Consider the following 57,671-nt stretch of genomic DNA (forward strand, 5'->3'; position numbering starts at 1 on the left):
CTAATTATTGTTTATAACTTTAGAACTATTAGAGTAAAAGCATTATTTTAGCATATTGTTTCATTAATATTTTGAGCCTAACAAGAGGAGGATTTTACACATGGGAAATGATGGTGTTGCAGTTTGGCGAAGTTGCCTAGATATTATTAAAGATGAAATCTCTGCACAGAGTTTTCATACGTGGTTTATACCTATTAAACCCGTTAAATTGGAGAATAATGTCTTAACCATTGCTGTTCCAAGTCCTTTTTTCTATGAATGGCTTGAAGAATATTATGTACACGTTCTTAAAAAAGCAATTAGTGCTGTTTTAGGACCACAAGGTAAATTGGAGTACTCTATGATGATGACTCGTAGACCTAAAAATGCTCCATTTACATTACAAAGAGGCCAACAGGCTCCACAACAGCAACAGAATTTTGATCAATCTTCATCATATGGAAATATGAATCAAAATTCAGGGTACAATCCTCAACAATTTAATTCGCCACAACAACAACAAGGAAGAACTCCTAATCAAGGGAATTTCAACTCTCCTTATCAAGAAAATAACAACCAGAATCCTTCACAAGGGGGAATGCAAGGTGGTGGATTTAATCCACAACAACAGCAACAAAGACCTGCAAATCCAAACCCATATGCGAAGGAGAATCTAGAGAAAAATAGATCGAATTACATGCAGAATGAGGGATTTAATACTCCTTCTCAAAACCCTGCATCGAATAACGATATGCAAGGTTACCCTGATGGAAATAATTTCTATAATTCTAATCAAGGTAACTCTTCTTATGGAACGCCTCCTCCAAATAATATTGGAAACAACCTTTGGGGTGAACAGGCGCAAAATCCATTACCTCAGAATAATCCACAAAATCAAAATCCTCAACAACCAAATAAGAGGGAATCTTTAGGGGGAACTCAATCCAATAGTTATCAAAACCCTCCTCAGTATAGAAAAAGTGGTAATAATGCTATGCCTCAATACCGTAATTCTCAGCAAAACAGAATGATGGAAGAGCAGCAGCAACAACACCAACATCGTCCTCAAACTCCTCCTCAGGGCGGAAACATGGATGGTTTTGTAGATCACTTTAGAGTGCCTAATGCACAAGAAAGTACATATAGAGAATCTTATTTAAATCCTACTTATACTTTCGAGACATTTATTGAAGGAGATTGTAACCGTTTGGCCAGATCTGCGGGTATCGCTATTGCTAAAAAGCCAGGGGCTACTGCATTTAACCCTTTAGTAGTTTATGGAGGTGTTGGTCTTGGTAAAACACACTTAGCACAAGCAGTAGGTAATGAAGTGAAGTACAGTGACCCATCAAAATTCGTTTTGTATGTGTCGTCTGAACAGTTCACTACTCAATTTATTGAAGCATTAAAGAACAATAATGTACAGCAGTTTACCAACTATTACTTACAAGTAGATGTACTTATTGTAGATGATATACAGTTCCTTGCTAAAAAGGAAAAAACTCAGGAAAATTTCTTCCATATTTTTAACCGTTTGCATCAAAATGGTAAACAGATAATCATGACTTCCGATCGTCCTCCAAGAAGCTTGGAAGGCTTAACAGATCGTTTATTGTCAAGATTTAAGTGGGGATTAACTGCAGATATTCAAAAGCCAGATTTTGAAACTCGTGTAGCGATTGTAAAACAAAAATTGATGTCTGAGGGAGTGATGGTTCCTGATGATGTTGTTGAATATTTAGCTTACAATATCGACTCTAATATCAGAGAGTTAGAAGGAACGTTAGTTTCTCTAGTAGCCAATGCATCCTTGATGCAAAAGCAGGTAGATTTGGACATGGCTAAAAATGCTTTGTTGAATATCGTCAGAAATACAGAGAAAGAAATTACCATTGAGTTTATCCAACAAATTGTAGCAGAGTATTTTGGTATTTCAGTTGACGAACTAAAATCGAAAACAAGAAAGAAAGACATTGCTCAAGCAAGACAGATAGCCATGTATTTCTCTAAAGAATACACTAAAGAACCATTAAAATCTATTGGTAATCAGTTTGGTGGTAGAGATCATAGTACTGTTGTGCACGCAAGTAAAGCAGTAACGAAACGTACTGCATCTGATGCTTTATATAACCGTATTTTGGAAGAGTTATTAGATCAGATGAACATTAAAAGTAAAGGATAATAAACACATTTTCCCTTGCCTAAATTAAACGACAATCAAAAGCTTTTATTCACTCAATTAATAGCCCTAGTATTTATATTTATTGGGTTCTATTTTATTGATAATACCAGGAAATCCTCCTACGAAACAGACATTTGGCATGTTGTAGCAAGTGAAGCTATTGCTTTGGTAGAAGTGGAACACCCTTCAGAACTTCTATCTGTAAAAGATTCATCTTCTTTTTTTAATGCTGTAAAGGGCCTCGGAGGCGGAAAACAATCTGATAAAGTACTCTCAAAGTTTTTAATTCTTCTCGATTCTGCCGTTCAAAACCCTACTTTAGGAGTGAAAGGGAATGTCTATTTTTCCTTAAATTCGACGGGTAGTCAACCCACTTCTTGGTCATTTTATATCCCAACAGAAGAACGTTTTTATATCGACTATTTTCAGCAATTAAAGAGTTTACCTAATAAACGCTTTAACAGAAAATACAAAGGTGTTGAAGTACAAGAATTCGAATTGGATGGATCATTATTGTCTGTTGCCAAAATCAGGAATTTTATTGTCGCCTCTACTGATGCTTTATGGATAGAAGAAGCCATTAGAAATGATGGTGAGCGTTTTTATGACGAATATTATTTTCAAACCCTAAATCAAAATTTTAAGGAATACAATACATCTTTAGCAGACGGGGTGAATGTTTGGATTCGTTCTAGTGCAGTTGTGGATTGGTTTGAGAGTATGAATAATTTAGGGGTGACTCATCCTTTTCCAAGTTTGATGGATTATACTTTTGGTCTAAAATTATTCGAATGTGCTGAAAAGAAAAATGAGGTTTCTATTAAAGCCCATAATACACTAGATCCAAATAGTTTCTTGTCTTATGTCGATCATACACTGAGTTCATCAAAAGATTTGGCTCATAGATTAATGACGGACGATATAGCCTTTTATGAAAGATGGAATGTGAATGATGTAGATGGATTTATTAAATCATCTCAATCTTATTCCATAAAAAATAATCCAACTTTTCTTCAGCAAAAAAATAAACTATTTGATGCTCACGGCATAGATCCTACATTGATTACACATCATTTAAAAGGGGATTTTGTAAAAGCAACTGTACCATCAGTTACAGGAAGGGATTGGAGTAATATTTATTTTTTTCAAGTGAATGATCAAATCGGTATCGATAAAGATTTAATTGATTTGAAAAGGGCTTATGAAAAATCCAATCAACAAAAAGCAGAGATCATTGGCCGAAATGGTTTTTCTATTCTACGATTAAAAGTAAATAACCTTACAGGTATGGTGTTCGGCCAAAAGTTTGACGCTAACAGCGAGGCCACCTATTTAGTAAGAGTAGATAAATTTTTAGTAGTTGCTACTGATCTTCCTATACTTTCGAAGTGGCTTAATGATTGGTTGATTAAAAGAAGATGGTCGAAGCAAAAAAGATTTCAGGAATTGGTGACAAAGCTGAATAGCTTGCAATCGAAAGCCTCTTTTGTGATGAACACCACTGCTTCTTGGTCTTCTATGATGAATAGCTTTTCGAAACCCTACCAGAAATATCTTACCCGTTATAGACAATTATTATTGAGCTTGAACTTTCAGGTGTGGTCATATAACAACAATGAGTTTGAGTGGACAGCATTGTTTAGTGGTGACCTAAAAGAAGGAAAAACAAAAAGTACAGAATTATTATTCTCTAGAGAAACTGGTGTTGATTTAAAATATCCACCATTCTTATTTAATAATGAAATGGGTAACCCGGAAGGGTTTGCTTTGATTGATAAAGAAAACATTTTAGAGGCCTATAACTTTACAGGAGATACGGTTTTTTATCAAGAATTTGATTCTTTACTATCTTCTAAACCAGAATTGATTTGGGATACTGAACATAAAGCATCACTTTTTGTTAGTCAGAACAATAAAGTATTACACCTCAATAGAGAGGCACAATATTTTAATGATTTTCCAGTACAACTTCCAGATGTTTCTCAGATAGAATATTTAAAATGGTTGCCATGGCATGCCGATGGTAGTAAAGAATTCTATCAAAATACAGAAGGTGTCGTATTAGCTGTAGACACATTAGGTAATATATATGGTATTGATTTGGATGGTCAATTAAAAGGAAAATGGCAACCTGTGAATACGTTACATAGATTATGTATGCCTCCATATGTCTTCGAGTCCAATGCTAAAAAATACGTCATTACACTTTCTAGTGAAGGTAAATTAATTCTGTTTGACCATAAAGGAAATTACATGAAAGGTTTCCCTAAATTGTTCAAAAAGAAAGTATCGCCTAAGTTATTCGTTGAGGAAGATGCTACACTAGGAGATACCAAAATTGCCTTTATTTCTAAAATTGGTCAGATTGTAGAATTGAACGCAGAAGGAGAGGTATTGAAAAATGAAATGCTTGGTGATAGAGCATCGAATAGAAGGTTCCAATTGTTGATTGATGAAGCTAGAAATAGAAATTATCTGATTTTGAACCAAAGATATGGGAATTTACAGGTGATGAACAGCGGGGGACAGCAACTTTTTACCAAACAATTTAAAGAAAACTCTTTAGTGATTGGTCAATATTTTGATTTTGGTGTAGATGCCGAAATCGTTGTCATTACTTTCCCGAAAGAACAAAAGGCCTACCTATTCTATTCTAATGGTCAACCGTTTATCTCTTCTCCAATATCAAATGATAAGGAGGTAGAGATTATCTATAAACCTGAGTTACAACAATTCATATTGGTTTCTTCAGTTGATAACAAAACAGAAATACGTACTATAGATCGAAGAAATTAGGTGATAAAAACTAAAATACTGTTAATCTCACTACAAAGATCAATCTAATGTATATTTTTGTAGTGTCAAGTGTTTTCACATAACAACAAGACAAACAATGATTAAGAAAATATTTATAGTATTAATTGCTTCAGCAGCATTATTCTCTTGTGGTAAAAAAACAAGAACTAAGAAAGAAGCAAGACAAATAGCTTTAGGAGTGGATACTCCAGATTATACTGCTTTTAATATTGAAACAATGCATACCGAGGATGCAGTGCCGAAAAATAAATTGAAAGCAAAAGTGCAGATGCGTTACAAAAACGGTAACGAGAGGTATCCAGAGGGGATTGATATTGTTACTTATGATCAAGAATCTAGTGAAGAATCATCTCACTTAATTGCCGATAGTGCTATCTATACAGCCGACAGTACCATGTATACAGTTTATTCTAATGTGGTATTGGAAGATTATAAAAAAGGACAAAAATTAGAAACAGATACGTTACACTTCAATAAGGAAACAGGCGATATTTTTACAGATGATAATGTGAAAATTACTACTGAATATGAAATTGTAACGGGTAAAGGTATGCGTGCAAACCAAAATGATCCGGAGAATTACGAAATTCTTCAAGTGACTGGTTCAGTGTACGTAGAGTAATCTTTAAGACATGAAAAAAACGATATTGGTAGCACTTGGTGCTGCCTTTTTCATTATTGGGGTAAATGAAACTTTTCACCACGGTATCTTGGCCAGTTATTGGTTGTTTATGTTATCAGGTGCTTGTTTTTTAGGAATCCAATTTTCGAAAAAAGCTACAGACAAATCAGAAGAAACACCTTCTAAGTCATCTACTTCTAAAAAATCTTCAAATAGAAAACGTAAAAAGAAATGAATTGGTCAATTGTTTTTAGAGAATTAAAGTTCTTTACATTTTTTGTTATTGGCTATATCCCTGTTTTTTTAGGGGTGATGTACGTAATTCAAGAAGAGCCTAAAATGTCTTACTTTTATCAAGGTATGTTAGTGGCATTTATTGTAACTTACGTAGTAAGAACAATATTATTTATTATGAAAAGCATTGACTAACATGAACATCAAAAAGCCTTTTTTAACCCTAATCTTACTTTTTCCTTTTTTTGTACAAGCCCAATTTTCTTTAGATCAAGAGGAAAGTTCGAAATACATTATCGATCAAGAAAAAGTATCTGATCATAAAGTTCAGATTTATAATGTCTGTTACGATCCTTCAACAAAACCTATATTTCCAAAAGAGAAAGATTTTAAAAATGATCAATGGATCTACGATGCTTTGCATAATAAGGAGGATAAAAAAGGAGAGTTTTATCTTTTGATGTCAAGAGGTACGGCAATGCTTTCACGACCTGTTTTTACTAAGGAACAATTGTTATCAGTAGGTTTTCAGAAAAAATGTATTGAGGGTTATTCTGTATCTAAAACAGATAAATTATTTGAGGCAGAAGGAAGCAAATTTAACCCAACGTACGAGTTTATAGTAGATGTATTTTCTGCTGATGATGAAGTAGATCAACCTCATGTGAAAAGCATGATTTCTACATTGGGGGAAATTACGTGGGATAATAAAACAATTAAGCCCACGGAAACTGTAGTGAAAGTAGGTTTTAATTTTGATCGTGTAATGATGCAAAAGACGACTTACCTTACAAGGCAAATCACTTTTTATTATAAAATCGAAGAAAATAAAACCTTAGTGCAATACTATGTGCTTAGTTATGTGTATTCACTTCCTCCTTCATTTGTTGGTGGGGCAAAACTAATGATCAACAAAGTAAACGAAGGTGTTTTGTTTGGTTTTAACGCTTCAGAGAATTATCAATAAGATCTAAAAAATAAAATATCAAGATATATAGAGGGGATTTAGTAAATAAGTCCCTTTTTTATTGCATACTCTAAGAATAGATTTTAACTTTTAAGTAAGTAATCTCGATCAATCAAATCAGGTTATTAGAATTTTTTCATCAATAGATGAATGTAGCAATCGACAAATTTTAAAATAGAAGTCGGAAATCTAAATCCATGAATGGACTTTATATAGAATACTCTTGGTGGTGGATGTTTTTAGGAATAGCACTATGTGCTGCCGCCACTTATTTTTACTATACTCAGAAACAAGTTTGGACATTAAACATCAATAGAATTTTGATTGTATTGAGGTTTACTGCCCTATTAATGATATTTTTCTTGTTGTTGGACCCTATGATTAAGAGTCTGCAGCGTTATTTCGAAAAGCCAATCATCTCTTACATTATAGACGATTCTGAGTCTATGATTGCCACACTTCCTTTAGAAAATGTCCAAAAATTAATGGGTAAGATAAAAGGGACAGCAGAGGAATTGGAAGCTAATGGTTACACCACAAAGTTCTATAACTTGGATGGTGAGTTGATCGAAAAGAAGAATCTTGAACAGCTTACCTTTAATCATAAATCGACCAATTTGAGTAATTCGATTCAAAAGTTGGAAGAATTAAATGAACATGAGAATCTAGCAGGTATTACCCTTGTTACTGATGGTATTTTTAATCAAGGTTTTTCTCCTTTATATGTGCCTTCTGTAGTGCCAGTTTATACGGTAGGTATTGGTGATACTATTCCTCAGATTGATTTGCAAATTAAAGATGTCTATGCAAATAAAATAGCTTATATGGGGAATAAATTTCCTGTGATCGCTGAGGTGGTTAATGAAGGCTTTGTTGGAAAAATTGTCGAAGTATCATTAAGTAATAATGGTAAAATCTTAGAGAGAAAAAGATATAAGATTGCTAACGAAAAAGGATTCGAACAAATAGAGTTCTTAGTTGAGGCAAAGAAAAAAGGGTATCAGAAATTTACGGTATCAGTTAGAAATTTAGATGGGGAGTTCTCGAAAGAGAACAACGTGAAATCAACTTATGTTGAGGTGATCGAAGGGAAGGAAAAGATTTTATTAATTGCCAACGCCCCTCATCCGGATATCAAGGCAATTCGTGCGGGTGTGGAAAAAATAAAAATTACGAGCTACATATTTATATACCTGGCTTAAAATTCAAAAATGGAATAGGCTACGATAAAACGGCTAAATATGATTTGGTCATCCTTCATGAATTCCCTAATATCAAACAGAAAGCAGGGTTACTGATCAAAAAATTCTTGAAGGAAGGATTGCCTATTTGGTATATTGTTGGCGATAAAACGGACATCAATTTATTTAATGCTCAAAACGATTTATTGATGATTAAAGGCTATAGAGGTCAAAAAGATAAAGTAACTGTAGCTTTTAATGATGACTTTAAAACCTTCACTTATAAAAAAGAACAAAAGAAAACATTGGAACGTATGCCTCCTGTAGAGGTTCCTTTTGGAGAATATACAGTAAAATCTGGAAACGTTTTGATGTATCATAAAATTGGGAGTGTAACTACTTCTAAACCTTTTATGATGATAGGTGAAAACAATGATGTGAAGACGGCTGTAACCGTTGGTACTGGGTTGTGGCAATGGAGATTGCATGAAGGACTGCTAAATCAAGATGATGAAGCGGTAGATGAATTGATTAGTAAAGTCATTCAATATCTATCTACTAAAACAGATAAGAGAAGATTTAGAGTCAATACAACTCAATCCGAATATTCTGATATTGAAGATGTAGTGATTGAAACTGAAGTATATAACGATATCTATGAATCGATTTATGGACAGACTATTGATTTGGTTATCCAAAATGATAAAGGAGAAAAATCAACTTATACTTTCTTAAACTCATCTCCTTACTTTAAATATCATTTATCTGATTTATCCGAAGGTGTTTACTCATTTAAAGCCTCCACAGAAATTGAAGGTAAAACAGAAGTTGCAAAAGGTAATTTTACTGTGAAAACAATGGAGCTGGAAGCATTGAATCCTACTGCAAATTTTGATTTACTAAGGAATATATCTGATAAAACAGGTGGCGTTTTTTATGAAGAGGCCACTATTGATGCCTTTTCTGATGTATTAAAAGGAAATAAAGCACCTCAAAAAATTCATGCAGAAGAAACTTATAAAGAGTTGGGATCTACATTTTGGATGTTGATATTTATCTTTGTACTTCTCTTCTCAGAATGGATTATCAGAAAAATTTATGGAGCATTTTAATTATTTAACTTAATACGTTGCTATTTCAATTGCTAAACAAATAATAGATGTACAACTCTTTTAAATACTATGGTTATTTTATACTTTATTATTATGAATTCAATATTAAAAATTCGTTTTCATGATAATTAGTGTAAAAATTACATTAATATAAAAGATGTATCTATTTTAATAGATATTTTCTCTAAATAAAATTTACCTTTGCAATGTGACAATGAGGTACTGTATTTGTATAACTTCTATAACATTACACAGTGTTCGAGAGTTATTCTCATAGAGTGTCTCACATCCAGCACTGAATATATTTACACGCATAAACAGAGTACCTAATTAATATGGGATTCAACAAATTGACCACCAAGGAAAAGGCTTTAAAAATAAACCTAGATCCTAATATTTATGGTTCAATTGCAGAAATTGGAGCAGGACAAGATGTAGCTGCAAATTTCTTTAAAGCAGGTGCCGCTTCAGGTACAATCGCTAAAACAATGTCGGCTTATGATATGGCTTTCTCCGATGCAATCTATGGCCCTGAGCCAGGAGGAAGATATGTTTGCCAAAGCAGAGTAGAGCGAATGCTTCATAAGGAGTTTAGCTTATTAGGAGAACGTCTTCCAAATAGAGCAGATGATACATGCTTCTTCTCTTTTGCTGATACCGTAGAACAGTTAAACTTTAATAGAACCAACCAAGGACACGGATGGCTTGGAATAAGGTTCCAAACCAAACCAAATGGTGGAGCAAATGAAGTCGTTCTACATGTTGAATTAAAGGACAATGATCCTTTGATGCAACAAGAGACCATTGGTATTCTAGGTGTAAACCTTATCTATGCATGTTTTTACATGACAGACAATGTGGATGATTTCTTAAGTTCTCTAATGGATGAACTGAGTATTCATAAGATTATTGTCAATTTTGTAAGAGTTACTGGTCCAGACTTTATGGATGTGGATAACCGTTTATTAAGTTTATTACTTGTTAAAAACGGATTAGCTAAAACAACAATGTTTGGTCCTGATGGTCAAGTAGCTTTACCTCAAGATTTCCTTTATAAGAAAAACATCTTAGTATTGAGAGGTCGATTTAGACCAATTACTAAAGTAAATATTGATATGATGGAACGTTCTTATGAGCACTTTAAGAACGATCCCGATGTAGATGAAAATAATATTGTAACAGTTGCCGAGTTAACGCTAGCCAATCTTAGAATTTCTGATGATAGGAAAAAGGCTGAGAGCGACTTCCTAGACCGTATCGATATGTTATGCTCTCTAGGTTACACGGTAATGATCTCCAAATATCAAGAGTACTACAGATTAACAAACTATTTATCTCGATTTACAAGAGGTAGAAAAATTGGTGTGGCTGTGGGTATGTACAACTTGGAGTATATTTTCACTCCTAAATACTACGAACACTTAAAAGGTGGTATTTTGGAAGCATTTGGATATCTATTTGGTAGGAATATCAAATTATATGTTTATCCTTCTTTATCTAGAGATCATGAACACCAAGAAACAAAAGTGTTGACAAGTAGCGATATTGTTCTTGAAAAAGATATTCGATCTTTATTTAAAGCGATGAAAGATGCGAATAAAATCGAGGACTTATCAGATTGTAATACTGAGAACCTCAATATTATTTCTGATAAAGTTTTACAATTGATCAAACAAGGTGATAAAGCTTGGGAAAATATGGTTCCACAGGTAGTTGTCGATCAAATAAAACAATTTTGTTTGTTTGATTACCCTTGTTCTGTTGAAAAGAAAATTGAGATTGAAAAATCGAGAAAAGAATTTACTCGTCAGAGACAGCGTGAAGCGATGAAGAGAAGTTCTAAAGAACTCGTTTAGAGATATTTTAATCATATAAATGAAGTCACTTTCTAATTTTTGAAGGTGACTTTTTTTTATTTATGATATAAAGTAATGAGTAAACGAACTCAGGTTTATATTATTTATCAAATAATTAAAGAAAACTTCGGTTTTTCCTTAGGGTGCAATATTGAGGTTTGAGGTTAATTTTGTATTATTGATTATAATCCAAACGTTATCATGGTACATCAAGAATACACATCCTCTTTATCGTCTTTATTAACTGACCTTAGTGGGCATAAAGAGTCCGCATGGTCTTATTTGTATATTAATTACCAATCTATGGTGGTTAATTTGGTTAAAAAAAATGGAGGTGATGAAGAAGCCGGTAAAGAAATATTTCAGAATGTAGTTATTGATCTTCATAAGAATATCGAAAAAGGAAAATTGAGAGAAGACTCCAACCTTAAAAACTACATATATACACTGGCTTATAATCAATGGAGGGTTTACCTAAGGAATAATAAAGGAAAGAATGATGAATTAGATCACGATAATTCTTTATTAGATGAATCGGTAAACTTTGATGAAGAACAATATGAACTGTTTGATGATTTGTCAGGAATCATCAGTCAATTAGGAGAAAAATGCCAAGACCTAATTTTATCCAAGTATTCTAAAGTGAAGATGTCCATGGCAGAAATTGCAGAACAAATGGGTTTTGCTAATGCGAGATCGGCCACTTCTCAACTGAATAAATGTATGGAAAAGGCAAGGAATGAAGCAGTAAAAGTGCTTAAATCTAAAGAAATGTAGTATGGAAAATCAAGAACTTACGACATTATTTGATGCCTATATTGAAAATCAGTTATCGTCTGAAGAAGTGGAATCTTTTAATTTAAAATTAAAAGAGGATGCACAGTTCAAAAAAGATTTTCAAGCGCATCAATTATTGATCAATCATATTGAAAACGGTTCAATAAAAAAGGAATTAAATGATTTTGAAAATCGATATATTCCTGATAAAACCACTTTAATTGATGACTATTTAAATAATTCATTATCTGAAGAATTAAAACTCTATGTAGAGAATAAATTAGAAAATGATGAAGAGTTTAAACTAGAAATCGAAGCACAGCAGTTATTAATTGAGCAGGTTAAAAGAAAAGTATTAAAAGAGAGGTTGAAGACGTTTGAATCATCGAATACAGAAGATGAAAAAACGGAAGCCAAAGAAGTAGTATTTAAAGTAGAACACCCTCAGGAAGAGAATCAAAAAAAGCAATTTATTTATACTAGAGTAGCCGCTATTGCTGCCTCTGTATTGATTGTACTTTTTGCTGGAATTTACTACTTAAATTCAAATTCTTCTCCTAGTTCACAAATCACATCAATAGCAAAGTATAGCATTGATATTGAACAAAAGAATAAAGGGATGGGTTTTGCTCAGTCCGATTTAGAAAAAGTACAAGTGAAAATCTATAAAAGTGAAATGCTAAAAGGACAATATAAATTTGATGATGACGTGTTATCAATTTATGTAGGAAAAGCACCTAAATCTCAAGTAGAATTGTTATTTGATGCTACATCAGATCCTCCATTTTTACTTACAATAGATAAAGAAAAATACTATGTTGACTTTACAGAGTCGCTTAAAAAATTGAAATAACAAAATTGAGGTGGTTTCATTGTAATTATGAAACCACCTCTATTTTTTTAGTGATTTATCGTCCACCTAAACCAATTCACTACTCTATTCTTTTCGAATGTGAAACCCAATCCTGCATCTTGATAATTAAGAATCATGTAAGGCTTGTCATTCCAAAGAAAAGTAGGAGCTCCATAATGCTCAAGGTCTTTTACTTTATCGATGGAATCATATATAGATATACCTTTTGACGTACTCTCTTGATAGGAATCAAAGGCTTGAATCATTAATACTTCGGTGGTTTTATTTCTAAAAATATATTTACCTACTTTACCATCATCTTTATAATATAAAACCGCCCAATTTCCTAGATCAATTTCGTTGTAGGTCTTATCCAACTGTAACTCTTCAGGCAGGGTGTTATCAATTTTTTCTTCTGAAGCATCAAACACTACTTTCTTATTAGAAATCTCAGGAGTTTCTTCAAAGAAAGAGTTTACCCAATCGACAAAGTTATCGTAGTAGGATGCTTCTTTATTCATTTCAGCCATCAAAACCTTTTTATTATAGTTATTGATGTCACTATCCGAATGAAGGTGCTTAAATATGCTTTCGGCAGATTTATAGTTTTCATTTAATGCTTTACTGATACCCTGAATTAAATAAGCATTTTCTGATATACTCTTATTGATTTCTTGAAGGTGTTGTTGTAAATCTATGATTGTACCACTCGCAGCATCTTGGTTTCCTCTTATTGAATAAGCACAGGCTAGATTGATATATGCTGTTTCATAATGTGGATCGAGATCAATAGCAGTTTTGAAATCTTCTATTGCTTCATCGATTGTATCAAATTGCATATCTCGATGAATAAGGTTTGTTTTGACTTTCTTTTTTACTCTAACATCAAACTCGAAAGGGTAAATATAAGGGTATAAAGATTGATCAGTAATTTTATCGAGATAGATGTTTAATTTACATACTCCAAGGTTGTTATGTATCAGTTTACTTGGGAAGTGATTCAGAATATAGTTTAGACAGTTATGGGCTGCTTCATATTGTTTAAAGGAATAAAGGTTTTGCCCAAACTGATAGATATTGACCAAACCTTCTACTTCTGTAATGGCCTTCAGAACAATTTTTTTTCTTTCCTCTAAAGGAGGGTATCCTTTAAGGTGTTCGCTTAAATGATAGTTTTCGTAGATCTTGGTTAATATTTTAGGGAAAAGTAAATGGGTTTTATATCCAGCGATTGCTCCATAAAATAGACCAAAACGATCGGCTTTATCTTCTAATTCTTCGTTGGAGTGTAAATCAGAATCGTCTGAAAACCCAAAGTTACTTGCATGGTTTTCAAAAAAATGACCTAATTCATGTCCAACAATACAAGCGAGTGCACTTAATGAATCTTCTTCAAACTCTACACATAAGTCATAAACCTTTTCATCTATGTAAATAAAATGATTGCTACTGCCTGGGAAATACTTAGCAATATATTGAGGTTCTTCAGAAATTTTTAAAATGGGTAAGCTTCTATTATCACCTTTTCCTCTAGCGATATTTTCTAATACTTGTAAGGTCGTTTGATGCTTATAATGTTGTTTATCAAGGAATTGTCCTTTAGTGATAGAAGCAGTCAAAATAAAGAAAAGGAATAGAATATAATAGGTTCGTAAAATCATTTATGATTTGTCTTCTTAGTTAAAATCGAGTTGAAAAATAGATATATTATATAATTATATCAAACAAACTCAATATTAATATTAGGTAAACAGTATCAATTTTATATTAAAAAAATGTATTTCAGAATTCTATTTGTAATGTTAAATAACAGTAAATCAGTTGTTTGTGTTTTGTGCTTATGAGAAAAATATAAAACCTGCCAAATTGCATTTTTATTTTATTCAACTGCCACTACTTTTGTATTACAAACATTCTCATTCATTACTTGTGCGACAATTATTAAAACTATGAAAACTAATTTACTACGAGCATTTATTGTTCTCTCACTAATTTTTAATTTTATCTCTTTTTCATCTTATGCTAAAAAAGGGATTTCCTACAATTTTATAGCTTCTAAAGATGCGAAATCTGTTGTCTTATCTATTGAAAACATAGAAGGAGCAGAGGTGTATATTCATATTGAAGACATGGATAAACAAGTCATTCTAGAACGTAAAATAAAAGATGAGGATAAGTACAGTACAGTACTTGATTTCAATTGGTTAAAAGTAGGAAAGTATATTTTTACCATGTCATTTGAAGACAATAAAGTCGACAGAGAGTTTTTTATTACGCCAGATAAAAATGCCATTTTCATGAATTACTCAATGACGTCATTAAATACAGGTTTAAAAATTTCAGTAAATTTTGATAAGTTATTGTTAATAATTGGAAATAACCTCAACGGAAAAGTAAAACTCACGTTATACAATAACAGAGATAAGATAATGTACGAGAAAAGATTTATTGCTGGAGCGATGAAGCTAAAACGTTTAGATCTTTCAAATTTCCCAGAAGGAACGTACACTGCAACTCTAATTTATGGAGATAAAAAATACTCAGATTCATTTACGATTCTGTAGTTAAAAATATAAAAGTAATAATTCATTTCATTTCATACTAAGTTGGAAAGGTAGTTTAGGCATCTAAGTTACCTTTTTTTGTGTCCAATTTTTAGTATTGAATGAAGATAAAAAAAGCCTTTGATAGTTTTCTATCAAAGGCTTTTGTTTTGCTAAAGCTGAAAATTATTTCAACTTGATTTTTCTCATACGGATGTTTTCTGGAGTTACCTCTACTAACTCATCCTCTCTGATATATTCCATACACTCTTCTAAAGAGAATAAACGCTTAGGAGCAATCTTACTGTTATCGTCTGATCCAGCAGCACGCATGTTGGTTAATTTCTTACCTTTAATTACGTTTACTCTTAGATCCATCGGTCTGTTGAACTCACCAATTACCTGACCTTCGTAAATGTCTTCAGTAGGATCTACGAAGAAAATACCACGATCTTGTAATTTATCTAATGAGTAAGCAGTAGGAGTACCAGTTTGGTCAGAAATAATTGCACCATTTGATTTCGTAGTCATTTCTCCTTTAAAAGGAGCATACTCTTTAAAACGGTGTGTCATAATTGCCTCTCCTGCAGTTGCAGTAAGGATATTATTTCTAAGACCGATAATACCTCTTGATGGAATTTGGAACTCAAGGTGTTGCATGTCGCCTTTTGGCTCCATAATCAATAATTCACCTTTTCTTTGAGTAGCCAACTCGATAGCTTTACCAGAAACCTCTTCAGGGACATCAATGACTAATGTTTCGATTGGTTCGTTTTTAACGCCATCAATTTCTTTGTATAAAACCTGAGGTTGACCTACTTGTAGTTCGTAACCTTCACGACGCATTGTTTCAATCAATACAGCCAAGTGAAGAATACCACGACCGTAAACGATAAATCTATCTTCAGAATCTGTTGCTTCTACTCTTAAAGCAAGGTTCTTTTCAGTTTCTTTGTATAAACGATCACGTAAGTGACGAGATGTTACAAACTTACCTTCTTTACCGAAGAATGGAGAGTTGTTAATCATAAACAACATACTCATTGTTGGTTCTTCGATCGCCATACGTGGAAGTGGATCTGGGTTTTCAACAGTTGTCACTGTGTCACCGATTTCGAAATCGTCGATACCAACAATTGCACAAAGATCACCTGCATGTACTTCTGCAACTTTCTCTCTACCCAAACCTTTGAAAGTTTGAAGTTCTTTAATGTGTACTTTTTTAGTAGATCCATCCGCTTTAGCTAAACCTACAAAAGTTCTTTCTTTTAAAGTACCTCTTGTTAAACGACCGATAGCGATACGTCCAACGAAGCTTGAGAAGTCAAGTGAAGTAATTTGTAATTGAGGGTCACCTTCTGGAGATGGTGCCTCTGGTACTAAATCTACGATACCATCTAAAAGAGGAACGATAGAGTCTGTTGGGTTTTCCCAATCTGTACCCATCCATCCTTGTTTAGAAGAACCATAGAAAGTAGGGAATTCTAATTGTTCTTCAGTAGCATCAAGATTGAAGAATAAATCAAATACTTGATCATGTACCTCGTCTGGTCTACAGTTAGGCTTATCTACCTTGTTGATTACAACAATTGGTTTAAGACCTAAAGAAAGTGCCTTGCTAAGTACAAATCTTGTTTGAGGCATTGGACCTTCAAATGCATCAACTAAAAGTAATACACTATCCGCCATTTTTAATACACGTTCTACCTCACCACCGAAATCGGCGTGACCAGGAGTATCAATAATATTGACTTTTACTCCTTTGTATTCAATAGCAACGTTCTTAGAAAGGATAGTGATACCTCTCTCACGTTCCAGGTCGTTGTTATCAAGAATTAATTCTCCAGTTTCTTGATTCTCGCGGAACAATTGTGCCGCGTGCAACATTTTATCTACCAATGTTGTTTTGCCATGATCGACGTGAGCGATGATAGCAATATTTCTGATACTACTCATGATTTTTATTAAGTGAACGGACAAAGATAGTATAAGAATTTTAGTTTAATAACTTTCATCATGAGATATTAATAACTATTGTCTATAAACTATAATTAATTGTTTTTCATACGTTTAAATTTTACAAACAATTAACAAGAAAAAATTTGCGAAATCGGTTGCGGAGATTGATATTTGTAATAACGATTAATAAATCAGTTGGTTAACTAAAGCAACACCCCCTAGAATTAAATAATTAATAACCTACTATAAATAACGAGTAATTATGTCAAACGAAGTAAAATTCTCAAAATTCTTGATAGGATTGTGTTTGAATACTGGCAATTCCTTTCAAACTATCGCAAAAAACCTTGGAATTAGTGCGAATACAACAGAACTTAATAATTTAGCAAGTCAATTAGAATCAAGAGGTTTAATATCAAAAGTTAAATATTCTTCTAAAGAAACATTTGCAAAGTTAACAGCAAAAGGCTCTAAACAGGCTTCAATTTTAATGAATTCTGCCGTTTAGATTCAACAAAAAGACTAGGTCTTAGTACCTAGTCGTCCTACAAGCTTTTATCGAATACAATTTAGTAAACTTACATAAGTCAATAACCTAACTAATACTACCATGTCCACAGAAAAGAAAATTTCGAAATTTCTAGTAGGCCTCTGTTTGAATACAGGAGGCTCGTTTCAAGATGTAGCTAAAAATTTAGGCATTTGTGCAACAACAGATGAAATTGAAGCACTCGTAAACAGAATGCATCACAAAGGTTTAATTAAAGATGTGAAATCAGAAGGTTATAAAACCAAAGCATCTTTAACAAACAAAGGTATCGAACAAGCTCAATCTTTAATGGAGTGGGCTGTTTAACAAAGTGAAAAGAACAACAACAGAAAAGCTGCTTTATTAAGTTATAAAGCAGCTTTTTCTTTTATTGAATCTGAATGAATGATCATCAAATTCTAGTTTAAGTCTTATCTCCTGATTCTTATTTTAGATAATCACTATTTCCTTTATCGAAAAGTATCACACCACCGAAAGATGGAACCATGCTGCCCATTATAGCTTTTTCGGTAAGTAATTGTCCATCAAAGCTGACAATTTGTTCTAAAGTATTTGTTTGAATGATAAAGGAATCTTCTTTTTCTAAATAAATCACTTTACTAAAGTTGATGTTATTTAAAGGAGCTCCATCAATACCTATCATTCTCCATGTTCCTTCTATCTTTTTCTCAAAACCCATATCTTGAGAAACATCTCCAGTCATAGAAACGACTCTTCTTTTATTTCCATACTCTGAGATATATAACTCCATATCTCGTTTTGTGAACATTTTCTTTACCGTAGTTTTGTTGATTTTCCTTGTTAGCTCCCATTTTTCTCCAGTTTTGACAAAAGCAATACCGGCTTTATTAAATACTGTTACGTCATCAAACTTTTTGGAGTACAAAGCCAATCCATTAAAGAAGATATGCTTTTTATAACCAATACCTTTAACGATACCTTTACCATTTTTTGTTTTCTGAAGATGTTCCTCATCAATTAATTGACCTATTTCTTTCCCCTCCTTATTAATGAGGGTATGATGATTTACCTCTGTGATATCACCTTTGAAATCTTCTGCATGAGAATATTTTGTCGGAAGAACTAATTTTCCATTTAGATCAATATATCCCCATTTATTTTTGATGTTCACCGCAGCAAAACCAGAAGAAAAGCTTTTTGCTTTATTATACTGAGCATTGATCACCCATTTCCCTTTCTTATTAATATAGCCATACTTCCTATCTTTTGCTGTCTTACCATCTTTCTGGGCGAACGCTAATCCTTCTTTAAATGGACCAATTTTCTTGAATTCAAATTTTGATAAGGCTTTGCCGTTAGCATCAACAATCCCTCTCAATTTTGATTTTCCCTTCTTAGAAACAATAGCATAATCATCACCGATAATATGATAGGTAAATTCTGATAGTTCGTTTATACCCTTAGTCTTTTCTGAAGGAGGGAGAGTAGTTGATTCCCAATTTCCGTCTGCTTTTATTTTATATACCTGATTTTGTCGATCAATGTATTTTACTTTATTTGTTCCACTTAAAGGTGCTGAATTTTGATGAGTAAACTCTGATAAAGTATCACCTTCAGATGAAATAATTCCCCATAAATTATCTTTTTGGGCTATAAAATGAGTACTATCTAATGGAAATATTTTTTGATATACGAATGGACTTTTTCTGTTCCCTTCAAAATCAATTAATCCTTTTTTACGACCAAAACCTGCAATAGTTACCCCACTACTATCCTCCCAAATTTTTATAAAATCATCCGATAAATAATCATATTCTTCAGTTAGTAATTCATTTCCATTGTAGTCAATCGCATTATATACATTTCTAGGTTTTACAACAATACTACCACCTTTATGAATTGACCAAGCGTTAACGAAGTTCTCGGCTTTAATGTATTCAGTAGGTAAAACGACTTCACCATGATAATTAACAAAACCAATTTTTTGATCTTTCCTTAACATGGCAATTCCTTCTTTTTTCTCCCATATTTTATCAAAACCTAGTATTTCCTGATAAACAGGAGGGAGGATGATATTCCCTTTTTCATCTGCATAGCCTTCAAACTGATAACCAATGAGTGTTTTTCTATCGATAGGATCATATTTTGGTTTACGCTGCAAACGAGCAATGGAGTTATGGTATGGATGCATTTCATCTACCGGTATTTTAGGCTGGAATGCCCATTTACCTGTTTTTAAAAAGCGTCCCCATTTACCATCCTGTTTGATGTTAGCACCTTTATCGTCTAAATAAATTTTTTCGTATTTACATTGAAGAATAAAGCGGCCATTTTTATCAATAATTCCCCATTTTCCTAAACTACCATTTCCTTTTTTAATTGTGTACCAATTATCATACAGCTTAGAAAAACCATTGTACTCTATCGGGATTACTATTTTTCCTTCTGTATCTATAATACCATACGACTGATTTTTTCTTACGATTGCTTGTCCATCTTTAAAATCAGAAATAACACTATAGATAGGAGGAACAATAACTTCAGCATGTTCGTTAATTACTCCATATTTCCCACTTTTTGTTTGGAACCATGCTCTTTGATTATAGAAGTTACCCATGTTTTTAATTCCATAATCATTGCCATTGTCATTGATTTGTCGTTTTACAGTTCCTTCTATATTCACAAGACCATCCCATAAGGTATCAATCGTTATACGGGCCCAATCCGAATAATTGTAATCGTCAAGAACTATATTCTTAAATGTATTTTTATATAATGGTCTTCCTTTCTTCTGATCAATTAGATAAAAAGCATTCTTCCCTTCACTTTCTTCTCTTCTAGCAATTGTTAATCCTGATTTTTGGTCTTCTAGAACATAAAAAAACGAAGCAGCATTTAAAATGACTTTTCCAGTTGGAGCGACTAAATATTTATCGCCAAGAATATCCACCCAAACAGGAGTACTCAGATTAGAAGCTTTCACTTTTTGAGCTTCCGATTTTAAATACAGTTGTTTTTGATAATTCAGTAATTCACTTTCCTTATTGAATGATTTTTCTTCTTGAACACTACCATGTTTATCAAGAACATAGACTGCTTTTAAAGGGCCTCCTTTTATGCTACCTACTAAATGATTTTCATCTAAAAAGTCTAGACTTTTATATTTTGGAGCAACTTGTTCCTCACCTTTACTATTTAAAAATCCAAATTGGTGATTATCGTGAGTGATGAAGACATGTTGTTGTTTTTCTATATTTTGATATTTAGGAGGAAAAATTTCTTTTCCATCAACAGATAAAATGCCTTCTTTATTTTGATGATGTATCCTTAGAAATGGAAACAAAGGCGAAATACTTTGATAAGGTTTAACTGATAAGGTTTGATGGTCTTTATTGACTAAAAAGGCACCTTTTTCATTCCAAACAACAAAAAGGTCATCTTCTAAATACTCTATTCTTTGATATACAATAGGAAAAATTTCTTTACCATTTTCTGATAATAGTCCCAAAAGATTGTTTTTACCAACCCTAAAATAAGTGAAGTTATGTAGAGGAGTGGCACATTGATAGTTTGCTTCTACTACGATGTTGTTATTTTGGTCTATGATACCCCACTTTCCATCTTTTACAAATGGTAAGTGCTGCTGTCCTATGCTGATTAACGGTAAAAAAAGAAGAAAAAATGATATTCTATAAGACATGATTATTGATTTAATGACCTTATCAAAAGGTAGAAAATCATGCCAAAAAAACATGAGTCATCCCTTAAATATTGGATTATACCTATATGAAATTTCAGCGTAGGATTTCCATTTACTTATAATGGATGCAAAAGCTTTTCGAAGTCGATAAAAGGGAGATTTATTCCTTTTCCTTCCAAACAAAGGGGCATATATGTTGATTAAACGTTCAACATAATGCCTCTTTTTTTGTATTATTTCCATTAAAAACTCATAAACTAAAAGAGCTATATTTATTAGTTTTAGTCTTACTTCCCACGATTGTACTCTAATAGATTGCAACCCTAATTCTGCTTTACAACATCTAAACATTTCTTCAACTTCCCATCTTTTCATATATGAAAAGAGCATTTCCCACGCTTGATTCTTTGTTTCAATAACTAAATTTGTGAGTAAATAAATTGGAGATCCTGCACGTTTGTATTCTCTAATCACTATTAGTGTATATTCCTGATTTTTCATATCGGGGTGTTTGACTTTTTTCCAAGTAATAAGTTTTCGTGCATACTTTTTACGCTCTTTATCAAAAGTCACCTTAAAGCTTTTGTTCTTCATTCCTCTTGAAATATGATGCGTTAATCGTTTACCTTTTTCATCTATTAAATATTTGTTAGACATCCATCGAACTAAGAAACTTTGCTCAAATCGTTCTGCAAATTCCAAGACCGTAACATTAGCATAACCTCTGTCAAAAACATGTAAAACTGCATTGTGAAAGCGATTATGTAACTTCTTAAAACCTCTCCAAATAAAATTAGACCACCACTCTTTAAATAAACCTGATCGCGAATAAACATTGAATTCGAATAGAGATGCTCGTTTAGATAGTGCAGTTAAAACAACTCCTTCAACTTTAAAACCAGGTACATGAATAAAACCTTTAACGGGAGGATTATAATAACCTGGTTTAATTTTCACTAACCTTTTGGCTCGACTACTATCGACTGCCGAAAGACCTTCCAGACGTATTGACTCGTGCTTCTCCAATACTGATCCGTCCCAAATTAAAATAGGTCGAACTTTTTCTGCGAGCATAGATGAAATTCTATCGTAGCTTTTGTTCCTAAAAAACTCAGAAATTATACTTGAACACCAGTTATGACTTCTTATTAATTTACCAATTCTTTTTACTCCAGCGTTGCCATGGATATTACCGGAAAGCAAAGTGCCTAATTCTGTCAAGAGTAATGATTTTGTATTATTTCTATTCTCTAATATTGAATGAAATAATTCATTAAAGGTTTTTACTAATCGTAAATCAAGAGTCTTATGTAACTCTTTGAGTAAAGGAGAAAGATAGTTTTGACTTTGGGATAGTAAATAATTGATTGGGTTATTTTTCTTAGTAAATACTTTATTTAGTAAATTAAGGGTAGAATGAGTCATAGTTTTAAATAGTTAAGGTTATTTGGTACTTACAATAACTATTTTTTGGCTCAAAAATAAAAATGAGTCATCCCTGTATTATTATAGTCATATAAATTAGGGATGACTCATGTTTCTATGATGGAAAAGTATTGCCTAAGCAATCACTTTAAAGTTCTTTTTAACAGCATCGACTTTCTCAAAAAGCTCTTCTTTTGTTGGGGCTACAATAGTAATGTGTCCCATTTTTCTTTCTGGTTTAGTCATGTGCTTTTCGTAAAGGTGAATATACACTCCTGAAAGTTGAAGTACTTCATTAAGACCTTCGTACTTTGCTACGCCTGTATATCCTTTTTCACCTAAAACATTTACCATTGCAGAAGCTGATCTTCTGGATGTATCTCCTAAAGGTAAATTTAAAATAGCACGAATATGCTGGTCAAATTGAGAAGTTAGGTTTCCTTCAATAGTTTGATGACCACTGTTGTGAGTTCTAGGAGCTATTTCGTTAACAATAACATTCCCTTCTTTATCCACAAAAAATTCAATAGCCAATAAACCAATAAAGTTCATTTTTGTAACTAAAGTTGTTGCGATCTCTTTGGCTTTTTGTTCTACTTCATCAGAAATAGTAGCAGGAGATAACAAATAATCAACTAAGTTACTTTCGTGATACACTACCTCTACAGCTGGAAAAGTACTGATTTCCCCATTTTCATTTCTTGCAGCGATAATGGCAATTTCTTTATCGATATCAACCATTTTTTCTAGAAGTGATGGAGCCTCAAATCCTTTAGAAAAGTCCTCTTCGGTTTTCATCACTTGAACGCCACGACCATCGTAACCACCTTTACCCACTTTCATGACTGCCGGAAGCATATCCTTATGGTTGTTTAATTCATCAATAGAATCGATTAGCACAAAAGGTGAGGTTGGAATATCGTTATCGATATAAAATTGCTTTTGTACCCTTTTGTCCTGAATCATTTTAATATGATCTGGCTTAGGGTAAACAGTTAAACCTTGTTTTTCTAGGTCAAATAAAGCATCTGTATTTACATTTTCGATTTCGATGGTTAACACATCAATATCTTTTGCAAATTCCATTACCGTGTCGTAGTCGTTTAAAGAACCTACAACAAATTCATGAGCAGTAGCTTTGCAGGGTGCATTTGGATCAGGATCCAAAGTTTTCACTTGAATGTTCAGGTTCATTGCCGATTGGATCATCATACGTCCCAATTGACCACCACCTAAAACGCCCACCTTTTTCATAGAGTTTGTATAAATTAATTGAGCCACCCAGACAATCTAGATGGCTCTATTTAAAATCAAATGATTAAAGATCAAAACCAATGTCTGATCGGAAATATTTTTTATCGAACTGAACGGTTTCTGCAGCTTTGAACGACTTAGTAAGAGCAGATTTCATATCAGGACCTTTACCTGTTAATGCAATTACTCTTCCTCCATTCGTAACAACTTCGCCTAATTCACTAAATGTTGTTCCAGCATGAAAAGCTGTAACATCTTCTAATTTATCTAGATCAGTAATTTCTTTGCCATTTTGGTAAGCTTCAGGATATCCACCAGAAACACACATAACCGTTGTCGCAAAACCGTCTTCAAATTCAATTGAAGCTTCATCTAATCTACCTTGACCAGCAAGATCAAGAATTTCAAGAAGGTCAGATTTTACTCTTGGGATAACTACTTCCGTTTCCGGATCACCCATTCTAGCATTATATTCAATGACGAATGGCTTGCCATCCACTTTAATTAGACCAAAGAAAATGAAACCAACATAGTCGATACCATCTTTAGCTAAACCATCAATAGTAGGCTTAACAATAGTTTCATCGATTTCTTTCATGAAAGCGTCATCAGCAAATGGAACGGGAGAGATGGCACCCATGCCACCAGTATTCAAGCCAGTATCACCTTCTCCAATTCTTTTGTAATCTTTAGCTTCTGGTAAAGTGATGTAGTTTTTACCATCAGTAATTACAAAAACAGAAAGTTCGATACCGTCTAAGAATTGCTCTACAAGCACAGATTTACTTGCTTCGCCAAATTGGCCGCTAAGCATTTCTTTAAGGCTTTTCTTAGCTTCTTCTAGAGAATCGATAATAAGTACACCTTTACCTGCAGCCAAACCATCGGCTTTAAGAACGAAAGGAGGTTTTTGCATTTCTAAGAATACGTAACCGCTTTCAATAGTCTCTAAAGTAAAAGTCTTTGATGCTCCTGCAGGAATATTATGGCGTACCATAAATTTCTTAGAGTAATCTTTGCTACCTTCTAATAATGCACCTGCCTTTTTAGGACCAATAACCTTTACATGCTTAAGTGCATCATCGTTTGCAAAATAATCTGCCACACCTTCAACTAATGGTGCTTCAGGACCTACGATAAGCATATCGATGCCCTCGTTTAGTACAAACTGAGCCAATTTTGGGAAATCGGTCACAGAAATATTAATATTTTGAGCAATATCTGCCGTACCAGCGTTTCCTGGTGCTGCATAAAGTTTTGTAAGCTTATCACTTTGGGCGATTTTCCACGCTAATGTGTGCTCTCTGCCCCCGGAGCCAAGAATGAGTACTTTCATCTCTTGATTATTGTTGAAGTTATGTCGGAATAATTTATGCAAATATGCAAAAAATATCCTTAAAGAGGGTAGAGGATTCTTTATAATTATTGACTTATCTATTAAGAATTAATAAGTTGTAGTAACCAAATCTTAACTATTTAAAATGAAAGCTATTATTACTCGCACAAATTATCATCCTTTACAAACTACAGGTCATTTTCAGTTACTGGATAATGACGGGGTAGAAATATTTTGCTGTGATACTTTAGAACTGCCTTGGAAAGAGAATAAGAACCGTATATCATGTATACCGTTAGGTCATTATAAGGCAACATTTAGAACAATAGGTGCATATGCTAATCGTTCTTTTCATATTCAAGAACTAGATGGAGGCGAGGTAAAAGGTAGATCACATATTTTAATTCATTCAGGCAACTTTTTTACTGATACTAAAGGATGTGTTCTCTTAGGGAGGGGGTATGCAGACATTTCACTTAAAAAAAGAAATATTCAACAGGACAATGTATTGGATCTGCTTAATTCTGGAAACACCATTAGTGAGTTAATAGGTTTAACATGTGATTTTACCTTAGAAATTGTCAGCTCTCAGAAAGAAAAAATAAGTGATGAAACCGCTGAATTAAGTATTAAAGATAAAGATTTTGTTAGAGTTAATGTGAAGTCCACCCTGAATTTAAGGTCTGAGCCATCTACTCAAAGTAGTATTATAAAAAGGTTACAAAACGATACCTTATTAGAGGTAATAGGAATAAAAGGAGAATGGGCTGAGGTGAAAAGTGTGGGTGTAGAAGGTTGGGTTTCTATACGCTATATCGATCAATTTGATGATAAAGGACAAGTAAATGTTGAGAATGGGTATCTTAATATCAGAGCTGAAGGAGATATTAATGCTTCAAAAGTAATTGAAGATGGGTTACTTATGGGTGAAGAAGTGAGGGTGATATCTAAAAATAAGGATTGGTTGAAAGTTGTTGCAAGGGAGTTTTCTGGTTTTGTACATAACGAGTATCTGAAAAAAGAAATTTAGTATTTCAATAGGTAAACATTGTATTTTTAGATGAATTGTAAATAAGTATAAATAAAGATTTGTTTAAGTGTAAAAAAAATACTTATTTGATTTCAGAACATTATAACAATGTAAAAAAGATATAAACATGTACTACTCTGTACATTAAAAATATTCGATTAGTTGGAAGTTTGTTTGTTAGTTTAGTTTTAGTGAAAAGAACTTGTGAAATTCATAGGTTCTTTTTTTTATAAAAAATATATTTAACTATTTGATTATCAGTTGTAAATTTATATATTGTAATACCTTAACTCAATAAAAGACAATTATCTTAAATAATAACACCATGCTTTCAATGAACTCTACACAATTAAATAAATCAAACCGTGTCAAAATTAAATACTTTAGATCTTTTAAGAATAAGACTTCTGTTCAAGAAAAAAAGGATCTTTCGCCAACACGTCTTAGAACATTGATATATGAACTTTATGTACAATTAAGATCCAGTAATCCAAATGTCACACTAATCGATTGTATAGACATTTTATCTAATCGTTATGCTTTGTCTTCTGAAGCTTTATTAGTTAGAATAAGTAGATAGTATAATTAGTAGTGACTATAGGATTATTTTGATACCTTAAAATTCCTTTTAGGCTGAGATAATTTGTTTCTTCTCCTAAAAGGAACTTTTTTTTCGAAACAAAATTAGTTCAATCATGTTTATATAATTAGCTTATTTTCAGTTTTTGATATAAGTATATAAAGTTTATTATATAACTATTTCTAGATACATCCCTATTTACGAGCTATATAGTTGTACATTAGAGATAATTAGATGTATTTGTGAATAAGTTCAAAAATTGAAATATAGAAGGAACTTAATTATTCGCCACTCTTAAATCATATGCTGCCATGGTTACGTATTTTCAAATTACATTAGAAGGAGAATTGAAATATTCTGATATCGTTACTCCAATATTTTTAGTAGTTTCAAATCGAAACAGCCAACTAAAATTTGATTTGGATACGAATGGCGAGATTCTTTCAAAAAGCGAATATGAAACGCTACTAGACTCAGGTAAAAATCAATACGCTGATTCTAGAATCTACGAAACTTTCCTACAATTAAGGGATCAAGGTGTAGATGCAATGTTACAAGATTATATTGATGAATTAATTGGTGAATTCGAATCTGAATTTATCATTAACAAATTAATCGATTTAGGCATTTTTGAAGAAGAACAATCTTTAAGAAATGCATCATAAAATTGTCACCCAATTTACTATCATTATAAAATACTCATAATAAAAAATTAGTTGAAAGTTTGTTTGTTAGTTTAGTATAAAAGAGCCCATATTTTTATGGGCTCTTTTATTATTTATATTTTCTATCTTCTTTAGATTTAATCTAAATTTATTGTATTCAAACGGCTATGTATATACTAATATTGTAAATAAGGTTATTTCTAGTTGTATTTATAGTAGAAAATCAATATGTGAATATTTGAAGATAATGTTGCACTTTATTTGATTCGAGTGAAATTTATTAATCGAAAATTTGTGTAAACTTGTGTTAATGCATTCATTTGTAAATGTAATATTTACAAGTATTTAATAACCTATCCTACAAAGCCTACCTATGAAAATAAAATTTAACTTCGAATTCATACAAAATGATAACACTAAACAAGGAGTTCTTATAATAAATAAAACGATTGGAAAACAACCTATTTATGATATCAGATCTAATTCTGAAGTGAATATCACTTTGCTAAATGAGGTAGTGAAGTTATATACTGAATCAAGAGTTTATGAGATTTTTACAAGTGCTAGAAGGAACAATGATATACTTACTTGTGAAGAATATAAAAAAATATTAATCCATGAGGTACCTGAAAATATAATTTCAAGCGTACTTCAAGAAATGAAGTATTGCATTCATCAAGATGAATATCAGCAAGCTTCATAAGATATTATTTAGTTGAAAGTTTGTTTGTTAGTTTAGTTTAAGAAGGAAAGAGTGTTCGATTTTCGAGTACTCTTTTTGTTTTTTTTGTACCTAAGATTGTATCTTTTGATAATATTTTAAATTTCTGTTCATTATATTTGAAGCCTTGAAAATTTTGCACAGAAGTTGCAAGAGATAATGACAGACTATTCTAAAATTATTCAATCTCATAAAGTATAGATGTTCGATAGCTTAAAAAATATTAAGTTCTTATTCCTTTTTGTCCTCTTGATGTGTGCGCAGCAATCCTATGCACAATATTCGAAATGGAAAGTAGGTTTTAGTGCGAACTCTCAACTGATGTACTTTAATTCTAAGATTGATCAGTCACAAGCCTCTACTAGTCCTATACAAGAATACAATCTTCCAAATCCAGGATGGGGGTATGGTTTTACTCTAAGTACCGATTTTCAGGTTATCGATGGTTTAATGGTGGGAGGTAGCTTTGGGTTTTCAAAATTCGATAGTGATTTAGATAAGTATCAACAAGTTTCCAATGCGCGATCAGAGATGAGGACTTACTCTCTCTATGGAGATTTATATATTTTAAAATTCATTCCTAATTACTTTTTACCTCATATCAAAGAAAATTTCTTTGTGAGGTTATCTCCTTTAATGCACAAAGGATTAACAGAGTATCAATACATGGAATTGTCCAATGGAGGTTCTGGAGGTAATGTCACAGGTATAAAAAACAATGGGGAATTCACCTCTTTTGGTTTGTTGTTTGGTGTTGGCTACACTCAATATGTTTCAGATAAGTTTAGTGTATCAACAATGTTAAATATGGACTATTCATTTGGTTCTTATAAAGAAGTTATTAATAACTATTCTACTTCAGAAGTGAGTGAATTAAAGTCCAACATGTTTTTGGCAAGACTTAATGCTGAGGTGAAAATTGCTTACGATATAAAACAAAAACTTCCTTTATGTCCAATAGAATCTTGTGGTGTCCAACAAGAACATACCCATGCAGTTTTAGGTGGAGCTAGAGTTAGAGGAAATAAATACAAACACAGACAGAATCAAAAGTATGGCGATAAGCATAGAGGACAAGTAGATAAAACGAAAAGAAAGAAAACAAAAACAGAAAGACAGCAGGAACGTATTCAGCGTAAAGAAAAGAGAAATAGAAAGAGAATTCGTATCATTGGTGCTGGACATTAATAAAATTTTAGAAAAGTAAATCTTAACATATACGCCAAAAACATTATTTTTGTCAAAAAAATAGATTATTCCTAAATAACTTCATTCAAATTTGAAAGATGATGATTATATTTCGGAAAATTTGGTATATCTAAACACAACATGACTATACATAAAGAAGGACATTCCTTACTGATCACTTTGTTGATCGTTTTTTTTGTCTTAAATGCAGCATTATTTTATTTCATTCCTGAAGCAAAAGTAATTCAGGGGATATCTATCACCGTAAGTGTTATTTTCTTCTTATTAATTCTTCAATTCTTTAGAAACCCTAGAAGAACAATTCCCCAAGGAGAAAATTTAGTAATAGCTCCAGCAGACGGAAAAGTAGTTGTGATTGAGCAAACGCAGGAAGATGAGTATTTCAAAGATGAAAGAATTCAAATTTCAATATTCATGTCTCCTGTAAATGTACATTTAAGTAGGAATCCAATTTCAGGTGTAATTAAGTTTTTTAAATATCATCCTGGTAAATTCTTAGTAGCTTGGCATCCAAAATCAAGTACTGATAACGAAAGAACGACTTTAGTGTCAGAAAATTCAAATGGTGTTCAAGTATTGTATAGACAAATCGCAGGTGCTTTAGCAAGACGTATCAGATGGTATGTGAATGAAGGAGATGAAGTGAAACAAGGAGAGGAATTTGGATTTATCAAATTTGGCTCTCGAATCGATGTTTATTTACCATTAAATGCTAAAATAAACGTTGAATTAGATCAGAAAACACGAGGTGGAGAAACTGTTATCGCCACATTATAATCAAGGTATTATTAAAAAAAGCCATCATATTTAAATATGATGGCTTTTTTTATAGTTCAAGAACTAAACCGTCTTCTGATAAAAATACATTTTCTGGTAGGTCCTTTTGAACATCAGCATGCAGTCCCATTTTATGTCCGATATGGGTAATGTATGCTTTTTTAGGCTTTAACTCTTTAATAACTTCCTTGGCTTCATCTAATGTGAAATGAGATATATGCTTTTCCTTTTGAAGGGCATTAATAACAAGAATATCTAAACCTTTTAATTGATCCATTTGATCAGCTTCTATTCTGTTGGCATCTGTGATGTAAGCAAAGTTTTTGATTCTATACCCAAGAACCGGTAGCTTGTAATGATACACTTCGATAGGTAAAATGTCTGTTTTACCTACTTTAAATGTTTTGTTTTTTTCTAAAGTGTTTAAATTAACAGAAGGTACTCCCGGATATTTTTCTTTGGCGAAGATATAACTGAATTCTTGTTTTAATTGATCAAAAACAGGTGCAGTAGCAAATAATTCGATAGGTTTCATGCCATTTAAAAAATAAAACCCTCGAATATCATCCATTCCTGCAGTATGATCTTTGTGCTGATGAGTAAACAATAAACCATCTAGTTGAGTAATTCGCTCTCGAAGCACTTGTTGCCTGAAATCTGTACCAGAATCGATAATAATACTCTCGTTATTATCAGTTTGTATATGTATACTACTCCTTAGTCGTTTGTTTCTGTAATCTAAAGATGTGCATACTTCACATTGACAACCAATAATAGGTATTCCTTGGGAAGTTCCAGTTCCTAAAAATGTTATTCTCATTCGCTTATATAGAAAAGTCGTTCTCCACTACTTGTTGATATAACTCAACATTTTTCTCGCTTAAATTTGAAAGATCAATATTGATTTCTTTTAAAATATCCATCATGGATTGAATCTTTCCTTCCTGACTATAATACTTGTTTATGATGGCTACTTTGGCATTCTTTATCAAACAGTAACCGGACTTGAAGCTACCTTTCTCATACCTTAAATGATAATCTGTTTCGGTAAATAAGTCTTCTAGTTTGTTCTGTAAATGTTTAGTAGGCTTTAATGTACTTTTAGATTTGGACATATAAAAAACTGAATAAATTACACTAGTTGGTAATTTATTCAGTTTCTTATTGATATCAAATAGAAGTTATCTTAATTATTGGTGACTTTGTTGACAACATTTACCAAGTTGTCAAAATTTAATGGCTTTGGTAGGTATTCATTAATGCCTACTTCCTTGAAGTCATCCATTGAATAATTTTTTGCATTACCTGTAATAGCTACAATAGGAATATTTTTCTTCTTGTCATCATCAAGGCCTCTAATTTTTTGAGCACACTCCATGCCGTCCATAACAGGCATATTGATGTCTAGAAGAATTGCATCGTAATCTCCTTTGGCTAATTTATCTAGGACTTGTTGTCCGTTTTTTACAGAAATTATTTCGTAATTTTGAAATTGTAGTACTTTGCGTGTAATGTTTTGGATTACAGAACTGTCTTCTGCAACTAATATTTTTTTTCCCATTTGCTTAAAATAGTTTCAGATTGATTACAGAATATGTTGAATTTTGTATTACTTCAACTTTTCGTAGTGGTTTTCTATTATAATTCTACAAACATTAACTGAAAAATAAAAATTATAATATAATAAATCAGTTAATCTCAGAGAATCCAAAGCCTAAGTACGGAATAAGTCAAATAATAGTTGAATTTTTAATAAAGTTCCATCAATGCGTTTCATAATTTTATCCCTTTTATTATTCCTATCTTTAGGACTCACTTCGTTTTTTCATCCAATACATTTATCGGTATCAGAAGTTAATTTTAATCAGGAATCTAAATCTATAGAAATATCGTCAAAAGTATTTATAGATGATTTGGAAGACGGAATTGTTAATATTGGAGGGCCGCGGCTTCATTTATTTACAGAAAATGAAGTGGAAGATAGTGACCAATGGATAAAAAAATATTTTGATAAAAACTTAAAGATTAAAATCAACGATAAAGATGTTGCTTTTTCGTGGGTGGGGAGAGAAACGGATCAGAAAAGAGATATTCAAGCCGTATGGGTGTATTTGGAAGTTTCAGGAATTCGAAAAGTGAAAAATATGGAACTTGAAAATACCTTATTGTACGATGTGCATGAAGATCAAAGAAATATGTTACATTTAAAATGTAACGACACAAAAAAAAGCTGGCTATTCGATTTAAAGAAATCTATTGAAACAATTCAATGGTAAAAGTTGATTAATCCTTAAAATGATTTTATATTAAATAAATAAACTAGAAATAAAATACTGATGATTGCTTTGTATGTAATTTAATCCATTAGTTTTTATTACAACGTTAGCTCATTTACTCTCAAAAGATTTTCTATGAGACCGCAAACATATAAACTATTAAGAACCTTACTCTTATTAACTCTTGTATTTATAGTAGGTTTAACAGACGCACTTGCTACACATATTCGTGCAGGTGACCTTACCATGAGAAGAAAACCTAATGGTGGGGAAAGAGAATATATCATCACTGTTATACTTTATAGAGATGTCAATGGTGTGCCTGCTGGTGAAGGTTTAATTGATTTTGGCGATGGAACAGAACCTATTTTTGTTCAAGCTAATAATTTAAATCCTGGTGATTACACTGAAGATGGAGAGACACAGATCTTAATTTATCAAGCTGAACACAATTTTCCATCTAACGGAACATATAAAATAAGCTATTTCGAAAGAAATAGAAATCAAGGTGTTCGAAATATGGATATTTCATCCGAAACACCATTTTTTATACAATCAGAATTTTTGATTAATCCTGTTTTAGGTCTTAATAGTTCTCCTGTATTATTAATTCCCCCAGTGATCAAAGGGGCAATTGGTCAACGATTTGTCCATAATGCTGGAGCTTTTGATGTAGACGGTGATAGCTTATCCTATCGTTTGACGGTTTGTTTGCAAGGAAGAGATACTCCTGTACAAAACTATAGATTTCCGGACGATCCTAATGAAGAATGGTCAAAGGTAACTGAACAATGTGAAGAACCTGCAGATTTTAGAATTGATGAAATTACAGGTGATTTGATTTGGGACGCTCCTTTTGTTGCAGGACAGTACAATGTGGCCTTTTTTGTAGAGGAATGGAGAAATGGAATTTTAATCGGTTCTGTGAATCGTGATATGCAAGTGATTATTGACGATATCGTCAATTTAAGACCCATTATTGAAGCACCTGCTGATACCTGTGTAGTTGCAGGAGATCCAATATTAAAACAAGTATTTGCTTATGATCAATCCAATGCTCCTTGTTACAATACAGATTCAACATTGGATTGGGGGCCTCATAGAGTGTCTTTAAGAATCGCTCAGAAAAGTGATGCTGTACCTATTTCTCCTTATTCCGAAATGGATTTCAATGTTGTGAATGGTGGAGTGAACGATTCTGAAGCAACTGGTGCATTCTCTTGGACGCCTCAATGTTCAGATGTTCGTCAAGAACCTTATAAAGTAACTTTTAGAGCATTAGATCATCCTAATTCTAGAAATCAACAATTAGGTACTTTAGAAAATTGGCATATTAGAGTATTAGGGCCACCTCCGACAGGGCTTGTTGCTACTCCTCCGAATTCTACTGAAATAACCAATAGAGATATTAAAGTGACTTTAAATTGGGATGCTTATAATTGTGAGGGTGCCGATAAAATAAGAATTTACCGTAAAAAGGGTTCCATTGATTTCAACCCTGAATGTGAAACAGGTTTACCGGCATGGACAGGATATGAATTTGTGGATGAGGTAGATGCTAATACGACTTCCTTTGTGGATAGGACTGTTCAACAAGGAGCGAATTATTGCTATAGAATTTATGCTACTTTTGGTCGTCCACAAGGAGGAGAAAGTGTTGCTTCCAATGAAGATTGTGCTTTTATACCTGATGGAGCATATATGGTCCAAGTAGATGTTGAAGAAACTAGTGAGGATAATGGAAAGATGAATCTTCGTTGGACAGTTCCTCAAGACTTAACACCAGGTAAAGTACCTTTCTATAATGTTTATAGAGGTGAAGGAAACGAAAGATTAGATGATAGTGAATATCAAAAAATTAATTCGTCTTTAATAGCAGGACAGGATACCACTTTGATGGACATTCTCATCAATACAGATGAAACGCAATTCCATTATTTAGTGGAGCTTTTAGAAGGAACCAATACCTCTGATGCTGTAGCTTTTGATACTACTTTACTGGCATCAAGTACTCGATTAAGAAGTAATCCAGCTCTTGATTATATTGATTTGATATGGGAAGCAAATGTAGGTTGGAATTTAACACCTGATACTGTTGAGGTAGGAGTTAATAAAGTGGCTGTATATCATAAAATATATCGTAAAATTGAAGGAGATGAAACAAATTTCAGTTTATACGATAGTGTATTTGTACATACGGAAGGTTTACGTTACAGAGATAATGGAAAACCAGATGCTCCTTTAGACGATAAAAAATTATATACTTATTACATCGAGACCATAGGCTCTTTTGAAGTTCCTGAAATCGCTGAACCACTAATCAACCGTTCTCAAGAACTAACGGTAGAACTACTAGATACTATACCTCCTTGTCCTCCAACTCTTCAATTAACTAATTATGAAGAAGGGATAAGAATGGATAGTTGCTTGATAGAGCCATTTAAAGATGGAGATAAACTCTGTAATAAAGATCGTTTTTCTGTTCAGTTAGTATGGAGAAATATGATTGGTGCTGATTGTGATGATGATATAGTGAAATACAATATTTATTATAGTAGAAGAGCTTCCTTCTCTAAAAATGAATTTGGTGCTCCAATAGCAACCATAGATCATCCTATTGGAGTGCCATTAACTTCTCCAGTATCTTATTTAATTGATAATAGAGAATATGTGGAAGGATCTTATGCCGTTGCAGCAGTCGATGATTCTGGCAATGAAAGTATTTTAAGTAATGTAATCATTCAAGATAATTGTGTGTATTATGAATTGCCAAATGCATTTACACCAAATGGCGATAATTATAATGATACTTTTATTCCAATGCGTTGTCCTAGATTTGTTGAGGGTATAGAATTTACTGTTATCAATAGGTATGGAGCGAATGTTTATTCTTACAAGTCCGTAGAAAATGATGGTGATATTGAGATAAACTGGGATGGAAAAGATAATAATGGTAACGAATTAGAACCTGGTAATTATTATTATAAGGGAACCTTGAAAACTTATCGTTTAAAAGCTGAGGATGAAAAGGTAGAGATAAAGGGAAGCTTTGTGATAATAAAAGGAAATTCATCTCAATAAAATTGACATAAATTTATAAATGAAGGTCATCTTAAGGGAGATAATCCCAAAAGATGACCTCTATTTTTTTGATCTCAAAAAACTAACATTACTTGATGAGTACCCTTGAAATTGAAATTTGAACAGGTATTCATTTAAATACTCCTTTAATACCAAAGATTCTCCTAATATTTTTCGCTTAACTCAAATTATTATAATAAATAAACAATCATTTTTTTTAATTTTGATCTTCCTTGAATTATAAACTAATCAACATGAAACTAAAGGTAATTATTAGTGGTGGAGGTACAGGAGGACATATTTATCCTGCAATAGCGATAGCGAATGCTTTAAAGGCTTCTAATAGCGATGTAGATATTCTGTTTGTAGGTGCTGAAGGTAGAATGGAGATGGATAAAGTTCCTGAAGCAGGCTACGAAATTGTTGGTTTACCTATTAGTGGTATTCAAAGAAGATTGACATTAGAAAACCTGAAATTTCCTTTTAAATTAATCAAAAGTTTGTGGAAAGCAGGTGAGTTGATTTCTTCTTTCAAGCCTAATGTTGTCATTGGTGTAGGTGGTTATGCTAGTGGTCCAATAATGTGGATAGCACAGAATAGAAAAATACCTACTGTAATTCAAGAGCAAAATGGATATGCAGGATTAACCAATAAAATTCTAGGAGGTAAAGCAGAGAAAATTTGTGTGGCCTACCCTAATATGGAATATTATTTTCCAAAAAGAGTGATAGAATTTACGGGTAATCCAGTACGTCAAGATATTGTAGATCTATCTTCCCAAAAAGAGGAAGGATATAAACAATGGGACTTCTCTTCTGATAAGCCAGTTTTATTTGTTTTTGGAGGATCATTGGGAGCTTTAACACTAAATGAATCCATGGCAAATGGCGTTGATAAATTACTTGAAGCAGGTGTGCAAATCATTTGGCAAACGGGTAAATATTATCACGAAAGATATCATCAAAAATTTGGTGGAAGAGAAAAAGAAGGTTTACATGTTGTTGCTTTCATTAAGGAAATGGAAAAAGTATATGCCATTTCAAATGTGGTAGTAGGTAGATCAGGTGCCTTATCAATTTCTGAATTGTGTTTGGCAGGGTTACCAACTATTCTTGTTCCATCACCTAATGTCGCAGAAGATCATCAAACTAAAAATGCTATGGCGTTGGTAAATGAAGGAGCGGCGATTTTAGTAAAAGATGTAGATGCGAGAGCGCAACTAGTAGATGAAGTTTTGACTTTAATTAATGATAAGGAAAAACAGGCATCATTAAGTCAATCAATTTTAAAATTAGGGAAACCTAATGCAGCTAACGATATCGCTGCTCAAGTGATTAATGTAGCAGAAAGACACTATAAAAAGTTTAATTAGAATGTTACCACCGTATATATATTTTTTAGGAATAGGAGGGATAGGAATGAGTGCATTGGCCAGATGGTTCAATGCAAATGACATAAAGGTGAGTGGTTATGATAAAACAGCAACTGATCTAACAAAGCGTTTGGTTTCTGAAGGTATCACTGTTCATTATGATGATTCGATAGAGGATCTTCCTCAAGAACTATTAGCATACGATAAGAAAGATGTTTTAGTGGTGTACACACCTGCAATACCAAATACCCATCAAGCAAAAAACTATTTGATAGAGCAAGGATATACCTTGAAAAAAAGAGCTGAAGTTTTGGGTATGATCACTCAATCTAGTTTTACAGTAGGTATAGCAGGAACACATGGTAAGACGACTACTTCATCCATGTTATCGCATATTCTTACTCATGCTGGAAAAAACTGTTCTGCATTTTTAGGTGGTATATCAACCAACTACAATACCAATATGCTTTTAGGTGATAGTAACCGAGAAGATCATATTGTAGTTGTTGAAGCAGATGAATTTGATCGCTCGTTTTTACAACTATCACCAAACATTATTGGAGTGACAAGTTGTGAAGCAGATCATTTGGATATTTATGGTGATGAAGCCTCAGTTTTTGAATCTTTCCAAGAATTTATCAATAAATTACCTAAAGACGGTAAATTATTTTTAGAGGCTAAAATTGATAAATTAAGTGGACAAAAAGGAGTTACTCAATTTAACTATGGTTTAACTTCTGGAAATACTTTTGCCCATCAATTAGAGATAAAAGATGGGAAATTTATTTTTGATGCCACTTTCCAAAATGGCGTAGAAATTAAAGAAATTAATCTATCTCTTCCGGGTTTTCATAATGTTGAAAATGCTTTGTTAGCGATGTCAATAGCTCTTGAAGTTGGCTTAACTCCAGAAGATGTGAAAGAAGGTATTACGACCTACAAAGGTGTAAAGAGAAGATTTGAAAAGTGGGTAGATACTGAAAATAAAGTATATGTAGATGATTATGCACATCACCCTACAGAAATTACTACTTTTATAAAGTCATTAAAAGCCCTGTATCCAGAAGAAAAAGTAACGGTTATCTTTCAACCACATTTGTATTCCAGAACATCTGATTTTGCAGATGGCTTTGGAAAAAGTTTATCATTAGCAGATGAAGTATGGTTATTGCCATTATACCCTGCAAGAGAAGAATTTGTGGAAGGAGTAAATTCCGAAATGTTAATGGGTAAAATCTTACATGATCAAAAAAAGATTGTGGAAGATGATCAATTACTCAACGAAATTCACGAATTTAAGGGTAGAGTTATAGCCACTGTTGGTGCAGGGAATATCGATCGTTTCACTTCGCAAATTGCAGACATACTTACTTCAAAATGAGTAGAATTAATACATTAAAGCATTTTTTAAATCAAAAAGGAGTAGTAAGCTTACTATTAGTTATTGTACTGATGCTTATTTCTATTGTTTTTGCATTTACACATTCTGCAGAACAATCTGAAGGAGAGCTTATTATTAACGTTTCTAACTTTAATGCTCCACGCTTTGTGGAAGATACTGAAGTAAAAGATGCTATATCTAAAATGAATTTGGATAAAGCAGGGGTGAAGATCAATTCTATAAAAGATATTGAACAAAAATTGAATGAAATTCAGTTTGTGAGAGAAGCCCAAGTGTCTAAGGATATCAAAAATAATTTAGTCATTGATATCGAACAAGATAGACCTATTGCAAGGGTAATTACTCCATCAGGAAAATCAACATATATCAATCAAGATGGCAAACTGATTGGGCTATCAAAAAAATATTCTGCTCGAGTTGTATTAATCACTGGAAAAGGTGCTGAGAAGCTATTGGATAAAAAGTTTTTAAAGGAAACAGCTTATGGAACTAGCTTTTTGGAATTTGTTAATACACTAAGTAATGATCGATTTTGGAATGCTCAAATTACCCAATTAGAGATACAACCTAATATGGATATAGTAGCTTACCCACAAGTAGGAAAAGAGAGAATAGAATTTGGTTTGCCTACAGGTTATACCAAAAAACTGGGTAAGCTAAAATTATACTATAATTCAATTGTAGCCAATAAGGGTTGGAATGTTTATAGGAATATAAAATTGCAATATGAGGGACAAATTGTTTGTAATTGATTAATTTACAATTTGAAATATTTGCTTTTTTAGGAACATATTTAGAAATTTTGTTCCTTAAAACGAATTTTTTAATGAGTAACTCCTCCAAAATATAGATTAAACCCGCAACGTTACTTGTCAAAATACACTTTGAATATGGAAGAAAAGATTATAGTAGGGCTAGATATAGGAACAACTAAGGTGTGTGCCGTAGTTGGTAGAATGAACGAACATAATCAGTTGGAGATATTAGGCCTTGGTCATGCAGCTTCTGAAGGAGTTCGTGATGGAACGGTTAGTAATATTGCTAAAACTACTGAAGCGATAGATCAGGCAATTACAGATGCAGAAAATGATTCCAATATTGAAATAAATGTTGTGAATGTCGGTGTGGCAGGTAAGCATATCAAAAGTTTTAGACAACATGGAAGTATTACTCTTCCTCATCAGGAAGATGAAATATCTGTAACAGATGTGGAAAGATTAACGAATGATATGTACCGTGTGATTACAGAACCTGGTACAGAAATTATTCATGTTCTTCCTTTGCATTATACTGTAGATAGTGAGGAAAAGATAAAAGATCCTGTAGGAATGGCTGGTGTAAAATTGGAAGCAGATTTCCATATTGTTACTGCAAACAGCAATTCTATTCGAAATATTACAAAATGTATTGAGAGAAGTAACTTAGAAAACGATCAAATGATGTTGGAACCTTTAGCATCAAGTATGGCCGTACTTTCTGAGGAGGAAAAAGAAGCAGGTGTTGCAATTATCGATATTGGAGGAGGAACAACTGATATTGCAATATTCTATGATGGTATTATCAGACACACAGCGGTAATTCCATTTGGAGGCGATATCATCACTTCTGATATCAAACAAGGTTGTGCAGTAATGCAAAACCAAGCAGAATTATTAAAAGTGAAATTTGGACAGTCTATGGCTGCCAATACAAAAGATTCTGATGTAGTAGAAATTCCTGGAATCAATAATAGAACACCAAAAGAAGTATCTATTAAAAATCTTGCTTACATCATCGAAGCGAGAATGGAAGAAATTATTGATCTTATTTCTGCCGAATTGAAAGATTCTGGTTATATGGACAAATTAGCTGGAGGTTTAGTATTAACTGGTGGAGGAGCCAAACTAAGAAATCTTCAGCATCTATTTGAATATAAAATTGGATTGGATACTCGTATTGGATATCCTATCGAATTCCTTGGTAAATCTCATGGTTCTGATAGAGTAAAAGATCCAAAGTTTGCTACAGCATTAGGATTGGCTTTGGCTGGTTTTAAATCTATTGATGAAAGAGATAAAAACCGTCCAAGAAGCATTTATCAACAGCCAATTCAACAAGAAGAAAAGAAGAGAATCTCTCAAGATAAATCAAAAGTAGTCGAACCAACAAGCCCTCGTGGAAAGAACATTTTTTCTGACTTTTTACAAAAAGCGAAAGATTTGTTGATCGATGACTATGATGATGATGAAGATTATAAAGATTAAATTGGATTTTTTCAATACTCTTAGGACTAAGTACTAAAATTATGTAATTTCATATCAAGGAATTGTAATTTTTTAGAGATTGTTCTAAGAATAGTATAATCTTTCGATTATTGCTATTAATTTAGCAGTAATTATTTGTAATAGAATTTACGACCTTTTGTAAGGTCTTTAAGAATAAATTTTTTGAGTCTATGACTGAAACGAGCTACGAGTTTGATATGTCTAGCAACCCTGCTGCTAACAAAATTATCAAAGTGGTTGGTGTTGGTGGAGGAGGCGGTAATGCTGTCCGACACATGTACGAACTTGGAATTCACGATGTGGATTTCTTTATCGCTAATACTGATAAGCAGGCTTTAGAATCTAGTCCTGTTCCTAATAAAGTACAATTAGGCCTTGAGTTAACTGACGGCCTCGGTGCAGGTGCAAAACCTGAAATCGGAAGAGAGTCTGCATTAGAAACTAAGGATGAAATCAAGCAATTTTTATCGAATGGTACTAAAATGGTATTTATCACTGCCGGTATGGGTGGTGGTACAGGTACTGGTGCTGCTCCGGTAATTGCTGAGATTGCTCGTAGTTTAGGTATCCTAACTGTTGGTATTGTTACAATGCCTTTCAGGTTCGAAGGAAAGCCTAAAGAAAGACGTGCCTTAACTGGTATCGAAGAATTAAAAGAACACTGTGATACAGTATTGGTTATTTTGAACGAGAAACTGAAAGAAGTTTATGGTCGTTCATCTATGCGTGAAGCATTCTCTCAAGCAGATAATGTTTTAGCAAGAGCTGCAAAATCAATTGCAGAAATCATTACTGTTGATGCATATATCAACGTCGATTTCGAAGACGTTAATACTGTAATGAGAGAAGCAGGTACTGCTGTAATGGGCTCATCAATTGAATCAGGTGAAGACCGTGCAATTAGAGCTACTGAACAAGCAATCGCCTCTCCATTATTGAATAACACGGATATTACTAATGCTAAATACATCTTATTATCATTAGTTGTAAGCGATTATGACGATCTTGATATGGCTGAATTGGAGCAAGTAACAACTTACATCCAAGACAGAGCAGGTGAAGAAGCGGAAGTAATCTTCGGTGTTGCAAAAGATGAGTCTTTAGGTGATGCTATCAGCGTTACTGTTATTGCGACAGGTTTCGAAACTGATAACGAGTTACCTAAGGGTGATTTTTTTAACAAAGGGGAGTCTGGCTTAGGTAGAAAAATAAATACACCTAATGTAACTAAGCCTGAACCAGTAAAAGTAGAGGTTGAAGCACCTCAAGTTGTTGAAGATTCTCCTGAAGTGAAAGCTGAGGAAGAAATTTCGGCGGCTCCCCAAACAAGCGAAGTTCAAGAAGAAAGAACAAAAACAGTTTATTCTTTAGAGGATGATTACGATGCTCCTACTCCTGAAATTAAAAAATCAGAAAACGAAGAAGCATTAGAAACTCCATTTGAAGGTCGATTATCTAGTTATAAGAAAATTGACTCGATGAAAGATATCTCAAGTGAAGAACTGAAAGATCTTAGAGATGTTCCAGCTTATTTGAGAAGAGGAGTGAAATTGAATTCATCAAAAGAAGAAGAATAGAACACTATAGTTTTATAAATTAAAAAAGGTCGAAGATTTAAGTCTTCGACCTTTTTTGTGTTTTATATACCCTTGTAGAGGAGAAGTTATATTATGTTTCGTCCCTGGCATATTCGGAGGGGTTGCACCCCTCCTTGTGTAAGTGAGAAGAATGATGTTCCTTATTCGGTATGAATATCAATGTTTTAGATACTTTATCTTTAGTTATTTACGAGGGTGATACAATCTAGTTGAAGGTTTTAATGTCCTCATATATTCGGAGGGGTTGCACCCCTCCTTGTGTAAGAGAGATGAATGATATTCCTTATTCGAAATGAATATCAATGTTTTAGATACTTTATCTTTAGTTATTTACGAGGGTGATACAATCTAGTTGAAGGTTTTAATGTCCTCATATATTCGGAGGGGTTGCACCCCTCCTTGTGTAAGAGAGATGAATGATATTCCTTATTCGAAATGAATATCAATGTTTTAGATACTTTATCTTTATTTTATTTACGAGGGTGATACAATCTAGTTGAAGGTTTTAATGTCCTCATATATTCGGAGGGGTTGCACCCCTCCTTGTGTAAGAGAGGTGAATGATATTCCTTATTCGAAATGAATATCAATGTTTTAGATACTTTATCTTTATATTATTTACGAGGGGTTGCACCACCTCGTAGTAATTGTAGAGGTGTATATTAAAGCATTTATTTTATCACCTTACCTTTTACCTCTTACTTTATAATTATCCCTAGCAATAAATCAATGGGCCTTTGATACTCCACTTTTAAAAAAACTCTCCTTATTCCCTATTAGTTATTACTTAAAACCGAGCGTTAGATTAGAAACTCCTAATTCCTATCTCCTAATTCCTAATTAAAAACGAGCATCAATATTGCTACCTGCTACCTAATCTACGCTTTCGTCTCCGTCACCGCTTTCCTATTCGTATAAATCAAATTCAAAATAGAACCTGCAACCACTAATAGCATTCCCATAAGTACTTGCCATGAGAAGAATTCGCCAAATAATAAGATACCGTAGGCAACACCATAAATTACACTACTGTAGTTCATACTAGCAACTGTTGCTGTATCATCATCAGATTGATATGCTTTAGTTAAAAGGATCTGACTAATTTGTGATAAGATACCAATCGCTAATAAGGCCACCCAATCCCAACCTGCAGGAGTGGTCCATTCAGTAAAATAGCACCAAACTCCCGTTAAAGGAACGGCGATGAATGGGAAGTAAAATATGATGACCACCGGATGTTCTTTGCCTTTTAATTTACCTATCGCTGTATAAGCCCCTGCAGCTGCAAGTGCACCTAGTACAGAAACAACAAGGTAGAACATATCAACATCTGGGTCGAAACCTTTAATAACCACTACACCTACAATAGATAAAATGAAAAATAGGTATTGGATAGGTTTTAATGTTTTGTTTAAGAAGAGCACTGCTAATACTGCAGTAAAAAGAGGAGCTAGATTTTGTAAGACCACTGCTGTGGCTAATGGTAGATTTTGATAACTTGCAAAAAGTAATACCATACCTAAAGTACCTACAAAACCACGAGTTAATAACCATCCTTTGTTGTTACCCCATACGTTTACGTTTTGTCTTTTCAGGGTTACGTAACTGATGACGAATGCAATCAATGCTCTAAAAAATACGATTTCTTGAGGAGGAATGTGATTAATAACTTTCACAATTACCTGCATACTCGTTATGACGAAAGCAGATAAAAGCATTTGTTGAGAACCTTTGCCTAAATGTAGTTTCATGTAATTATTTGTCCATATAAAAATTGGTTGACCAAAAGTAATGTAAAAAATGTGAATTATTCTATTTCATTGACATTTATCAATAACTATTTATGATTTCAGGGTGTAAATTGCCATTCATACTTGAATATGAACTGAATGCACTCAAATAATCATAAAGAAACTTGTTACCACTGCGGGGAAGATTGTGTCGATGAAATCATAACAAATGATGAAGGAAAGAAGTTTTGTTGTAATGGTTGTCATATGGTATATGACTTATTACAAGAGAACAATCTATCTGATTATTATCGATTAAATAATCAACCTGGAGTACAACAAAAAGGACGCTCTCAAAAAGAAAAATTAGCTTACCTAGACGATGATGTTATCCGCAGTAAACTGATTGATTTTACAGATGGAAACATCGCAAAACTGTCTTTCTATCTTCCTCAAATACACTGTTCATCATGTATTTGGCTCTTGGAAAAACTGCCTGAATTACACGGAGGCGTATTAGAATCTAAGGTCAATTTCTTGAAACGTGAGATCTATATCACTTTTGAAGAAGATAAAATCACCTTAAGATCTTTAGTAGAGATGTTGATTAATTTAGGTTATGAGCCATTAATCAACCTTGATGATCTTGAAAAGAACAAAAAAGAGAAACAAAGAAGGAGTCAGGAGAAGTCATTTTACATTAAGTTAGGTGTAGTTGGTTTTTGCTTTGGTAATATCATGATGCTTAGTTTTCCTGAGTATTTAGGAATTACCGTAGAGGATAAGGATTTTATTGATCTATTCGGTTACCTTAATCTGATTCTAAGTTTGCCCGTATTTTTCTATGGGGCTAAGGATTATCTGACATCCGCTTGGCAAGCCATCAAACACAAAGGGGTAAATATTGATGTCCCTATCTCACTAGGTATTTTTGCCTTATTCTTAAGAAGTGCTTTTGAAATTTTGATGGAAACAGGAGCAGGCTACTTAGATTCTTTAGGTGCCTTAATCTTCCTACTTTTAATTGGTAAGTGGTTCCAACAAAAGACATTTGATAATATCTCCTTTGAACGTGATTATAAATCATATTTCCCAATAGCAGTCACTAGAATTGTCAAAGGGGAGAAAGAAAATATTCCATTAAGTAAGCTAGAGATCAACGATACACTAGAAATCAGAAATGGAGAATTAATACCTGCCGATGCGATCTTGAAAAGAGGAGATGCTCAAATAGATTACAGTTTCGTGACAGGTGAATCTAAACCTGTGGGTAAGAAATCGGGTGATTTATTATATGCAGGTGGTAAGCAAACTGCAGGTGTGATTCAGGTAGAAGTGACCAAAGAGGTATCACAGTCGTATTTAACGAGACTTTGGAATGAACAAACGTTTACGGAAGAAAATACAGCGGACTTCTTACAATCTAAGACCAATGTGATTAGTAAGTGGTTCACTTTAGTTATTCTATTAGTCGCGTCTATTGCTGGTGTGTATTGGTGGAATGTGGATGGACCCACCCATGCGGTGAATACCTTTACAGCAGTGTTGATTATTGCTTGTCCATGTGCATTGGCCTTAAATGCTCCTTTTGCATTAGGTAATGCGATGAGAATAATGGCTCGTTTCGGTCTTTATGTGAGAGATGTTCGAGCTGTAGAAAAAATGGCCAGTGTTAATCACTTAGTATTTGATAAAACAGGCACGATTACTTCGGCTAAAGAGCAAGGAATTAATTTCGAAGGCGATGTACTTTCCGATCATCAAAAAGCTATGGTTTATGCCTTAACTTCTCAGTCCACTCACCCGGTGTCAAGCAGAATTGCAGACGTTATGAAATCATTTGATCAAAAATTATCAGTAACTGATTTTAAAGAGGTCGAAGGAAACGGAATTGAGGGTATCGTAGATGGTGTACCTATGAAAATGGGTAAAGCAGCTTTTGTTTCTGCTGAAGGATTTGGTAAGAAAACATTCCAAACGGTTTCCTATGTTCAAATAAATGATGAAGTGATTGGTCGATTTACCTTAGCACAATCATTAAGAAAAGGCATTGATAAACTGTTACATTATTTAGTAACGAAGGGCTATGGTATTTCATTGTTGTCAGGTGATAACTCATCGGAGAGAGAAAGGTTGCAAAAGATCTTTCCTGAAAATACCGAAATGAAATTTGATCAATCGCCAAAAGATAAGATGGATGATATTCAATCACATCAATCCAATAAAAAAACAGTATTGATGATTGGTGATGGCCTAAATGATGCAGGTGCTTTGAAACAATCTGATGTAGGTATTGCTGTAGCGGAAGATGCTCATCAATTCTCACCTGCTTGTGATGGTATTTTAGCTGCCAATAGAGTGAAAGATCTCAACAAATACCTCCGTTTTTCTAAAGCTGCAGTTCGAATGGTGTATGTTGGGTTCGTCATCTCATTCTTTTATAACATTATAGGGTTAAGCTTTGCGGTTCAAGGAAATTTATCTCCATTAATTGCTGCGATATTGATGCCTTTAAGTTCTATTTCTGTGGTACTTGTCGGCATGATGGGTACAACTTGGGCAGGAAGAAAGTTTGTGATCAATAACTCTAATAATTAGAAAAATCATTTGAGGTTGTATCCTCAAAATGTTCGAAAAATATAGTGGTATGGAAGGTATGTACCCCCAAGGTACATACTTTTTGTACCCTTTTTTGTATCTACTCTAAATGATGTTGTATCTCTAATTGTATGTTGTACACTTTTTATTTTAATGAAGATTCTAAATAGGTTTGTCATCAGGTAGCAACAAGTTTAACTTCAGTAATATCCAAACTTACAATCAGCTACTATTCTTTTATTTACAATCTAACTATCAAAAAGATGAACAACATCTACAAGAAGTTCCTCATTGGACTTTCTGCATGGCTCATGACGATGATGCCATTTAGCGGAGCTATGGGTCAGATTGACTCTGGCGCTCCTTATGCGACAAAAGACCACGGAAAACAAGTCATCGGTTATGTCCCTAACTGGGACGCTTGGAAAGGTCAGGATTTCAACATTCCGAAAGGTTCTCTCAACCACTACAACATTGACTATTCTCAGTATACTATTTTAAACTTCTCCTTTTTTGGAGTGGCAGTCGATGGTTCTCTACATAGTGGAGATTTGAGAAACAAACAAATCTATCAAGAAGGTACAATTCAACAACCGGGCGATTTGCTTCATCCCGACAAGTACTCTTCTCACGATCAAGCAATGGTTTTAGGTTTCCCTCAAGAATTTTGGGGATGGGACGATGTCCTTTATGAACTAGGTTATGAACCAAAACCAAGTGGAGCTTACAACGGTTGGATTAGAACAGCTACGGGTGAGCAAGGCGAATGGCCTTTAACAGAATATCCATCTCCGGGTATGATTAAAATTGCACATCAATATGGTGTGAAAGTAATGGCGTCTATTGGTGGATGGTCGATGTGTAAGCATTTTCCTGAAATGGCAGCAGATCCAGTTAAGAAAGCAAGATTCATCCAAGATTGTGTTACTCTTGTAGAAGAATATGGATTTGATGGAATCGATATCGATTGGGAATATCCAGGTCCATTTGCAGGGATGAACTTTACAGGCACGGAAGACGACTATCATAATTTCACTCTTTTGATGCAAGATATTAGAGCAGCCATCGGACCAGACCGTTTGATTACAGCAGCTTTTTCTGCAGCTCCAACTAAATTGAAAAACTTAGAATGGGCAGAGTTGGATAAGGTGATGGATTACTACAATATGATGTCATATGATTTTCATGGTGGTTGGTCAGGTATTGCGGGTCATAATTCACCTCTATATCCTTACCCTGGAGAAGAGTGGGGAGATTTCTCATGGCATACGACTTTCTCTTACATGAGTGATTCTTTAGGAATCAATTCTCAGAAAATATGTATGGGTATGGCCTTTTATGGTCGTGGTGTGGTAACTGATGGACCAGCAGGTGTTAACGTTCCAACAATCAAAAAAGACGTGACTTTCTCTGTGGACGGTCCAGTATCTTCTGCAGCCGATTTAAATAACTGGGGAGCAACGGAAGGTTCTCCATACTATTTCCAAATCAAAGAGGCAATTGCTTCTGGAGGTTGGACAAAGCATTGGGATGATAATGCGAAAGTTCCTTACTTAACGAAATCAGCTGGAGGAAATAATTATTTCACTTCTTATGATGACGAACAATCGATTACTCTAAAATCAGAATATATTAATGATAATGATATCGGAGGTGTAATTATCTGGCAGGTATTTACTGATTGGAATGTAGGTCCAGAAAATGGAAAAGTGGGTACTTATCCATTATGTCCGACAACAGTACCTGAATTGGCTCATGTTGTAAACAAAGTTTTTGCAGAAGGATCAGGTCCATTCAACCCTGCACCAGTGGTAACTATTACTTCTCCGGCAACTATTGATACTCCAACTTTAGAGGATGTTACATTCACATTCACCGCAACAGACGACGTTGCAATAGCTTCAGTAGAAGTAACTGTCAATGGAAGTGCGGTTACTCCAACAGTCAATGCAGGCACCTATGAAGTAACTTTCACTCCTTCCTCATTCGGAGAGCAAGCCATTGTTGTAACAGCAACAGACGATCTTGGAAAGACGACAACTAAAACTGCATCGATCTTAATTAACGATACAAACGTTCCTAATCAAGCACCAACGGTTACTATTACATCTCCGACGGATGCATCTACTTTAACAGTAGCTACTTTGGAAGCTATAGAAATTATTGTTGATGCTCAAGATACAGATGGAACGGTTGAATCAATTGCTATTGATGTAGATGGACAATCTTTTACAGCGTCACCGGCTTCATGGACTCCATCAGCATTTGGTCAGTTTACTATTAATGTGACAGTAACTGATAATGATGGTGAAACAGCGACTGCTTCATCTACTATTACTATAGAAGAAGATGTTGATACAGGAGGAGGAACTGGAAATTGTGATGCTCCAGAATATGCTGCTTATCCTGCAATTTACAACTCAGGTGATGTCGTAAGTCATGAAGGTGTGCTTTACGAGGCCCAAGTAAACAATTTGTATAATGTAGTTCCGGGAACGGCAGAACACTGGTGGAAAACATTAGGACCATGTGAAGTTGGTCCAATTGCTCCAACAGTATCATTTGCTACTTTGGTATCAGGAACGATCATGCAAAATACGTTACCATATATCATTGATTTAACAACAAATAGTACTGACGAAGACGGAACTGTTGCTTCAGTGGTAGTTACTGTAAACGGTACTGCAGTTTCAGGTGATACTTACAGTGCAGAAGCTTATGGCGATTATGAAATCGTTGCAACGGCTACAGATGATACTGGTTTGACGAGTTCAACGACTGTCAATATCACTTTATCTGAAGTACAGCCAATAGCACCAACTGTAACCTTAACCTCTCCAGGTACAGAGACAGTGCAAACAACGCTTCCTTATTCTTTCACTTTATCATCAACATCAAATGATGAGGATGGAACAATTGCTTCAACAGTATATACTGTAAACGGTACTGAAGTATCAGAAGGAACTTATGAGGTAACCGCTTACGGTTCTTATGTTGTAGAGGTAACAGTAACCGATAATGATGGTTTAACAGCTTCACAATCTGCAACAGTTATTGTAGCAGAGGTGCCTGATGTAGTAGATTGTCCTCATCCAGTTTGGGAATCAACGGCAGTTTATACTGGAGGTAATCAGGTGGTGCATAATGGAAAAATCTATAGAGCGAAATGGTGGACTCAGGGTGATGAGCCAGGTAATGGTGATCCTTGGGAAGATACAGGTGAAGTATGTGGTAATGGCGGTTTAGGTGATGTTGTCCCTACGGTTGCCTTCTTACATCCAGCAGGAGATACGTATACTTCACTCACAACAATTGATATTGAAGTCGATGCTCAAGATGAAAATGGGGTAGTTTCTGATGTAGTATTAAATGTAGATGGAACTTCGGTAAATGGAAATAAAACAACATTTACTCCAACAGCTTTTGGTAGCTACACAATTACTGCCACTGCAACTGATGCACAAGGAAACGTAACTACAGTAACTAAAGTGGTACAGTTTACACAATCATCAGTAAATGATGTGAACCCAGACGGTACCATTAATTTGACAGGTCCATTTGCTCCAGCACCTTCAGGATCTCAAAGAATTATTGGTTATGTTCCTACTTGGAAAGGAAGTCCTGGCGATTTGGATTACACTAAAGTAACTCACGTAAATGTTGCTTTCTTAACCTTCTACCAAAACAACCCAGCAGGATATAATTCTCCGTCTTTCACCAATGGGGAGTTTAGCGATGAGTCATTGCATGTATTGGATTCTTTATTGCCGATCATCGTACCGAAAGCACACAGCCAAGGAGCTACAGTATCCATCGCTTTAGGTGGAGCGGAAGATTTCGGTTTCCTGCATGTAATGGAACAGTATAGAGACAACCCAGCTGTCATCGATGCTACTGCAGATAAGTTGATTGCCTTTGTAGATAAGTACAACTTAGACGGTATTGATTTGGATTTAGAATGCTGGTGGGCTGACCCTGCAATTTCAGGAACAGCAGAACAAGGCGGTCGTACAAGAGGAACAGATCAGTGGGGTGGTGAAGTAGAGCAAGGTGCACATCCTGCATCATACGGTCTAACTTTACTAGCGAAAATGATCAGAGCGAAACGTCCATCTATGATGTTATCTAGTGCTGTTTTTGCGACTCCTTGGTATGGCAATAACTACGATGCAGATCTAGTAGCTTACTTGGATTGGTTAGGGTTGATGACCTATGATTTCACAGGATCATGGAACGATTCACCTATCGGACCGCACTCATCTCTTTACGATGTAGACAACAGTAAATATACCAAAGCATCTGATGCTAACCCGATCTATTCAGTAGAAACATCTCTTCGTTATTGGTCAGGTACATGGTCTACTTGGCAGGGATCTGGTCATGGAGTAGATAAGAATAAGTTAGCAATTGGTGTACCTTTCTATGGTTATGATTTGTCAAGAACCAAAGCAGAAACAGGACAGGGAGCGAATGGATTCTACTTCATAGGTTATGATGAAATCTTAGATTTATACCCGAACGCAGATACTTCTTATGATCCAAACGATGCCAACGGATTGAACGGATATGTTGGATTAGACGGAAGAGAAATCTATTTCGAAACGCCTAAAGGTGCAGCGGCAAAAGTAGCTTACTCAAGAGATAATGGTTTACAAGGAACAATTATCTGGGAGCTCACTTTTGATACTCAAGATGCATCAAAGAGTCTTTTAGTTGCGATGAACGACGTGTTGGCTCCAAGTGGAACTAGACAGTTGATTGCTGATCAATCTTTAGAAGAAAAATTACTTGAGGTGTCAACTTATCCAAATCCATTTAATGATTTAACTACTCTTCGTTTTAGTACAGAAGAATCAGGTCAGTTAAGTCTACAATTATTCAATCTTCAAGGAGGTTTAATTTCAGAGATGCAACAAGTCATTGATGAAGGAAACAATCAATTGAAGTTGGACGGATCGAAGTTGCCTTCGGGAGTTTATATAGTGAAAGGACAAGTGGGTAATCAGCAGTTTATTAAGCGAATTATCAAAAAATAGAATAACGATTGACGAAAATAATTTAGTTCATTAAAGTTAGATAGAGGCAGGGCATTTGTTCTGTCTCTATCTTATTACTACTTTAATTAAAGATTTTACCAGCTATTTAAGTTTCAAATAAGTCATTGATAAAGAAATCGATAATTGTATTCTAGAAATAAAAACTTATATTAGGGTAACAACACAGTTAAAAGCGATTTCTCAACACAACTAACTTTAATGAATACCTTCAGTCTAATGAATAAGGTAGCGTTGTATTATTTTATTACAATCTGTTCTACCTCGTTCGGATACGATGCAACAAATAATTCTACTGTACCAACCAAACTAACTGCACTAAAAGCTAAGCAAGGATTATCTCACAACAACGTTACGGCTTTAGTTCAAGATAAATACGACATCCTTTGGGTAGGCACAGAAGACGGATTAAATATGTACGACGGCAATAGCATCACGTCGTTTCAAGACAACTCTGAAAAAAAGTTGACTTTTAACTCTATTCGAACTTTAGAGTTGGATCCACTCATGAATAAAGTTTGGATTGGCACCAATGGCTCCTTGGAGTTTTATGATTACGAAAGAGATAATTTCTACCGGGAACATATTACTTCGAACCATAATACCATAGAAGATGTTTGCAAAATTCTTTGGGATGATGATTTGAATAAGATTGTCGGCGTCTCTAATCAAGGAGTCTTTAGGGAAAGTAAAAATGGATATCGATTAATTTCCAAGGAAACTTCTCAAATTAATTCGATTGAAAAAATGGACAACCTTCTTTTTGTGGCAACGGAAAGTGGGGTGAGTTTATATGACTTAATATTGAATCAATCCATCCAACAATATCAATTTGATGATTTAAATGGAAAACAGATTAAAGTGTTAGAAGTTTTTGATCATTCACTCTATTTAGGAACAGCTCAAGGAGAAATTTATCGATATGAGGATCATCAGTTAGTACGATTGGCAGATATTGGTCACTCTATTAAGACAATTACGAAAGATCAGAAAGGAAATATTTGGGTAGGTTCGGAAAGTAATGGAGCGATGATTTTGACACAGGGAGAGGAATTGCAACATCAAAAAATATTGAATAAAAAGATATCTTCTAAAACTATCAATACAATTTATGTGGGGAATGACAATATTGTCTGGCTGGGAAGCTTTGGTAATGGATTATTGCAATGCAATTTAAACGATCCTTTCTATACTATAACAGAAGGTGAAGGAAATGAATTGGGACTGAAAAATGGGAGTGTGACAAGTATTTTGAACGATGATGAGAAAATATGGATAGGTACCGATGGTGGGGGACTTCATCATGTGGATTTACAAATGATGAGCACCAAGGTCTTCTTGCCTTCTAAAAGTATTCTTTCGCTAAAGGAAGTGAATGGTATTTTATGGGCAGGCACCTATAAAAATGGTCTGTATTTTAGTCGGGATAAAAAGAATTTCCAAAAATTAAAGCTGTTTGATGATCAAGGAAATACTATCGAAAAAGAAGTGGTCTGGGATATTTTGGTCGATAACACCACTTATTTATGGATGGCTACATCAAATGGTATATTAAAATATAATCTCCATACGAAAGAATTAAACCGATATAATTATCAAGAAGATAATCCGAATTCATTATCAAATAATGATTGCCGTAAAGTATTTAAAGATATCAAAGGGGATATTTGGATAGGGACATTTCATGGATTGAATCGTTACAGAAAAGAATCAGACGATTTCAAGAGACTTTATTTTAATAATAAAGAGGAGGATAATATGAACATCAATAATGCAATATTATCTATCTATGAGGACGATAAATTGAATTTTTGGGTAGGTACTTTCGGAAAAGGATTGTGGCGACTAAACAGACAAGAAGATTTATTTGAGGTTGAAGAGATAAATACTGCCTTGCCAAGTCTGTTTATTTATAGTATTGAAAGTAGCGAAGGGAATAACCTATGGCTGTCGACCAACAAAGGCATTACTGTTTATAATACTAAAACCAATACTATTCTAAATTATAATGCTGCAGATGGGTTGCAAGGACCTCAATTTAATGTTGGAGCATCAGCAAAATTAAGTGGAAAGTATTTGGCTTTTGGGGGTACGAATGGAGTGAATATTTTTAATCCTAATAAGGTATTGAATACAAGTGTTAAACCTTTGAGGCCTATTATTAAAAATGTTATTGTTCATTCATCAAAAGTACCTTTCAATACTAAAAAAGTAATCTATAAAAATCATCTAATCCTATCTCCTGAGGAGAGGAATTTCTCTTTTGAGTATGTGGCGGTTGATTTTAGACAAAATCATAAACAAGAGTATCAAACAAGGTTATTGGGATTTGATAATCATTGGCAAACCACAAAAAGCACCTCATCTATATTGTATTCTAACTTTTCTCCCGGAGAGTATACTTTTCAAGTGCGAGCAAGATATCCTCATCAAGAATGGGGGGCAATACAATCTTTTAAACTTCAACTATTGCCCTACTTTTATGAAAGGCTAGAGTTTAAGTTGTTTTGCACTTTATTGTTACTGATTATGGGTGTTTTCGTCTATCGATGGACGATCAAGAAGATGGATAGAAATAAGATGAAGATGGAAGGTATTATCAATGATCGATTAAATGTTTTGATTTCAGAGGAACAACTACTGTCTGATATTGAAAATCAAAAAGCAGATTTGATAAAAGAAACACTCGATAAAAGAGAAAAAGAGTTAACCACTCATGCCTTAAGGTTGCTTCATTTAAATTCTTTGATTGAACAACTCGACGATAAATTACTACACCTACAACAAAATCCAGAAGAATTTACCATCAATAAAATAAAGAGTATCCGAAGAGATATAAAAAATGCCGAAAATTTAGAGAAGGAGTGGGAAGTGTTAAATCAATTATTTGCAGAGGTGAACCAACCTTTTATAAAAGAACTACAAGAGTTAAATAAAGGATTAACCGATGGTAATTTGAGGTTATGCTATTTAATACGCTTGAACATGAGTACGAAAGATATTGCCTCTATAATGGGTATATCAATAAATAGTGTGAAGGTAGCTAGAAAGCGATTAAGAAAGCGTTTGGATTTATCTTCTGATGTATCGCTGAATGATTTTATTCTAAATTTAGGAAAATAAAAAAGAGGTGAGTCATAATAATGACCACCTCTTTCGTGTTAAATTAAAAGTGTTCTTACTGAACATTTTCAATATCTCCAGAACCCGATACTTTAATTTTAGTTTTTGTCGGTGTTCCTTTATATCTGATATCGCCCGATCCTGAAACCGTAGCGTTAATCTCTTCTTTAGCGTAACAGTCGACATCCCCAGAACCGCTTACCGAGATTTGAACTGTTTTAGAAACTAGATCAAATGCATTTACATCAGCAGAACCACTTACTTTAACAGTGAAATTGTCTGCCTTACCATTTACATCAATATTTCCTGATCCACTTAAAGAGGTCGTTAAAGAAGTACAGTTTACTTCACCTTTAAAGCTACCCGAACCACTTCCTGAAAATACCAACTGATCTCCTTTGATTGGATTCTTACCTACAACATCACTTGAGCCAGAAAATGAGATTTTGTTTAAGTTGGAAGAATAAGTTAATGTTACTTTTGCATTAACATTTCTCACACCCTTTCTTGGTTTAATAACCAATTTACCATTAGAAACCTCGGTGATGACATCTTCCACTTTCGTGTTTCTAAACACCTCAATTTCTGCTTTGTCTTTGTTTCCTGCGATAAGTGTGACATCAATAGCTCCAGAGATACCAATAGATTCAAATGATTTTAAATCTCTGACTGTTTGTGCGCTTAGTGCATTGATTACTAATAAAAAAGTAACGATCGATGATAGAATAAATTTTAATTTCATTTTATTATTGTAGATTTGTGATCGAGTTATAACTAATACCCGACATTTATTTTACTTCAGTTAATTGAATAGTGTGTTTCAAAGTAACCATTCAGACAAAAGACCAACAGAAATCATAAAGGTTGCATAAAATGGATAAAGTATATAAAATTGGGTTACTTTAGTCATCCTTTTTTTGGAATTTATTAGTGTAATTCGTGTTTTAGAAATTGATATCAGAAAATAAATTATCTCATGAACGACTTGACAAGACAAGACTTTGAGGTTACTAGGCTTGGAAAAGCTACACTTACTTCACCACTTTATAAAGAGTACAAAAAAGAAGATGCTCCGCATAAAGAGTTTATTGAGGATTCAAGAAGAATTATATATGATGCATCATTATCTGCTTTTGAAGAAGCAAGAAATAGCGATGCTGATCCTATCTCCTTCCTAAAAGCAGGACCTAGAAAAAAAATATATTTTGATCCATCGAAGACAAAAGCTGCAATTGTAACTTGTGGTGGTCTTTGCCCAGGAATTAATAATGTAATCCGTGGATTAGTCAACGGTTTATATTATAGATATAATGTCAAAAATATTTGGGGTGTACAATATGGTTACCAAGGTTTCATTTCGGATTACGGACATGAAATGGTAAAATTAACTCCTAACGTTGTAAAAGACATTCACTTATTTGGTGGTACTATCTTAGGTTCATCAAGAGGTCGCCAAGATATCTCAGCGATGGTGGATACTTTAGAAAGAGAAAACATCAACATCTTATTTACTATTGGTGGTGATGGTACACTTTCAGGTAACCATGTTATTCACGAAGAAATTGAAAAAAGAGGTTTAAAAATCGTTACTGCCGGTATTCCTAAGACAATCGACAACGATGTAAACTTCATGACAAAAACTTTCGGTTTCGATACAGCATTCTCAACTGCAGCAGCAGTAGTAAGAGATGCACATAACGAAGCAACTGGTGCTTACAATGGTGTAGCTATCGTAAAACTAATGGGTCGTGACTCAGGTTTTATTGCAGCAAATGCAGCATTGGCAATGCCAGATGTAAACTTTGTATTGATTCCAGAATCTAAATTCGACTTATACGGTGAGAAAGGTTTCTTGAATACTTTAAAGAAAAGAGTAGAAGAGAGACATCATGCACTAGTAGTAGTAGCCGAAGGTGCTGGTCAGCATTTATTCGAAGATAATGAAAATGAAGTAGTGAAAGATAAATCAGGTAACATCAAGCATAAAGATATTGGTGTATTCTTGAAAGATGAGATCACTAACTACTTGAAAGAACAAGATATGGAAGCGACTGTAAAATACATCGACCCTTCTTATATCATCCGTTCTGAAGTAGCAATTCCTGCCGATTCTGTATTCTGTAACGATCTTGCATTAAACGCAGTTCACGGTGCAATGGCTGGTATTACTGACTTCGTGGTTGGTCGTTGGCATAACCAATTTACTTACCTTCCAATCCCTGTAGCAACAGCATCAAGAAAGAAAATTGATATTGATGGTGCATTATGGTGGTCAGTATTAGAAACTACAGGTCAGCCTGTTGATATGACAAATGATTAATTGATAGATGTAAAAATCTATTATTATATATGAAGAAAGGCATCCTTTGGGATGCCTTTTTTTGTTTTCTTAAAATTTCGTGAATTATAACAATACTGAGAATATTGAAAAAATTCTTAAATAATCTATTATGAAAATATTACAATTTCTATTTGCTTGATGTTTAGTTGTTTGTTGTAGGTAGTTATTAATTATTAGAGATTAATTAATGGTTAATTGTTTATTTCTGATCAGTTTTTTTTAATAATCTAAGATATTATAGAAGAATATTAATAATTTAGAAAAAGTTAAAAATAATCAATTTAATATAAGTGTTATTGGATTGTTAACATTAATATAAAATTGAATAATCGTTCATTATTGTATTATATGGGGAAATAATTTAATATTTTATAGGTATTACAATTTATTTTATGTTAAATGAATGGAAATTCAAAAACCATAATTTTAATTTGTAAAACAAAATGAACTGACAGACATTTTTTAAACTGAATCGAGTTATTTGAATATTGAAATGATAAACTAAGACAATTTTTTAATAATCAATTTCAATAAACTAATT

General features: G+C 33.6%; 40 protein-coding genes and 2 pseudogenes. 31 read left to right on the plus strand and 11 right to left on the minus strand.

Annotated elements, in window-relative coordinates; all coding sequences use genetic code 11:
• Window positions 1-100: 100 nt before the first annotated feature.
• The 12 genes and pseudogenes from MY04_RS28145 to MY04_RS00060 form a co-directional block, all read left to right on the plus strand.
• Window positions 101-292, plus strand: a pseudogene (locus MY04_RS28145) (DnaA N-terminal domain-containing protein); the annotation flags it as partial.
• A 678-nt stretch (window positions 293-970) separates the two neighbouring features.
• Window positions 971-2,161 (plus strand): annotated as a pseudogene (dnaA, locus tag MY04_RS00010) (chromosomal replication initiator protein DnaA); the annotation flags it as partial.
• A gap of 15 nt (window positions 2,162-2,176) precedes the next feature.
• Window positions 2,177-4,957 (plus strand): hypothetical protein, encoded by a 2,781-nt coding sequence (locus tag MY04_RS00015; protein WP_066204474.1) that lies wholly within the window; start codon window positions 2,177-2,179, stop codon window positions 4,955-4,957.
• Window positions 4,958-5,054: 97 nt separating this feature from the next.
• Window positions 5,055-5,600, plus strand: coding sequence for an LPS export ABC transporter periplasmic protein LptC (gene lptC / locus MY04_RS00020; protein ID WP_066204477.1), 546 nt, complete (start codon window positions 5,055-5,057; stop codon window positions 5,598-5,600).
• A 10-nt stretch (window positions 5,601-5,610) separates the two neighbouring features.
• Window positions 5,611-5,835, plus strand: a complete 225-nt coding sequence (locus MY04_RS00025; protein ID WP_158297492.1) for a hypothetical protein — start codon at window positions 5,611-5,613, stop codon at window positions 5,833-5,835.
• On the plus strand, window positions 5,832-6,029 hold the full coding sequence (locus MY04_RS00030) for a hypothetical protein (RefSeq protein WP_066204482.1): 198 nt from the start codon (window positions 5,832-5,834) through the stop codon (window positions 6,027-6,029). Before MY04_RS00025 ends, MY04_RS00030 begins: the two co-directional genes overlap by 4 nt.
• 1 nt (window position 6,030) lies before the next feature.
• A complete protein-coding gene (locus MY04_RS00035; protein ID WP_066204485.1) occupies window positions 6,031-6,801 on the plus strand; it encodes a hypothetical protein in 771 nt (256 codons plus the stop codon).
• A 197-nt stretch (window positions 6,802-6,998) separates the two neighbouring features.
• A complete protein-coding gene (locus tag MY04_RS00040) occupies window positions 6,999-8,003 on the plus strand; it encodes a hypothetical protein (RefSeq protein ID WP_066204488.1) in 1,005 nt (334 codons plus the stop codon).
• 44 nt (window positions 8,004-8,047) lie between these two features.
• Complete coding sequence (locus MY04_RS00045) at window positions 8,048-9,094, plus strand: hypothetical protein (RefSeq protein ID WP_066204491.1); 1,047 nt, start codon at window positions 8,048-8,050, stop codon at window positions 9,092-9,094.
• Window positions 9,095-9,429: 335 nt separating this feature from the next.
• The gene (locus MY04_RS00050; protein WP_066204494.1) at window positions 9,430-10,950 is read left to right on the plus strand and encodes a nicotinate-nucleotide adenylyltransferase; all 1,521 of its coding nucleotides are present in this window, start codon (window positions 9,430-9,432) and stop codon (window positions 10,948-10,950) included.
• A gap of 201 nt (window positions 10,951-11,151) precedes the next feature.
• Window positions 11,152-11,727, plus strand: coding sequence for an RNA polymerase sigma factor (locus MY04_RS00055; protein ID WP_066204497.1), 576 nt, complete (start codon window positions 11,152-11,154; stop codon window positions 11,725-11,727).
• A gap of 1 nt (window position 11,728) precedes the next feature.
• Entirely contained in the window at window positions 11,729-12,580 is an 852-nt protein-coding gene (locus tag MY04_RS00060) for a hypothetical protein (protein WP_066204500.1), read from the plus strand.
• Between the two features lie 47 nt (window positions 12,581-12,627).
• On the opposite strand, the gene MY04_RS00065 is transcribed toward MY04_RS00060, so the two are convergent.
• Complete coding sequence (locus MY04_RS00065; RefSeq protein ID WP_066204502.1) at window positions 12,628-14,241, minus strand: hypothetical protein; 1,614 nt, start codon at window positions 14,239-14,241, stop codon at window positions 12,628-12,630.
• A gap of 288 nt (window positions 14,242-14,529) precedes the next feature.
• On the opposite strand from MY04_RS00065, the gene MY04_RS00070 reads away from it, so the two are divergent.
• Window positions 14,530-15,144 carry a DUF3244 domain-containing protein gene (locus MY04_RS00070; protein ID WP_066204506.1) on the plus strand — a complete coding sequence of 205 codons (615 nt, stop codon included), beginning with the start codon at window positions 14,530-14,532 and terminating at the stop codon, window positions 15,142-15,144.
• 165 nt (window positions 15,145-15,309) lie between these two features.
• On the opposite strand, the gene typA is transcribed toward MY04_RS00070, so the two are convergent.
• A complete protein-coding gene (typA, locus tag MY04_RS00075; protein ID WP_066204509.1) occupies window positions 15,310-17,079 on the minus strand; it encodes a translational GTPase TypA in 1,770 nt (589 codons plus the stop codon).
• A gap of 265 nt (window positions 17,080-17,344) precedes the next feature.
• Here typA and MY04_RS00080 point away from each other — a divergent pair, with 265 nt between their 5' ends.
• Both MY04_RS00080 and MY04_RS00085 read left to right on the plus strand, forming a co-directional pair.
• Entirely contained in the window at window positions 17,345-17,590 is a 246-nt protein-coding gene (locus tag MY04_RS00080; RefSeq protein WP_066204512.1) for a hypothetical protein, read from the plus strand.
• A 102-nt stretch (window positions 17,591-17,692) separates the two neighbouring features.
• Entirely contained in the window at window positions 17,693-17,938 is a 246-nt protein-coding gene (locus MY04_RS00085) for a hypothetical protein (RefSeq protein ID WP_066204515.1), read from the plus strand.
• Window positions 17,939-18,056: 118 nt separating this feature from the next.
• On the opposite strand, the gene MY04_RS00090 is transcribed toward MY04_RS00085, so the two are convergent.
• The 4 genes from MY04_RS00090 to purD form a co-directional block, all read right to left on the minus strand.
• Complete coding sequence (locus MY04_RS00090) at window positions 18,057-21,293, minus strand: WG repeat-containing protein (protein WP_066204519.1); 3,237 nt, start codon at window positions 21,291-21,293, stop codon at window positions 18,057-18,059.
• A gap of 57 nt (window positions 21,294-21,350) precedes the next feature.
• Window positions 21,351-22,718 carry a transposase gene (locus tag MY04_RS00095; RefSeq protein ID WP_084005704.1) on the minus strand — a complete coding sequence of 456 codons (1,368 nt, stop codon included), beginning with the start codon at window positions 22,716-22,718 and terminating at the stop codon, window positions 21,351-21,353.
• Window positions 22,719-22,853: 135 nt separating this feature from the next.
• Complete coding sequence (locus MY04_RS00100) at window positions 22,854-23,972, minus strand: 5-(carboxyamino)imidazole ribonucleotide synthase (protein WP_066204521.1); 1,119 nt, start codon at window positions 23,970-23,972, stop codon at window positions 22,854-22,856.
• Window positions 23,973-24,036: 64 nt separating this feature from the next.
• Window positions 24,037-25,308, minus strand: a complete 1,272-nt coding sequence (gene purD, locus MY04_RS00105; RefSeq protein ID WP_066204526.1) for a phosphoribosylamine--glycine ligase — start codon at window positions 25,306-25,308, stop codon at window positions 24,037-24,039.
• 145 nt (window positions 25,309-25,453) lie between these two features.
• Here purD and MY04_RS00110 point away from each other — a divergent pair, with 145 nt between their 5' ends.
• From MY04_RS00110 to MY04_RS00130, 5 genes are all read left to right on the plus strand, one after another.
• Complete coding sequence (locus tag MY04_RS00110; RefSeq protein ID WP_066204529.1) at window positions 25,454-26,338, plus strand: DUF5675 family protein; 885 nt, start codon at window positions 25,454-25,456, stop codon at window positions 26,336-26,338.
• Between the two features lie 891 nt (window positions 26,339-27,229).
• Entirely contained in the window at window positions 27,230-27,583 is a 354-nt protein-coding gene (locus tag MY04_RS00115) for a hypothetical protein (RefSeq protein ID WP_066204537.1), read from the plus strand.
• Between the two features lie 373 nt (window positions 27,584-27,956).
• On the plus strand, window positions 27,957-28,286 hold the full coding sequence (locus MY04_RS00120) for a hypothetical protein (RefSeq protein ID WP_066204541.1): 330 nt from the start codon (window positions 27,957-27,959) through the stop codon (window positions 28,284-28,286).
• Window positions 28,287-28,505: 219 nt separating this feature from the next.
• The gene (locus tag MY04_RS00125) at window positions 28,506-29,492 is read left to right on the plus strand and encodes an outer membrane beta-barrel protein (RefSeq protein ID WP_084005705.1); all 987 of its coding nucleotides are present in this window, start codon (window positions 28,506-28,508) and stop codon (window positions 29,490-29,492) included.
• A gap of 141 nt (window positions 29,493-29,633) precedes the next feature.
• A complete protein-coding gene (locus tag MY04_RS00130) occupies window positions 29,634-30,290 on the plus strand; it encodes a phosphatidylserine decarboxylase family protein (protein WP_066204548.1) in 657 nt (218 codons plus the stop codon).
• A 49-nt stretch (window positions 30,291-30,339) separates the two neighbouring features.
• Here MY04_RS00130 and MY04_RS00135 read toward each other — a convergent pair whose 3' ends face one another.
• The 3 genes from MY04_RS00135 to MY04_RS00145 all read right to left on the minus strand — a co-directional run bounded on the left by MY04_RS00135 (window position 30,340) and on the right by MY04_RS00145 (window position 31,851).
• A complete protein-coding gene (locus tag MY04_RS00135; protein ID WP_066204551.1) occupies window positions 30,340-31,110 on the minus strand; it encodes an MBL fold metallo-hydrolase in 771 nt (256 codons plus the stop codon).
• A 4-nt stretch (window positions 31,111-31,114) separates the two neighbouring features.
• Window positions 31,115-31,405 (minus strand): hypothetical protein, encoded by a 291-nt coding sequence (locus MY04_RS00140; RefSeq protein ID WP_066204554.1) that lies wholly within the window; start codon window positions 31,403-31,405, stop codon window positions 31,115-31,117.
• Window positions 31,406-31,476: 71 nt separating this feature from the next.
• Window positions 31,477-31,851, minus strand: coding sequence for a response regulator (locus tag MY04_RS00145; RefSeq protein WP_066204556.1), 375 nt, complete (start codon window positions 31,849-31,851; stop codon window positions 31,477-31,479).
• A 205-nt stretch (window positions 31,852-32,056) separates the two neighbouring features.
• On the opposite strand from MY04_RS00145, the gene MY04_RS00150 reads away from it, so the two are divergent.
• The 7 genes from MY04_RS00150 (at window position 32,057) to ftsZ (ending at window position 42,263) form a co-directional block, all read left to right on the plus strand.
• The gene (locus MY04_RS00150) at window positions 32,057-32,566 is read left to right on the plus strand and encodes a DUF6702 family protein (protein ID WP_066204558.1); all 510 of its coding nucleotides are present in this window, start codon (window positions 32,057-32,059) and stop codon (window positions 32,564-32,566) included.
• A 135-nt stretch (window positions 32,567-32,701) separates the two neighbouring features.
• On the plus strand, window positions 32,702-35,647 hold the full coding sequence (locus tag MY04_RS00155; RefSeq protein WP_066204561.1) for a gliding motility-associated C-terminal domain-containing protein: 2,946 nt from the start codon (window positions 32,702-32,704) through the stop codon (window positions 35,645-35,647).
• Between the two features lie 254 nt (window positions 35,648-35,901).
• Window positions 35,902-37,020, plus strand: coding sequence for an undecaprenyldiphospho-muramoylpentapeptide beta-N-acetylglucosaminyltransferase (gene murG, locus MY04_RS00160; protein WP_066204564.1), 1,119 nt, complete (start codon window positions 35,902-35,904; stop codon window positions 37,018-37,020).
• A gap of 1 nt (window position 37,021) precedes the next feature.
• The gene (murC, locus tag MY04_RS00165; protein WP_066204567.1) at window positions 37,022-38,401 is read left to right on the plus strand and encodes a UDP-N-acetylmuramate--L-alanine ligase; all 1,380 of its coding nucleotides are present in this window, start codon (window positions 37,022-37,024) and stop codon (window positions 38,399-38,401) included.
• Window positions 38,398-39,174 carry a cell division protein FtsQ/DivIB gene (locus MY04_RS00170; protein WP_066204570.1) on the plus strand — a complete coding sequence of 259 codons (777 nt, stop codon included), beginning with the start codon at window positions 38,398-38,400 and terminating at the stop codon, window positions 39,172-39,174. Before murC ends, MY04_RS00170 begins: the two co-directional genes overlap by 4 nt.
• A gap of 138 nt (window positions 39,175-39,312) precedes the next feature.
• Window positions 39,313-40,665, plus strand: a complete 1,353-nt coding sequence (gene ftsA / locus MY04_RS00175) for a cell division protein FtsA (protein WP_066204573.1) — start codon at window positions 39,313-39,315, stop codon at window positions 40,663-40,665.
• Between the two features lie 191 nt (window positions 40,666-40,856).
• On the plus strand, window positions 40,857-42,263 hold the full coding sequence (gene ftsZ / locus MY04_RS00180; RefSeq protein WP_066204575.1) for a cell division protein FtsZ: 1,407 nt from the start codon (window positions 40,857-40,859) through the stop codon (window positions 42,261-42,263).
• 899 nt (window positions 42,264-43,162) lie between these two features.
• Here the strand turns inward: ftsZ and MY04_RS00185 are convergent.
• Window positions 43,163-44,035 carry a DMT family transporter gene (locus tag MY04_RS00185; protein ID WP_084005706.1) on the minus strand — a complete coding sequence of 291 codons (873 nt, stop codon included), beginning with the start codon at window positions 44,033-44,035 and terminating at the stop codon, window positions 43,163-43,165.
• Between the two features lie 138 nt (window positions 44,036-44,173).
• Between MY04_RS00185 and MY04_RS00190 the strand changes: the two genes are divergently transcribed.
• The 3 genes from MY04_RS00190 (at window position 44,174) to MY04_RS00200 (ending at window position 54,789) form a co-directional block, all read left to right on the plus strand.
• Complete coding sequence (locus MY04_RS00190; protein ID WP_066204581.1) at window positions 44,174-46,612, plus strand: heavy metal translocating P-type ATPase; 2,439 nt, start codon at window positions 44,174-44,176, stop codon at window positions 46,610-46,612.
• 263 nt (window positions 46,613-46,875) lie between these two features.
• A complete protein-coding gene (locus MY04_RS00195) occupies window positions 46,876-51,648 on the plus strand; it encodes a glycosyl hydrolase family 18 protein (protein ID WP_066204584.1) in 4,773 nt (1,590 codons plus the stop codon).
• 219 nt (window positions 51,649-51,867) lie between these two features.
• A complete protein-coding gene (locus MY04_RS00200) occupies window positions 51,868-54,789 on the plus strand; it encodes a two-component regulator propeller domain-containing protein (protein WP_084005707.1) in 2,922 nt (973 codons plus the stop codon).
• 55 nt (window positions 54,790-54,844) lie between these two features.
• Here MY04_RS00200 and MY04_RS00205 read toward each other — a convergent pair whose 3' ends face one another.
• Window positions 54,845-55,531 carry a head GIN domain-containing protein gene (locus MY04_RS00205; RefSeq protein WP_066204592.1) on the minus strand — a complete coding sequence of 229 codons (687 nt, stop codon included), beginning with the start codon at window positions 55,529-55,531 and terminating at the stop codon, window positions 54,845-54,847.
• A gap of 234 nt (window positions 55,532-55,765) precedes the next feature.
• On the opposite strand from MY04_RS00205, the gene MY04_RS00210 reads away from it, so the two are divergent.
• A complete protein-coding gene (locus MY04_RS00210; protein ID WP_066204595.1) occupies window positions 55,766-57,109 on the plus strand; it encodes an ATP-dependent 6-phosphofructokinase in 1,344 nt (447 codons plus the stop codon).
• Window positions 57,110-57,671 lie beyond the last annotated feature (562 nt).

It is taken from the genome of Flammeovirga sp. MY04, from assembly GCF_001682195.2.
Classification (GTDB): Bacteria; Bacteroidota; Bacteroidia; order Cytophagales; family Flammeovirgaceae; genus Flammeovirga; species Flammeovirga yaeyamensis.

Excerpts from the sequence above, each read along its gene's own strand:
- MY04_RS00145 (WP_066204556.1), bottom strand. The coding sequence starts at position 31,851 with ATGGGAAAAAAAATATTAGTTGCAGAAGACAGTTCTGTAATCCAAAAC.
- MY04_RS00085 (WP_066204515.1), top strand. The coding sequence starts at position 17,693 with ATGTCCACAGAAAAGAAAATTTCGAAATTTCTAGTAGGCCTCTGTTTG.
- MY04_RS00100 (WP_066204521.1), bottom strand. The coding sequence starts at position 23,972 with ATGAAAAAGGTGGGCGTTTTAGGTGGTGGTCAATTGGGACGTATGATG.
- MY04_RS00030 (WP_066204482.1), top strand. The coding sequence starts at position 5,832 with ATGAATTGGTCAATTGTTTTTAGAGAATTAAAGTTCTTTACATTTTTT.
- MY04_RS00185 (WP_084005706.1), bottom strand. The coding sequence starts at position 44,035 with ATGAAACTACATTTAGGCAAAGGTTCTCAACAAATGCTTTTATCTGCT.
- MY04_RS00070 (WP_066204506.1), top strand. The coding sequence starts at position 14,530 with ATGAAAACTAATTTACTACGAGCATTTATTGTTCTCTCACTAATTTTT.
- MY04_RS00115 (WP_066204537.1), top strand. The coding sequence starts at position 27,230 with ATGGTTACGTATTTTCAAATTACATTAGAAGGAGAATTGAAATATTCT.
- MY04_RS00205 (WP_066204592.1), bottom strand. The coding sequence starts at position 55,531 with ATGAAATTAAAATTTATTCTATCATCGATCGTTACTTTTTTATTAGTA.
- MY04_RS00060 (WP_066204500.1), top strand. The coding sequence starts at position 11,729 with ATGGAAAATCAAGAACTTACGACATTATTTGATGCCTATATTGAAAAT.
- MY04_RS00025 (WP_158297492.1), top strand. The coding sequence starts at position 5,611 with ATGAAAAAAACGATATTGGTAGCACTTGGTGCTGCCTTTTTCATTATT.
- MY04_RS00125 (WP_084005705.1), top strand. The coding sequence starts at position 28,506 with ATGTTCGATAGCTTAAAAAATATTAAGTTCTTATTCCTTTTTGTCCTC.
- MY04_RS00170 (WP_066204570.1), top strand. The coding sequence starts at position 38,398 with ATGAGTAGAATTAATACATTAAAGCATTTTTTAAATCAAAAAGGAGTA.
- MY04_RS00130 (WP_066204548.1), top strand. The coding sequence starts at position 29,634 with ATGACTATACATAAAGAAGGACATTCCTTACTGATCACTTTGTTGATC.
- purD (WP_066204526.1), bottom strand. The coding sequence starts at position 25,308 with ATGAAAGTACTCATTCTTGGCTCCGGGGGCAGAGAGCACACATTAGCG.
- ftsZ (WP_066204575.1), top strand. The coding sequence starts at position 40,857 with ATGACTGAAACGAGCTACGAGTTTGATATGTCTAGCAACCCTGCTGCT.
- MY04_RS00155 (WP_066204561.1), top strand. The coding sequence starts at position 32,702 with ATGAGACCGCAAACATATAAACTATTAAGAACCTTACTCTTATTAACT.
- lptC (WP_066204477.1), top strand. The coding sequence starts at position 5,055 with ATGATTAAGAAAATATTTATAGTATTAATTGCTTCAGCAGCATTATTC.
- MY04_RS00040 (WP_066204488.1), top strand. The coding sequence starts at position 6,999 with ATGAATGGACTTTATATAGAATACTCTTGGTGGTGGATGTTTTTAGGA.
- MY04_RS00135 (WP_066204551.1), bottom strand. The coding sequence starts at position 31,110 with ATGAGAATAACATTTTTAGGAACTGGAACTTCCCAAGGAATACCTATT.
- MY04_RS00110 (WP_066204529.1), top strand. The coding sequence starts at position 25,454 with ATGAAAGCTATTATTACTCGCACAAATTATCATCCTTTACAAACTACA.
- MY04_RS00050 (WP_066204494.1), top strand. The coding sequence starts at position 9,430 with ATGGGATTCAACAAATTGACCACCAAGGAAAAGGCTTTAAAAATAAAC.
- MY04_RS00095 (WP_084005704.1), bottom strand. The coding sequence starts at position 22,718 with ATGACTCATTCTACCCTTAATTTACTAAATAAAGTATTTACTAAGAAA.
- MY04_RS00065 (WP_066204502.1), bottom strand. The coding sequence starts at position 14,241 with ATGATTTTACGAACCTATTATATTCTATTCCTTTTCTTTATTTTGACT.
- MY04_RS00190 (WP_066204581.1), top strand. The coding sequence starts at position 44,174 with ATGCACTCAAATAATCATAAAGAAACTTGTTACCACTGCGGGGAAGAT.
- MY04_RS00090 (WP_066204519.1), bottom strand. The coding sequence starts at position 21,293 with ATGTCTTATAGAATATCATTTTTTCTTCTTTTTTTACCGTTAATCAGC.
- typA (WP_066204509.1), bottom strand. The coding sequence starts at position 17,079 with ATGAGTAGTATCAGAAATATTGCTATCATCGCTCACGTCGATCATGGC.
- murG (WP_066204564.1), top strand. The coding sequence starts at position 35,902 with ATGAAACTAAAGGTAATTATTAGTGGTGGAGGTACAGGAGGACATATT.
- murC (WP_066204567.1), top strand. The coding sequence starts at position 37,022 with ATGTTACCACCGTATATATATTTTTTAGGAATAGGAGGGATAGGAATG.
- MY04_RS00055 (WP_066204497.1), top strand. The coding sequence starts at position 11,152 with ATGGTACATCAAGAATACACATCCTCTTTATCGTCTTTATTAACTGAC.
- MY04_RS00150 (WP_066204558.1), top strand. The coding sequence starts at position 32,057 with ATGCGTTTCATAATTTTATCCCTTTTATTATTCCTATCTTTAGGACTC.
- MY04_RS00210 (WP_066204595.1), top strand. The coding sequence starts at position 55,766 with ATGAACGACTTGACAAGACAAGACTTTGAGGTTACTAGGCTTGGAAAA.
- MY04_RS00140 (WP_066204554.1), bottom strand. The coding sequence starts at position 31,405 with ATGTCCAAATCTAAAAGTACATTAAAGCCTACTAAACATTTACAGAAC.
- ftsA (WP_066204573.1), top strand. The coding sequence starts at position 39,313 with ATGGAAGAAAAGATTATAGTAGGGCTAGATATAGGAACAACTAAGGTG.
- MY04_RS00195 (WP_066204584.1), top strand. The coding sequence starts at position 46,876 with ATGAACAACATCTACAAGAAGTTCCTCATTGGACTTTCTGCATGGCTC.
- MY04_RS00200 (WP_084005707.1), top strand. The coding sequence starts at position 51,868 with ATGAATACCTTCAGTCTAATGAATAAGGTAGCGTTGTATTATTTTATT.
- MY04_RS00035 (WP_066204485.1), top strand. The coding sequence starts at position 6,031 with ATGAACATCAAAAAGCCTTTTTTAACCCTAATCTTACTTTTTCCTTTT.
- MY04_RS00120 (WP_066204541.1), top strand. The coding sequence starts at position 27,957 with ATGAAAATAAAATTTAACTTCGAATTCATACAAAATGATAACACTAAA.
- MY04_RS00080 (WP_066204512.1), top strand. The coding sequence starts at position 17,345 with ATGTCAAACGAAGTAAAATTCTCAAAATTCTTGATAGGATTGTGTTTG.